This window comes from Paenibacillus sp. EKM206P, assembly GCF_011066155.1.
Taxonomy (GTDB): domain Bacteria; phylum Bacillota; class Bacilli; order Paenibacillales; family Paenibacillaceae; genus Paenibacillus; species Paenibacillus polymyxa_D.
This window is the reverse complement of record NZ_JAAMNQ010000005.1, coordinates 1-57,671: the sequence shown is the minus strand read 5'-3', so window position 1 is coordinate 57,671 and position 57,671 is coordinate 1. Positions and strand designations below refer to the sequence as shown.

General features: G+C 47.2%; 51 protein-coding genes, 1 rRNA gene and 2 riboswitches. Of the genes, 22 read left to right on the top strand and 30 right to left on the bottom strand.

The genetic code is table 11. The annotated features are described in order from the left end of the window. The first annotated feature begins 326 nt into the window (after positions 1–326). From G9G53_RS12565 to G9G53_RS12550, 4 genes are read left to right on the top strand one after another with little or no spacing between them, the layout of a single operon-like run. Positions 327–620: an MTH1187 family thiamine-binding protein gene (locus G9G53_RS12565; protein WP_016818835.1), complete on the top strand. Its 294-nt coding sequence runs from the start codon at positions 327–329 to the stop codon at positions 618–620. Continuing rightward, on the top strand, positions 617–1,393 hold the full coding sequence (locus G9G53_RS12560; RefSeq protein ID WP_029514693.1) for an ABC transporter permease: 777 nt from the start codon (positions 617–619) through the stop codon (positions 1,391–1,393). The genes G9G53_RS12565 and G9G53_RS12560 overlap by 4 nt, the downstream gene beginning before the upstream one ends. Before the next feature lie 44 nt (positions 1,394–1,437). Continuing rightward, entirely contained in the window at positions 1,438–2,388 is a 951-nt protein-coding gene (locus tag G9G53_RS12555) for an ABC transporter ATP-binding protein (RefSeq protein WP_069010756.1), read from the top strand. Between the two features lie 55 nt (positions 2,389–2,443). Next, positions 2,444–3,256, top strand: coding sequence for a TatD family hydrolase (locus G9G53_RS12550; protein ID WP_165148402.1), 813 nt, complete (start codon positions 2,444–2,446; stop codon positions 3,254–3,256). A 179-nt stretch (positions 3,257–3,435) separates the two neighbouring features. Here the strand turns inward: G9G53_RS12550 and nfsA are convergent, their stop codons facing one another. From nfsA to G9G53_RS12520, 6 genes are all read right to left on the bottom strand, one after another. Then, positions 3,436–4,179, bottom strand: a complete 744-nt coding sequence (nfsA, locus tag G9G53_RS12545; RefSeq protein ID WP_029514690.1) for an oxygen-insensitive NADPH nitroreductase — start codon at positions 4,177–4,179, stop codon at positions 3,436–3,438. A 286-nt stretch (positions 4,180–4,465) separates the two neighbouring features. Then, positions 4,466–6,922 (bottom strand): heavy metal translocating P-type ATPase, encoded by a 2,457-nt coding sequence (locus tag G9G53_RS12540; RefSeq protein ID WP_165147933.1) that lies wholly within the window; start codon positions 6,920–6,922, stop codon positions 4,466–4,468. Between the two features lie 117 nt (positions 6,923–7,039). Continuing rightward, complete coding sequence (locus tag G9G53_RS12535) at positions 7,040–7,240, bottom strand: copper ion binding protein (RefSeq protein ID WP_165147930.1); 201 nt, start codon at positions 7,238–7,240, stop codon at positions 7,040–7,042. A gap of 55 nt (positions 7,241–7,295) precedes the next feature. Beyond that, on the bottom strand, positions 7,296–7,646 hold the full coding sequence (locus G9G53_RS12530; protein WP_029514687.1) for a metal-sensitive transcriptional regulator: 351 nt from the start codon (positions 7,644–7,646) through the stop codon (positions 7,296–7,298). Positions 7,647–7,776: 130 nt separating this feature from the next. Then, positions 7,777–8,577, bottom strand: coding sequence for a DUF3600 domain-containing protein (locus G9G53_RS12525; RefSeq protein WP_165147927.1), 801 nt, complete (start codon positions 8,575–8,577; stop codon positions 7,777–7,779). Continuing rightward, positions 8,567–9,148, bottom strand: coding sequence for a sigma-70 family RNA polymerase sigma factor (locus tag G9G53_RS12520; RefSeq protein ID WP_238794844.1), 582 nt, complete (start codon positions 9,146–9,148; stop codon positions 8,567–8,569). The genes G9G53_RS12525 and G9G53_RS12520 overlap by 11 nt, the downstream gene beginning before the upstream one ends. A 264-nt stretch (positions 9,149–9,412) precedes the next feature. On the opposite strand from G9G53_RS12520, the gene G9G53_RS12515 reads away from it, so the two are divergent. Beyond that, a complete protein-coding gene (locus G9G53_RS12515) occupies positions 9,413–9,871 on the top strand; it encodes a hypothetical protein (RefSeq protein ID WP_069010752.1) in 459 nt (152 codons plus the stop codon). 69 nt (positions 9,872–9,940) lie between these two features. Here the strand turns inward: G9G53_RS12515 and G9G53_RS12510 are convergent, their stop codons facing one another. Then, positions 9,941–11,170, bottom strand: coding sequence for a multidrug effflux MFS transporter (locus tag G9G53_RS12510; protein ID WP_069010751.1), 1,230 nt, complete (start codon positions 11,168–11,170; stop codon positions 9,941–9,943). A gap of 202 nt (positions 11,171–11,372) precedes the next feature. Between G9G53_RS12510 and G9G53_RS12505 the strand changes: the two genes are divergently transcribed. The 5 genes from G9G53_RS12505 (at position 11,373) to G9G53_RS12485 (ending at position 18,383) form a co-directional block, all read left to right on the top strand. After that, complete coding sequence (locus tag G9G53_RS12505) at positions 11,373–11,966, top strand: DUF5317 domain-containing protein (protein WP_165147924.1); 594 nt, start codon at positions 11,373–11,375, stop codon at positions 11,964–11,966. A gap of 282 nt (positions 11,967–12,248) precedes the next feature. Continuing rightward, positions 12,249–14,099: a bifunctional diguanylate cyclase/phosphohydrolase gene (locus G9G53_RS12500; RefSeq protein ID WP_165147921.1), complete on the top strand. Its 1,851-nt coding sequence runs from the start codon at positions 12,249–12,251 to the stop codon at positions 14,097–14,099. Positions 14,100–14,370: 271 nt separating this feature from the next. Beyond that, a complete protein-coding gene (locus tag G9G53_RS12495; protein ID WP_029514683.1) occupies positions 14,371–16,089 on the top strand; it encodes a copper resistance CopC/CopD family protein in 1,719 nt (572 codons plus the stop codon). A gap of 58 nt (positions 16,090–16,147) precedes the next feature. Then, positions 16,148–16,897, top strand: a complete 750-nt coding sequence (locus G9G53_RS12490) for a YcnI family copper-binding membrane protein (RefSeq protein WP_165147918.1) — start codon at positions 16,148–16,150, stop codon at positions 16,895–16,897. Between the two features lie 238 nt (positions 16,898–17,135). Next, the gene (locus G9G53_RS12485) at positions 17,136–18,383 is read left to right on the top strand and encodes a stalk domain-containing protein (RefSeq protein ID WP_165147915.1); all 1,248 of its coding nucleotides are present in this window, start codon (positions 17,136–17,138) and stop codon (positions 18,381–18,383) included. Positions 18,384–18,482: 99 nt separating this feature from the next. Here G9G53_RS12485 and G9G53_RS12480 read toward each other — a convergent pair whose 3' ends face one another. Then, positions 18,483–18,866 carry a winged helix-turn-helix transcriptional regulator gene (locus tag G9G53_RS12480; RefSeq protein WP_023986690.1) on the bottom strand — a complete coding sequence of 128 codons (384 nt, stop codon included), beginning with the start codon at positions 18,864–18,866 and terminating at the stop codon, positions 18,483–18,485. Positions 18,867–19,054: 188 nt separating this feature from the next. Between G9G53_RS12480 and G9G53_RS12475 the strand changes: the two genes are divergently transcribed. Continuing rightward, positions 19,055–19,729 (top strand): NAD(P)H-dependent oxidoreductase, encoded by a 675-nt coding sequence (locus G9G53_RS12475; protein WP_165147912.1) that lies wholly within the window; start codon positions 19,055–19,057, stop codon positions 19,727–19,729. 102 nt (positions 19,730–19,831) lie between these two features. Here G9G53_RS12475 and G9G53_RS12470 read toward each other — a convergent pair whose 3' ends face one another. Continuing rightward, positions 19,832–20,212 (bottom strand): TIGR02328 family protein, encoded by a 381-nt coding sequence (locus tag G9G53_RS12470; protein ID WP_029514679.1) that lies wholly within the window; start codon positions 20,210–20,212, stop codon positions 19,832–19,834. A 33-nt stretch (positions 20,213–20,245) separates the two neighbouring features. Further along, positions 20,246–21,502, bottom strand: coding sequence for a DUF445 domain-containing protein (locus G9G53_RS12465; RefSeq protein ID WP_069290903.1), 1,257 nt, complete (start codon positions 21,500–21,502; stop codon positions 20,246–20,248). A 594-nt stretch (positions 21,503–22,096) separates the two neighbouring features. Between G9G53_RS12465 and G9G53_RS12460 the strand changes: the two genes are divergently transcribed. The 3 genes from G9G53_RS12460 (at position 22,097) to G9G53_RS12450 (ending at position 27,595) form a co-directional block, all read left to right on the top strand. Beyond that, on the top strand, positions 22,097–22,978 hold the full coding sequence (locus G9G53_RS12460; protein WP_029514677.1) for an AraC family transcriptional regulator: 882 nt from the start codon (positions 22,097–22,099) through the stop codon (positions 22,976–22,978). A gap of 50 nt (positions 22,979–23,028) precedes the next feature. After that, positions 23,029–23,109, top strand: a riboswitch (cyclic di-GMP riboswitch). Positions 23,110–23,303: 194 nt separating this feature from the next. Beyond that, positions 23,304–26,813 carry a collagen binding domain-containing protein gene (locus G9G53_RS12455; RefSeq protein WP_029514676.1) on the top strand — a complete coding sequence of 1,170 codons (3,510 nt, stop codon included), beginning with the start codon at positions 23,304–23,306 and terminating at the stop codon, positions 26,811–26,813. A gap of 116 nt (positions 26,814–26,929) precedes the next feature. Further along, on the top strand, positions 26,930–27,595 hold the full coding sequence (locus G9G53_RS12450; protein ID WP_029514675.1) for a class D sortase: 666 nt from the start codon (positions 26,930–26,932) through the stop codon (positions 27,593–27,595). Positions 27,596–27,684: 89 nt separating this feature from the next. Here the strand turns inward: G9G53_RS12450 and G9G53_RS12445 are convergent, their stop codons facing one another. Continuing rightward, positions 27,685–28,152 carry a cupin domain-containing protein gene (locus tag G9G53_RS12445; RefSeq protein WP_029514674.1) on the bottom strand — a complete coding sequence of 156 codons (468 nt, stop codon included), beginning with the start codon at positions 28,150–28,152 and terminating at the stop codon, positions 27,685–27,687. A gap of 326 nt (positions 28,153–28,478) precedes the next feature. On the opposite strand from G9G53_RS12445, the gene G9G53_RS12440 reads away from it, so the two are divergent. The 4 genes from G9G53_RS12440 (at position 28,479) to G9G53_RS12425 (ending at position 31,486) form a co-directional block, all read left to right on the top strand. After that, positions 28,479–29,216: an amino acid ABC transporter ATP-binding protein gene (locus G9G53_RS12440; protein ID WP_081317548.1), complete on the top strand. Its 738-nt coding sequence runs from the start codon at positions 28,479–28,481 to the stop codon at positions 29,214–29,216. 43 nt (positions 29,217–29,259) lie between these two features. Further along, positions 29,260–30,090, top strand: a complete 831-nt coding sequence (locus G9G53_RS12435) for a transporter substrate-binding domain-containing protein (protein WP_069010734.1) — start codon at positions 29,260–29,262, stop codon at positions 30,088–30,090. A gap of 71 nt (positions 30,091–30,161) precedes the next feature. Next, positions 30,162–30,821 carry an amino acid ABC transporter permease gene (locus tag G9G53_RS12430; protein ID WP_023986681.1) on the top strand — a complete coding sequence of 220 codons (660 nt, stop codon included), beginning with the start codon at positions 30,162–30,164 and terminating at the stop codon, positions 30,819–30,821. 14 nt (positions 30,822–30,835) lie between these two features. Next, complete coding sequence (locus G9G53_RS12425) at positions 30,836–31,486, top strand: amino acid ABC transporter permease (RefSeq protein WP_165147909.1); 651 nt, start codon at positions 30,836–30,838, stop codon at positions 31,484–31,486. Positions 31,487–31,513: 27 nt separating this feature from the next. Here the strand turns inward: G9G53_RS12425 and G9G53_RS12420 are convergent, their stop codons facing one another. The 7 genes from G9G53_RS12420 to G9G53_RS12390 form a co-directional block, all read right to left on the bottom strand. Then, positions 31,514–32,473 (bottom strand): LysR family transcriptional regulator, encoded by a 960-nt coding sequence (locus tag G9G53_RS12420; protein WP_165147906.1) that lies wholly within the window; start codon positions 32,471–32,473, stop codon positions 31,514–31,516. A gap of 43 nt (positions 32,474–32,516) precedes the next feature. Further along, on the bottom strand, positions 32,517–34,337 hold the full coding sequence (opp4A, locus tag G9G53_RS12415; RefSeq protein WP_165147903.1) for an oligopeptide ABC transporter substrate-binding protein: 1,821 nt from the start codon (positions 34,335–34,337) through the stop codon (positions 32,517–32,519). Positions 34,338–34,379: 42 nt separating this feature from the next. Further along, positions 34,380–35,288 (bottom strand): ABC transporter permease, encoded by a 909-nt coding sequence (locus tag G9G53_RS12410; RefSeq protein WP_029514668.1) that lies wholly within the window; start codon positions 35,286–35,288, stop codon positions 34,380–34,382. Positions 35,289–35,316: 28 nt separating this feature from the next. Continuing rightward, positions 35,317–36,285 (bottom strand): oligopeptide ABC transporter permease, encoded by a 969-nt coding sequence (gene opp4B / locus G9G53_RS12405; RefSeq protein ID WP_029514667.1) that lies wholly within the window; start codon positions 36,283–36,285, stop codon positions 35,317–35,319. A gap of 13 nt (positions 36,286–36,298) precedes the next feature. After that, positions 36,299–37,225: an ABC transporter ATP-binding protein gene (locus tag G9G53_RS12400; protein ID WP_165147898.1), complete on the bottom strand. Its 927-nt coding sequence runs from the start codon at positions 37,223–37,225 to the stop codon at positions 36,299–36,301. Next, positions 37,203–38,234, bottom strand: coding sequence for an ABC transporter ATP-binding protein (locus G9G53_RS12395; RefSeq protein ID WP_069010731.1), 1,032 nt, complete (start codon positions 38,232–38,234; stop codon positions 37,203–37,205). The genes G9G53_RS12400 and G9G53_RS12395 overlap by 23 nt, the downstream gene beginning before the upstream one ends. 328 nt (positions 38,235–38,562) lie before the next feature. After that, positions 38,563–40,167 carry a DUF6359 domain-containing protein gene (locus G9G53_RS12390; protein WP_165147895.1) on the bottom strand — a complete coding sequence of 535 codons (1,605 nt, stop codon included), beginning with the start codon at positions 40,165–40,167 and terminating at the stop codon, positions 38,563–38,565. A gap of 337 nt (positions 40,168–40,504) precedes the next feature. Further along, positions 40,505–40,620: riboswitch (glycine riboswitch) on the top strand. A gap of 211 nt (positions 40,621–40,831) precedes the next feature. On the opposite strand from G9G53_RS12390, the gene sdaAB reads away from it, so the two are divergent. Both sdaAB and sdaAA read left to right on the top strand, forming a co-directional pair. Continuing rightward, positions 40,832–41,521: an L-serine ammonia-lyase, iron-sulfur-dependent subunit beta gene (gene sdaAB, locus G9G53_RS12385; RefSeq protein WP_069010729.1), complete on the top strand. Its 690-nt coding sequence runs from the start codon at positions 40,832–40,834 to the stop codon at positions 41,519–41,521. Next, complete coding sequence (sdaAA, locus tag G9G53_RS12380) at positions 41,511–42,410, top strand: L-serine ammonia-lyase, iron-sulfur-dependent, subunit alpha (RefSeq protein ID WP_069010728.1); 900 nt, start codon at positions 41,511–41,513, stop codon at positions 42,408–42,410. The genes sdaAB and sdaAA overlap by 11 nt, the downstream gene beginning before the upstream one ends. Positions 42,411–42,570: 160 nt before the next feature. Here the strand turns inward: sdaAA and G9G53_RS12375 are convergent, their stop codons facing one another. The 6 genes from G9G53_RS12375 to G9G53_RS12350 all read right to left on the bottom strand — a co-directional run bounded on the left by G9G53_RS12375 (position 42,571) and on the right by G9G53_RS12350 (position 49,286). Continuing rightward, entirely contained in the window at positions 42,571–44,907 is a 2,337-nt protein-coding gene (locus tag G9G53_RS12375) for an Ig-like domain-containing protein (RefSeq protein WP_029514661.1), read from the bottom strand. A 216-nt stretch (positions 44,908–45,123) separates the two neighbouring features. Next, positions 45,124–46,284 (bottom strand): serine hydrolase domain-containing protein, encoded by a 1,161-nt coding sequence (locus G9G53_RS12370; RefSeq protein WP_029514660.1) that lies wholly within the window; start codon positions 46,282–46,284, stop codon positions 45,124–45,126. A 164-nt stretch (positions 46,285–46,448) separates the two neighbouring features. Beyond that, complete coding sequence (locus tag G9G53_RS12365) at positions 46,449–46,910, bottom strand: hypothetical protein (protein WP_029514659.1); 462 nt, start codon at positions 46,908–46,910, stop codon at positions 46,449–46,451. A gap of 71 nt (positions 46,911–46,981) precedes the next feature. Beyond that, positions 46,982–47,206, bottom strand: coding sequence for a non-oxidative hydroxyarylic acid decarboxylases subunit D (locus G9G53_RS12360; protein ID WP_029514658.1), 225 nt, complete (start codon positions 47,204–47,206; stop codon positions 46,982–46,984). Between the two features lie 42 nt (positions 47,207–47,248). After that, a complete protein-coding gene (locus tag G9G53_RS12355) occupies positions 47,249–48,667 on the bottom strand; it encodes a non-oxidative hydroxyarylic acid decarboxylases subunit C (RefSeq protein ID WP_029514657.1) in 1,419 nt (472 codons plus the stop codon). A 28-nt stretch (positions 48,668–48,695) separates the two neighbouring features. Beyond that, entirely contained in the window at positions 48,696–49,286 is a 591-nt protein-coding gene (locus G9G53_RS12350) for a flavin prenyltransferase UbiX (protein WP_029514656.1), read from the bottom strand. Positions 49,287–49,446: 160 nt separating this feature from the next. On the opposite strand from G9G53_RS12350, the gene G9G53_RS12345 reads away from it, so the two are divergent. Next, positions 49,447–50,352 (top strand): LysR family transcriptional regulator, encoded by a 906-nt coding sequence (locus G9G53_RS12345; protein WP_029514655.1) that lies wholly within the window; start codon positions 49,447–49,449, stop codon positions 50,350–50,352. Positions 50,353–50,424: 72 nt separating this feature from the next. On the opposite strand, the gene G9G53_RS12340 is transcribed toward G9G53_RS12345, so the two are convergent. From G9G53_RS12340 to G9G53_RS12320, 5 genes are all read right to left on the bottom strand, one after another. Then, positions 50,425–51,609, bottom strand: coding sequence for a response regulator (locus tag G9G53_RS12340; protein ID WP_029514654.1), 1,185 nt, complete (start codon positions 51,607–51,609; stop codon positions 50,425–50,427). Further along, entirely contained in the window at positions 51,590–53,386 is a 1,797-nt protein-coding gene (locus tag G9G53_RS12335; protein WP_029514653.1) for a cache domain-containing sensor histidine kinase, read from the bottom strand. The genes G9G53_RS12340 and G9G53_RS12335 overlap by 20 nt, the downstream gene beginning before the upstream one ends. A 30-nt stretch (positions 53,387–53,416) precedes the next feature. Continuing rightward, the gene (locus G9G53_RS12330; RefSeq protein WP_413466309.1) at positions 53,417–54,250 is read right to left on the bottom strand and encodes a carbohydrate ABC transporter permease; all 834 of its coding nucleotides are present in this window, start codon (positions 54,248–54,250) and stop codon (positions 53,417–53,419) included. Between the two features lie 5 nt (positions 54,251–54,255). Then, positions 54,256–55,146, bottom strand: coding sequence for a carbohydrate ABC transporter permease (locus G9G53_RS12325; RefSeq protein WP_029514651.1), 891 nt, complete (start codon positions 55,144–55,146; stop codon positions 54,256–54,258). A 228-nt stretch (positions 55,147–55,374) separates the two neighbouring features. After that, on the bottom strand, positions 55,375–56,706 hold the full coding sequence (locus G9G53_RS12320) for an extracellular solute-binding protein (protein WP_029514650.1): 1,332 nt from the start codon (positions 56,704–56,706) through the stop codon (positions 55,375–55,377). A gap of 295 nt (positions 56,707–57,001) precedes the next feature. Here G9G53_RS12320 and G9G53_RS12315 point away from each other — a divergent pair, with 295 nt between their 5' ends. After that, positions 57,002–57,160, top strand: a complete 159-nt coding sequence (locus tag G9G53_RS12315) for a hypothetical protein (protein WP_165147892.1) — start codon at positions 57,002–57,004, stop codon at positions 57,158–57,160. Positions 57,161–57,340: 180 nt separating this feature from the next. Here G9G53_RS12315 and rrf read toward each other — a convergent pair. Then, a 5S ribosomal RNA gene (gene rrf / locus G9G53_RS12310) occupies positions 57,341–57,457 on the bottom strand. Between the last annotated feature and the right edge of the window lie 214 nt (positions 57,458–57,671).

The window sequence follows — 57,671 nt, the reverse complement described above, 5'->3', positions numbered from 1 at the left end:
ACTTCGTTCTCGTTCAACTTGGTTTATTCTTTAGTTTCATATTATCTAAGCGCTAAGTAGGTGCGCTTGTGTGTTAAAAATGCCGCACAAACCAGCTTTAAAAATAGGGTGCTTTTAAGGCGGGCAGCAGCGGAGCGGTTCATTTGAATCTGGAGAAGCGGAGCGTTCGCCTTTGCAGGGGAATTCTTACCTTTGAAAACTTAAATAATCCAAGAATCCCCCTGCAACAGCGATCGTAAGACCAAATGAAACGCGGAGCGGTCTCAAACGCCTTAAACCACCCTATTTTCTCTAAAACACTCCAAATGAAGGACAGGTGAATTTGCATGGCTAATACACTGCTCAGTATTCAAGTAATCCCTAAAACTCCTAATAACGAGGACTCTTACCCGTATGTAGATAAGGCGATTGAGGTCATTCAGCGCTCCGGTGTCAAACATCAGGTGAACCCATTGGATACGACCATGGAGGGCGAGCTCGACGAGTTGCTGAAAGTGGTTAAAGAAATGCATGAGGCTTTGACGGAAGCGGGCAGTCCCAGCGTCATTTCACAGATCAAAATCGCACATAACCCACAAGGCATCAGCATGAACAAGCTGACCGAGAAATATCGCCCATGAATCCGAAAGGCAAGAACGCATCCTGGTGGAAAAGCGTATGGCCGCCCCTTGTGGCGGTCCTCTTCTTTTTAGCAGCCTGGCAGGGGGCGGTTTCCTATTTACATATTGAATCCTGGCTACTGCCAGCTCCATCCCTCATCGTACAGGAGGGCATGGCCCAGACGGCGCTGCTTGGTGCCCATACATGGGCTACAATTCGCCTGACACTTGTGGGATTCGCTATAGGGACAGCAACGGGACTGTTGATCGCCATCGTTCTTCATACCATTCCTTTTCTCAAATCCGCCCTGTATCCGCTGCTTATCCTGAGCCAAAACATTCCGATCATCGCCCTGGGGCCGCTGCTCATGGTGTGGTTTGGTTTTGGCATGCTGCCCAAGCTGATGGTCATTACCTTAGTATGCTTTTTTCCCGTGGCTGTAGCGACCATGGACGGGCTGACACGGACGGACCGTATGATGATGAACTATATGCAGATGTCGGGTGCCGGTCGCATGGCTATTTTTATGAAGCTGGAGTTGCCACACTCGTTGCCGCAAGTATTCTCCGGCATCAAGATTGCTGCCACCTACAGTGTGATGGGCGCAATTATTGCCGAATGGATTGGTGCGAGCGAAGGAATCGGATATTATATGCTGCTGCAAAAATCGGCCTATCGCACGGACCTCATTTTTGCCGCCATCGGCATCATTGTCGCGCTCAGTTTACTGATGTTTGTCATCATAGTACTACTGGAAAAATGGCTGGTTCGCTGGAAACCGGATCAGGAATAGCTTCCTCCTTGAATTAAATACAGCAAAGAAAGGACGTGGCACATATGAGTCTGCATCCGACTGACTTATCATCACACAACGTGGCTAATGAACAACGAGCCGGGGACCAGCAGAGTCCTTCGACTGCCCCTTCTGCTCTGGAATTGGACGGGATCAGCCTCGCCTTCCGCGAAAAGCGAAGCTTACTGCCCGTGCTGCAGGATGTATCCCTCACAGTCAAGCCGGGAGAATTCGTTTCTCTCATCGGTCCGTCAGGCAGCGGCAAAAGTACGCTGTTTCACATCATCGGCGGGCTACTCAAACCACAGCAGGGACGTATCCGTATGCACGGACGAGACATGACTGGTGAACGTGGGCATATCAGCTATATGCCACAGCAGCCCGCCCTTTTCCCGTGGCGCACCACGCTGGATAATGTACTGCTTGGGCAGGAAAATGCTCCACGTAAAAATACAGCAGTCCCCCCTCAGTACGCCAGTGAACGCGAACGTCGCAAAGAAGCCCTGCAATGGCTCGAGCAGGTTGGACTAGGCAAATTCGCCAAGGCGTATCCACATACGCTGTCTGGTGGAATGCAACAGCGTGCAGCCTTTCTTCGCGCACTGCTCAGCCCGCAGGAATTAATGCTGCTGGATGAGCCGTTCAGCGCACTCGACGCGCTGACACGTGCAGATATGCAGCAATGGTTACTGCGGATGTGGGAGAAGAACCGCCGCTCTGTGCTGTTCATTACCCACAGCATTGAAGAAGCGCTGCTGCTCTCCGATCGCATTTATGTGCTGTCAGCGCGACCTGCTTCGGTGGTGCATGTCGTAGATGTCCCTTTTCCCCGCCCGCGTAGGGAAGAAATCACCCTCGATCCACTCTTTATTGAATGGAAGCGAACCATGACCGGCTGGATGCGTGAGGAAAAGTACAAACTGGACGGCGATATGGACAATGCTCAGAGCGTTCACAAGAATATCCCGGAAGATGGATTGAATCGGCATGAGTGACGTAAAAGTTCGATGTGCATCGAAATGGAACAGCCAAACAAAGCTAGGCTTGGATTTGACCACAACAAGACCCGCTCCATTAATCGACGCGCACATTCATGTAGACAGCTACCCGCCCGAACAACAGAAGCTATTGCTCGCTTCACTTGCTGATAGCAGCGTCCAAGCTGTGATAGCCGTGTCGATGCATCTGGACTCCAGCCGAGCCAATCTACGGTTAGCCGAGCGTTACCCTGGGCTAGTACGGCCAGCCTTTGGCTTTCATCCCGAACAGGCCCTTCCACCGCAAACTGAGCTTGACCTCTTGTTCGACTGGATGGACGAACATGTACAGCAGATGGTCGCCGTGGGTGAAGTCGGCTTACCCTATTACAATCGGCTAGAAGCCTCGCAGAGCGGAGCTCCTTTTGACCTCGCTCCCTACATAGTGCTACTGGAGCGTTTCATCCAGTTTGCAAGCAAGCATAGCAAGCCCATTGTCCTGCACGCCGTTTATGAAGACGCAGACATCGCCTGTGACCTTCTGGAACGTCACGGCGTCACGCAGGCGCATTTTCACTGGTTTAAAGGCTCTGCCGCCACGACCGAACGTATCGCCCGGAACGGCTATTATGTCTCCTTCACACCGGATCTCCTGTACGAAGAAGAGATCCGCAGTTTGGCAAGGCAGTATCCATCTGATCAGATCATGGCAGAGACAGACGGTCCCTGGCCGTTCGAGGGTCCTTTTACCGGACAACAGACACATCCCCGGATGACTGCCGACGTCATTCGCGCGTACAGCAAGCTGACCCAGCAAGATGAATCTGCCGTCCATCAATTATTTTATGAAAATACGAGACGCTTTTACTCACTATCTGATGGATAAAGGTATACCAGTTGTTTACTGACTGGAAGGTTTACAACCACAACATGCAACCAAAGCAAAGAACCTCCTTATTTACGAGGAACTTCATCATACGTAAATAAGGAGGTTCTTGTATTTTCAAACGTATATAGCTCAAATACTACTTGTATTTTGCAGAGTTTTTTATCACTACTCAAATTTTATTGCTTCAAGAAACCCTTCTGTTCCAAAAATGGTTTCAACTGCAAGCGTGCTGGCTCGGTCAATCTTCCGGCCATTTGCTCAGACCATGGCGTAGAGCGTTGACCGCCCGTACGTTCCTTCAAATATTCGGCTGATGTATGATCGTATACTTCTACAGCTTTCATCGTCTGATTTTTGTCGTAGCCGTTCATATGCAAAACACCGGACAGCGGAAGGCGTGGACGCAAGCCCGTTTCCTGATCCGGTACACCAATACACATACCGAATACTGGATACACCAGCTCTGGCAACCCTAACAACTCAGACACCTCTGCTATGTTAGTACGAATGCCGCCAATGTAGACGATGCCCAAGCCCAGTGATTCAGCGGCTACCGCTGCATTTTGTGCAGCTAACGCGGCATCAATAGTCGCAACCGTATAATTTTCAACGGACCCTTCATAGGAAGGCTGACCTGGCTGATGGTGGAGCGTGACCTGTTTCAAGCGATACAGGTCTGCGCACCATACCAAAAACGCAGGGCATTGCTCAACGTAAGCCTGCCCTCCTGCCAACTCCGCCAGTTTTGTTTTCAAAGAAGGCTCGGTAACGGCGATAACGGTATATGCCTGCACATTGCTGGACGAGGAAGCCATTTGGCCAGCTGCCACAATAGCTGCGAGCTGCTCGTCGGTAATGGGGTCTGACTTGAATTTTCGCACAGACCGGTGATTCATCAACAAGGAAATCGTATCATTCATGACTGCTTCACTCCTAATCCATAATATAAGCTCTTTATCTACTTCAAGCTGTGAGTATACGAAGAAGTTCTTGCATGCTTGCATGGCACTCCTACAAATATTATGGAACTTTCGCGAATGATAAGCAACCTGACGTGATGAAAGTTGACTGGTTTTAAAAAACCAAACACAACAAAAAGCAAGCACGCAGAAAACCAATTGTGCGTACTTGCTCTATACTCTGATAATAACTTTATCTCGATACAGAAGTCCGACAGCACGCTATCCTGCCGATACATCCATACACCTACAGCTTTACTCGTTGGAGACGCAGCGCATTCAGCACAACTGAAACAGAGCTAAATGCCATGGCCGCTCCCGCCAACCATGGGGCAAGGAAGCCCAAAGCGGCTATCGGAATACCGATCACGTTATACCCGAGCGCCCAAAACAGATTTTGCCGTATGTTTGTCATGGTCCGGCGGCTCATTTCGATCGCGTCAGGAATGCTGTTCAGGTTGCCGCGCATGAGGGTAATATCCGCCGCCTCCATGGCCACATCCGTTCCCGTACCCATCGCCATCCCAATATTAGCAGTAGCCAGCGCAGGCGCATCGTTAATACCATCCCCAACCATAGCTACGATCATGCCTTGTTCCTGAAGCCGTTTCACTTCCTCAGCCTTTCCTTCAGGTAGTACCTCCGCCAGCACTCGTTCAATTCCAGCCTCGGCGGCAACAGCCCGCGCAGTCCGTTCATTGTCACCCGTAATCATGATGACTTCAATGTTCATCGCGCGCAGACGGGCAACGGCCTCTCGTGACGTTTCTTTAATCGTATCCGCCACGGCCACCAGTCCGGCATAGGAACCGTCCACAGCGACCAGCATCGCAGTTTTCCCTGCATTTTCCAGATCATTCATATACTGCTCAGCTAAGTCATCTATTGCGATGCCTTCCCTGCTCATCAATCGGCGTGTACCGGCCAATACCTGTTTACCTTCCACATGTGCCTTCACACCATAACCCGGAATATTTTCAAAATCTGTCGGTCCTACCAGCTCAATGCCTCGATCTGCAATCCCCTTTACAATGGCTTCCGCCAGCGGATGCTCCGAGCTTTTTTCTGCCGCACCGAGCAACCGCAGCAGATCCTTTTCAGCCATGCCGCTTGCTCCAACCATAACATCCGTCAGCTCGGGCTTGCCATTCGTAACTGTACCTGTCTTATCCAACACCACTGCGTTGACTGAACGGGTCATCTCCAAATGCTCGCCGCCCTTGAACAGAATACCATATTCAGCGGCACGTCCCGATCCTGCCATAATGGACGTTGGAGTTGCCAATCCGAGCGCACAAGGGCAAGCAATGACGAGAACTGCAATCATTTTCTCCAGTGAGCCTGCAAAATCAGTCGGCGTCACAAGGAAAAACCAGACGATAAAGGCCAACACAGCGATAGCAACAACAATGGGGACAAAAATACCGGAAATCTGATCCGCAATCCGCTGAATGGGAGCCTTGGAGCTTTGCGCATCTTCCACGACCTTAATAATACGGGACAACGCCGTATCACCACCCACACGCTCAGCCTGGATACGTAGAACCCCGTTTTTATTGAGCGTCGCCCCTGTAACTGCGGAACCAGCTTCTTTTTCAACCGGAAGACTCTCACCACTTAACATGGATTCGTCCACTGCCGAACGTCCGTCTACGACCACACCATCGACAGGAATTTTCTCGCCGGGTCGTACAATAAAGATATCCTTCACACGTACCTGTTCAATCGGAATATCAAGCTCTTGCCCATCACGTACTACACGTGCCGTTGTCGCCTGTAGACTCATCAGGCTCTTGATCGCCTCGGACGAACGCCCTTTGGCTACCGCTTCGAACCATTTACCAACCAAAATAAGTGTAATTAGCACCGCGCTTGTCTCGTAATACAGCTCCGGCATGGTCATGACAGGCATTCCCGCCATCCCCTCCATAACATCAGCCGGACGCAGAGTAAGGTACAAGCTGTAAAAGTAAGCCGCAGACGTACCTAGTGCAACTAACACATCCATATTCGAACTGCCGTTACGAAGCGCTTTGTACGCGCCCACATAAAACTGCCAACCAATGACGAACTGAATCGGCGTTGTCAGCACTAGTTGGAACCATGGATTTAAGAACAGTTCTGGCACATAAATCCATGATGTAAAGGAAAAATGAGCCACCATCGCCCACAACAACGGCAACGACAGCACTGCGGACACAATCCACTTCCATTTTTTACGATGGATATCCTTACTGCGTACATCCGCAATATTGTCCTCAGCGCTCTGCGGGATCGCTCCGTAGCCTAGCTGTTCAATCTTACTCACCAGATCACCAATCGCAATACTCCCCGCGGCATATTCCACATGAGCGGTTTCCATCGCCAAATTTACCGTGGCACCTGTTACACCAGGCATCCGATTCAATCCCTTTTCAATCCGGGTTGCACAGGCCGCGCAAGTCATGCCCGTTACATTCAGATTGGCTTCTTCACTTACAGTTCCAAACCCAAGAGAAGCAATTTTGTCGCGGAATTCAGCGATCTCCACCTGCTTGGGATCATAGGATATCGACGCCTGCTCCAAAGCCAAATTCACATTAGCCTGTGCCACACCATCTATTCGCTTTAAACCTTTCTCAATACGGCTTGCGCAGGCGGCACAGGACATCCCTGTAATGTGAAGCGTTGTCTGCTTGTCACCGTCGGTCGCACGGTTTTCCATGGTATAACCCTCCTCCTATACCCCAGTGGGGTATATCATATCCAAAAAGAAAAAGCTTCTAATACGGAAGCTTCTCCTTCGAAACAAGTCTTTTCACACATAAAACACCTTCATTACTTAAACAACATCATAGCCTTGGTCTTCAATGGCTGTTTTCAGCGCTTCAACGTTCAGCTTGGACTCGTCATATTCTACATTCACTTGTTTCATTTCGAGGCTGACCTTGCCGGTAGCGCCAACTTTCTCCAAAGCTCCTTCTACTGCCTTCACGCAATGATTGCAGCTCATGCCTTCTACATTCAATGTAACTTGTGCCATTTTCTTTTCCTCCTCTGGGGTACTTCCGTACCCATAATGTGTATGAATACTACTCTTAACGGATTAGCTTTTTGACCGTAACCAGCAGCTCGTCAATCACTTCCTGCTCTCCTGCCTGCATGCGCTCAATGACACAGCTTTTCATATGCCCTTCCAGCAGCAGCTTACCGACACCATTCAGCGCGGACTGGACAGCCGCAATCTGGTTCAGTACATCGTCACAGTAGGTATCCTTCTCAATCAAGCCTTTAATTCCGCGAACCTGACCTTCAATACGGTTCAACCGGGATACGAGGCTGTTCTTGAACTCTGCCGAATGATGACTTTTTCTAATTGTCTTTTCCCCGTCTGTTCCACAGTGATTCTCATGGACTTCAGTGTGGGAAGCAGATTGCTCCTCAGCCATACATCAGCCTCCTGTGTGGTGTATATATGCATTTAAACATTTGTTATATCCCCATCATAATATACCCCCACGGGGTATGTCAACATTCCAGGAAAATGTCACTTTTTCGCCTTGATTTTCGCCACTGTTTCTACTCAAGCGAATTAAATTGATCAAAATAAGGCTGTAGCAACTCTAACTGTTCCTCATAATCTTTTCTATCCCTCTCAGATAAACGATCTGGATATAGTACACCTTTGGCCCCTGTAATGCGGGGTACATACTCGTAGAACTTCGTGAACAGTACACGAAACTTTACAAATTCATCCTCAGTCAGAACCTTTTTCGCATAGTCCAGCTCGACCTGTAAATCGATGCCTGCGTGGGCCTTTGCATCTAATGTGCCCGTAATGGCAGAATCACCGCCATCTTTTTTACCATCGTCCGTTTGGGTTAGCGCTTTCCCCTGATTCAACTTGTCATAATACGGCTCCAGCTTGGCAGATATATGATCGTATTCACGCTCTTCCTCTGCGCTTAAGCGCTCCTTGTGGAGTGCGCCGTTTTCATCCGTCATTTTCAGATTATAGGCCCCGAGTTCTCTCAATAACCCTATAAAAACAGTGAACTCCTCTTTCGTTAAATGCCCCTGCACCTGCTGCAACTTGGATTCTACTCTATTATATTCCTCTGACGATCCTCCCATTTCAATTAGCTTTTCCTGTGAACCATATATTGTATCCGCCAAATAAGTGTAAGTAGCAAAAGCACCTGTTGGAATTAGTAATAACACTACGAGAAGAGTTATCACAATATACCTTTTCATAGATTTAGGTCCTCCTTTTTCAAGCCGTTCAATTTGACCCATAATGTTTTCTTTTAATTCAGCCGGAGCCAATATGTGGTCATCATCCTGCTGCATCACCCTACGTAGTTCTTGCTCAAGCTTCATGGATCTTCTCCACCTTTCCGATTAGAAAATGTTCCTGCTGCTCTTTCGATCGAAGCTTTTGCAAAGCCGCGTGAATTCGTGATTTCACCGTGCCTAACGGTATCTCTAAAATATTGGAGATTTCCTCTTGGGAATATTCCTGCAAATAGTGCAACACAATTACCTGTTTAAGCTTGAACGAAAGCTGCTGAACTGCTTGGAGCAATACATGATTTGCAACCTTGTCCACAATTTCCTCAGAAAAATCATGAGATGTATGAAGTTCGAGCCTTTTTGCTTTGCTTGTGATTCGTAGCCTCATCCATTGTTTTCTACGGTAAGCCCGGATCTGACGCATAACGACCCCCATTAGCCAAGGATGAAAAGGACGTCTTTCGTCAAATTGCCCAAGTGATTTATATACATGAATATAAATTTCCTGCACCACATCATCAGCATCCACTTTCTCTTCCAACAAAAAATGCACCGTTCTATAGACTGTATGAATTGTTTGATCATACAGTTCTCTGTAAGCCTCACGACTGCCAGCCAGCGTCTCCGTAACAAGAGCAACCATCAAATCATTCTTTATCAAATTTGCCCGCCTCCTTGCGTTGTCCAATCCTGATCTCCCCCTTTCTTTCATCTCACATCTATATATTTGGCAGGAAACCAAAATATCGTTCGATTCTGTCTCAACATCAGGAAAATAGTCTCCGCATAATCATTCTTTAGCAGGACTACTCTTTTGGTAATATATTGATATAATATTAAAGTTGCAATTCCCATTTGTCTTGTATATATACAAACGAGCAATCATAACAAATCATACGTCGAAGGAGCTTATTAGAAGTCAATGAAAATAAAGATTACACCCTTGTTACGGCTTATCCAAGGCCTGTTGTGGTTTAAAATCCTTGTAATCATTATCGCAGGATGTGTATTTATTTCAGCCCAACCGACAGGTGGGGAGTCTCGGTTAATCCATATGGCCTCCCGCACGCTATCCATCACACCTCCACTTGAAGGTTCTACCGCTCATATGGTCGGATTTGTATTCGGAAAATTGCTCTTTCGATTACTTCCTACAATAATGATCTTGCTGTTTATTGCGACAAAAAAGTATAAACTCACCCTTACTTTACTGCTTTTCGTATCCATTTTTGGTTTGAACATCAACGGAATAGACCCTTTCTTTCCCGTTCATATCTGCATGCTTATTTCAATTCTGGTTCACAAACCATCTCGTATGTACTTAAAACAGATACCTCTGCCCGCAAAGGAAGCCGAAGATATCTCGATTGCAAAACGGTAAAAAACTCCCCTGGACTGAAATGGTTCACGTATCAGTCCAGGGGAGTTTTTTAGTTCAATTCGCCTAATTTCAAGCCTTCGCGCGTGTTTCCTTAGCAAGTACGGCAAAGCTTATTAGCGCACCAACCTCGGCTATAGCTATAACGACCGCCATGGGTACGGGGGTTGTTCCACTCCCCAAGCCTACTAGCGGTGAAGCGATGGAACCCAGCAATAGAGGCAACAAACCAAGCATAGCGGACGCACTACCTGCGGAGCGCTGCTGACTCTGCATTGCCAATGAAGTCGTCGTTGTACTCACAATCCCTACGCAGGAAACGACAAAAAATAGCGGAACTAAAACAGCAAACAATTGGCCTCCAGTAAAGGCTACAGTAAGCAAGCTGATTCCGGCTACAGCCGCAATGACCAGACCCGACAAGAGTAACTGTCGTTCGCTGAAGCGACCCACAAGTCTACCCGTTAACTGGGAAAACAGTACAATCCCCAAACCATTCACTGCAAAAATGATGCTATACGTCTGAGGGGAAACCCCGAAAATATCCTGAAGCACGAATGGTGAGCCAGCAATATACGCGAACATCGCTCCCGTAATCAGCGCCTGTGAGAAGGCATAGCCCATAAAGCGTCGATCGGCAAACAAGTGACCGAGTGTCCCCAGCGTCTGCTTCAAACCACCGGATGAGCGGCGGTTCGTTGGCAACGTTTCTGGCAAACCCAACACGACGGCAATCAGCATAGCCACGCCCACTACACAAAGCACCATGAATACACCACGCCAGGAAACAAAGTTCAATATGACACCGCCCAGTACCGGTGCAGCAATGGGGGCCACGCCGTTCACCAGCATGAGCAGTGAGAAAAAGCGTGTCAACTCTTTGCCCGAGTAAAGATCACGGGCTACAGCTCTGGAAATTACGATCCCCGCCGAGCCCGTAAGCCCTTGAATAAAGCGAAGCGCAATGAGCATACCGATATTCGGCGCAAACACGCATAACAACGAAGCAGCAGCGTACAGAATGAGCGAGATCACCAGCGGTCCTCTGCGACCTCTCACATCGCTAAGAGGACCAGCAACGATCTGGCCAACGGCCAGTCCCAACAGACAGGCGGTCAAACTAAGCTGCGCCAGCGAAGTGGTCGTATGCAAATTGTCGGCTAATGTAGGCAGCGACGGCAAATACATATCTATGGACAACGGCCCGAAAGCACTCAATGCACCCAGGACAAAGGCGATCCATAATATTCGCGATTTGGTCATATCTGCGGCAACCATAACAGTATTGGATAACCGGTTCATAATAATAATCATCCTTTTCACAAAAATATAAATAATTACTTCAATACATCATGATATCACTCATTTCGTCTGGCTTCGAATAATTACACGCTAATCCGCAATTTTTTTTCAAAACTGCTATATATCAGGCAGGAATTTACCAATTTCAGGTCGAATTATACGGTAACCAAAACAAAAAATTTGTGGAATCTGGAGAATGATAATGGTCTATGATGGAGTGCTACTGGGTCTCATTGTAGGTCTGTTCAGAGGAGGCTGGCGGCAAGGTCTGATCCGTTTCAGTCAAATTCGCCTTATAGCCGGCTGGATGTTCCCCGTGCTGCTACTGGTACAATTCATTATTTTTTATTTCCAAGAAAAATGGACTGGGCTGGCAGCCATTAACGGGTATCTATTTATGGGAGTCTACGTGGTTGGATTGATATTTCTCTGGTTGAACAGACATCATAAGGGATTCAAGCTTATTATCATCGGCGTATTGATGAATTTTATCGTTATGGCGGTGAATGGCGGCAGGATGCCAGTCTCGTTGAGCGCTTCGGAGGTGCTGGGTCCCTATTATACAGATATGCTTAAATCCGGAAGTGTCATCTCGAAACATTACATGATGGATGCGAGCACGCGTCTATCATTGCTTGGTGACATTATTCCTCTCTCCAAGCCCTATCCCCGCACGCAGGTAATTAGTATTGGAGATGTTGTCATGAACTTCGGGATGTTTCTGTTTATCCAAAGCATTATGGTCGTGAAAAGGACCACGGATAAGCAGCAAGAAACCAATCCCCGCCACGCCTAGTGCGTACCTTATTCCAAGGAAGGGAGGGAACCCTATGAAAAACTTGAAATACTCCCGTGTGATTATCAATGCTATTATTGTAGCTTCTGTCATAATTGCTTTGACTTCCGGTTACAAAATCGGGGGCTAGTCACCGATAAGAAAAAAAGGAAGCACAGGCTCAACAAAACAGGCTGGATTCCGGCCTGTTTTTTCATGTGAAATTTTCGATTATAAAATTGTAAATTATCCCATTCACCCCTGGTAGCTTTGACATCAAGATACGACAAGGCAGGAGAAGAAATGATGAGTATAATAAAAAAGCTGCAAGAATGGGTTACCGCGACGGGAATATATGTGTTTTTCATATGTTTGGCAGGCTTGATCGTCCTCCTGTATACGAATCAGTGGTCCTTTTTGCACTATACGACAACAGAGTGGGTCACGATCTATTCCCTATTGGGAGCAGTTCTAATTCTGGAGCATTTTACATTCCAGCTACCCCCAGCCAGTAACAAGCAGTCCATGGATTCCTCCGTGTATCTGGCTTGTATTTTTGTGCACGGCACCGAAATTGCTATTCTAATTTTACTGTTAAACGTAATCATTGCTATGTTCCGGCACACAGAACTGTCCTGGTGGAAGCATACCGTCAATTTTTCTATTTACGCCCTTTCCATTTTCCTGTCTTCAACAGTATTTGAACTAAGCGGCGGAACGCAGGGAGCTTTAAACCAAGAGCATTTCGCTTCCTACCTGCTGGCGTTAATTTGCTACTTTGCGGTGAACACAATCACACTGGGCATCTACTTTTATATCGCATACAAAGGGTCCTTCAATGAGCTTAAACAGGCTTTTTTGGCTGAATCCCTGCTCGTATACTTATGTACACTCATTCTGTCTTTGGTATTGACTACACTGATTTATAACAATGGCATTCTAGGACTTTTGCTGTTCCTTGGGCTAAGCATGCTCCTATCTCACGCATTCAAGCAAATGTTCACGCTGTATCGGGAAATCGAAGAAAAAGCAAACATGGATCGCAGAACAGGGCTATACAATCACAGCTACTTTGAAAATACACTTGAAGCTGAATTAAATATATCGAGATCCGAGAATACTCCCCTCAGTCTGGCGCTGATTGATATAGATGATTTCAAAAAATACAATGATCATTTCGGTCATCTTAAAGGCGATCAGCTACTGGGATTTCTCGGTGAGTTTCTTAAGAAGGAAACCTCCGACACCCCCATCACCGTATCCCGCTACGGTGGAGAAGAATTCACCCTGCTTATGCCTGATCATACCGCTGAACAAGCTTATGAAATAGTCAATGCTATTCGAAAAAGATTAAATGATTCTCGTTATGAGGGTGTCGAAATTTTTCCACATGGCTGTCTGTCCTTCTCCGCAGGTATTGCCCAAAGCCGCATTGACATCTACGACAAATCACAATTGGTCGATCTGGCGGATAAAGCCCTGTACTACGCCAAGAAACAGGGCAAAAACATCGTTCATACGCATGGAAGCTTAAATGAAGTGGAGCGTGAGGTGGATCTGGGGCAGGATATTCGTGATCTTGAGCAGCAGCTTAATTTGTTCTTATACAAGGATATTAATACCTTCAAGCATTCCAAACGGGTGTTCAGATATGCAGCAGACATGAGCGATGTGCTTCAACTCGGACCGGAGGATAAGCGGCGTTTCATACTAGGAGCTCTCATTCATGACATTGGTAAACTGGAGATTCCCTGGAATATCCTCAATAAAAAAGAGAAGCTGTCCGGTGAGGAATGGCAGATGGTGCAAGCGCATGTCATGTGGGGCAAGCGTATTGTAGAAGCCAACGAACGATTCGTAGATTTGATTCCTTTTGTGGAGCTGCATCATGAACGTTATGACGGAGGAGGCTATCCGTTTGGCTTTAAGGGCGAGCAAATTCCACTTTTATGTCGGATGCTGACGATCATCGACTCTTTTGATGCGATGACAACCGAGCGTCCCTATCAACCCACCAAAACGTTCGAGGAGGCCATTGAAGAATTACGCGCTTGCTCGGGTAGCCAATTCGATCCCAAACTAACGGCTATTTTTATCCATTATATTCAACACAAGCAACCTGCTTTCACGGATCTCATGGAAACAGGGCTCTAATTCCTTCATAGGCTCTTCCTCTTTCCCCTAGCATGGTTGAAATCGTCCTGAATTCAACCACACTAGGGGTTTTCATATGATTGGCATTTTGTATAATGCTTATTATTTCAAATTTCATATAAATGTCATAATTCGCTCCATCTATTCGCGCTATATGCACTATGATTAAGATAGGAATGGATTTGTACGTCAGGCAAAATCCTCCTGTATAAAATGTTATAAATGGGGATATCCTCGCTTCAAGTAATCGAGAGAAGGTGACTTCACAAGCATGTTGTATCCGTCCAGACCAGCCCGTGTGGCTTGTCTTTTATTGCTGTGTCTCCCCCTTCTGGTCCTGTTTCCTCACTCTTCGTGGGCTCATGCATTTGTCATTGAATCCAGTCCGACCGAAAATCAGGTTTTGGACAAGTCGCCTTCTCAGGTGACCATTACCTTCAATGAAGATTTGCAATCTGCCTTCATGTCGATCAAAGTGACCGACGAAACAGGCAAGCGGGTCGACACAGGAAAAGCACAGCTTGACCCGAATCACAAAGCCACCATGGAAATCCAATTGATCCCAGGGATGAAAAATGGAATTTACTCTGTTAGTTGGAGAGCTTTATCCGCAGACGGACATCCAGTTAATGGAGTTATTCCATTTCAAGTAGGCAGCGGTTCCAATGCGCCTACCCATCAAGCTACCGCACCTGAAGGCTCAGGGACATCACGAATCGACTTAATCGCTGTCCGTTGGTTTCTTTACATAGGACTATCGCTGCTTTTTGGAGCGATTTGTTTCCGGCTGTTCATCTTACCGAGCATAAGCCAAGACAAGAATCAAAGTGAACAGCATAAGCAAAATCAGCGGCCCTTTGAAACATCGCCCCGCTGGAATAAACTGCTATGGAGCGGCTACGGCATAACGTCTGCCGCCATTCTGATCAGCCTGCCACTTCAGGCTTCATGGGATGCCGGGGTTTCCATCAGGGAGGGCTTCTCACTCCCGATTCTGGGAGAAGCTCTCCAGTTTACTGGAGCCGGACAAATTTGGTTTATCCAGATGATTCTCGTGCTACTCCTAAGCGTAACGCTGATTTACGCGCTGGATTACAGCATTTCGAGTCGCCAGCGCCGTCTTTGGGGCTACAGCTCGGCTCTCCTAACGCTATGCCTCATGCTGTCCAAGGCCTTTGTCGGTCATCCGGCAGCGGCTACGCATCCAGCTCCAGCTATTGCGGCGGACTTCGTCCATCTCGCGGCAGCAACCTTTTGGATCGGCTCACTTGCCGTCATGGTCGTGTGCCTGCCGGTTGCCGGAGCAGAGTTGCCCGTATCCGAGCGGGCAACTCTGCGACAAGCCGCCTTGCGCCGCTTCGCCGGCTGGGGCATTGCTATGGTGGCGGCGTTACTCGCCACCGGTATATATGGAGCCGTGCTGTACATTCCGGCTCCCTCCATGCTGCTGAACACGTCCTATGGACTCGTTCTGCTCGGCAAAGCAGCGCTGCTGCTAGTCATGCTGGCCTTCGCGGCCAGCCAGTTCCGCAGCGCACGGCAAGCGGCGCCCAGCAAGCAAGCCGCCCGGGGATTGCGTGCCGAGTTGTCCGTCGGCCTGCTCGTGATGCTGTTGACTGCGGTGCTCACTCACCTGTCACCCGGTCAGGCACCTGCTGTACCGTTTGAGGAGACTCGCACTACGGGTGGATATAACGTTACCCTGGCAGTCAGTCCCAATGCTGTGGGCAGCAATGAATTTAAGGTATCCGTTCAGGACAGCAAGGGTGCTGCCGTTTCAGGAATCCAGCAGGTTACATTAACGCTCACTCCAGCAGACCCTGACCAAGATCAACAGGAATTTGTTCTACCTGTGAAGCAGCAACAGCCATTCCGCAGTCAGGAATTGATGACCTCCGAAGGAACATGGGCGGTAAAGGTACATGCTCTGACGGCTTCACTCGATGCGGTTGATGCTGAATTCACCCTGCATGTAGGCGGTAAAAAATAATTATTTTATACTTCAGGATTTTGTGAAATCCTCACTTAAAAGGAGCGAATAATTGAATATGAATACAACAATTCAAACAGCAAAATCCAGATTTTCCAGGTTTGCGACCTCTGTGGGTCTAATCGCAGCGGGTGCCTTACTTTTTGCAGGTATGGCCAGTGCACATGTGACAGTCAAGCCTTCTGTTTCACAACCTAATGCGTGGGAAACGTACACATTGAAAGTACCCGTGGAAAAAAACATTCCAACCACCAAAGTCGCCTTGAAAATTCCGAAAGAGGTCGTTTTCAAACAATACGAGCCTGTACCGGATTGGAAGGTAGCCACCGAAAAAGACAGCTCTGGCAAAGTAATCACCGTGACCTGGACGACTGAAAAAGACGGCATTCAAGCAGGTCAATATCAGCGTTTTAGCTTTGTAGCGCAAAATGCAGACCAGAATACCGCAGCAGCCTGGGACGCCTTCCAATATTATAGTGACGGAAGTATCGTGGAATGGACAGGCGATGAAGGAAGTAACAGTCCTCATTCTATTACCGAAATCACGGCGGATGCCACGTCCGCAACTCCTGTCCCTGCCGCAGACAGCGGACACGATTCGGCGGGTACGACAGCAGGTCACGCGAGCACAGATACGACTAAAGATAGCAGCAGCCCCGCACCTGCTTCAAACAATGCTGTAGAAGCTGCACCTGCCGCTTCTGTTCCAGCCAGCTCTACTGCACAAACGACAGCTCTCGTCCTCTCGATCATTGCAGTCATTCTTGGTGCCGCAGCTGTTGGTATTGCACTCAAGCGCCGCAAGTAATCTGGGTTACGTATAAAGTTAAGAGCGTTTTAAAAAGAAAAAGCTGATACCTATTTAAAAGGGGTCAGCTTTTTTGGTATGAAAGAAAACGATTAATATTCAGCTTTAACACATATTCAGATTCATCTCATCCTATTATTTCACATTCACCTTTCTATCATTTTTTTGGTAAAATGATAGATACCTCACGATTCTAACATGATAGCATTGCAATCTATTGAGCATAGGAGATCATAGGATGAAAATCGTAAATAAGGCTTTGTTATCTAGTGCTATTTTTCTGAGTACCACAGTGGGCATCTATAGCCCCTTGGCACAAGCTGAAGCCGGCAAGATCAGCATTATGCTGGACGGATATCCATTACCGTTCCCTGTACAACCTGCCATGATGAACGGCACGACCATGGTTCCCTTTCGTGCGATTTCTGAAGCTCTTGGCATTACAGTGAAATGGGACCAAGCCAGCCAAAGCATCACCGCTACCAAAGCGCAAGATTCTGCTACCAAGCAGGTGATTCTAAAGATGGGTAGCCGCAATGCCACAGTGGACGGACAAGCGGTTCAACTAACAGCCGCTCCGCAAACCGTGCACGGCAGCACCATGATTCCGCTGGGCTTTTTCGGGCAGCAGTTTGGAGCCACGGTGAACTGGAACCAGGGAACACGGACGGTCTCCATTACATCGCCTCGTGAATCGATGTATACAGTAGGCTTCTATGCGCTGTCTTCCTTTGACCAAAAATCCAAAATACCGGATTTTAACGTCGTTGCCTTCGGCTGGAGTCGAATTGATACGAACGGACAATTTACCACAAACGGCAAAGAATACAAATGGCCTCAAGCCGCTGGAACTGTAACGCCAGAGTCCATTGTGCAGGAGGCAGACAGCCAGGGGACTTCCCCTTACCTGATGGTCTATTCCGGAGATGGCAATCACGAGCTGACCAAAGTTTTGGAAAATACGCAGCTTCAAGAACAAACCATTTCCCAAATTGTCAGCACCGCCACCGACAAACAATTTAAAGGCATTACGCTAGACCTGGAAGGATTGGGCTGGAGCGGCGACAAAGCCAAAGCTCGTTCAGACTACAACACCTTTATTAAAAAGCTATCGACCAAAGCGCATCAGGCCGGGCTCAAGCTCACCGTCGTTCTGCATCCGCTGAACAGCTCTTACTCTGGCTATGACTACAAAACGCTGGGCAATCTGGCGGACGATCTGATCATCATGGCTTATGATTACGGACAAAAGGCTACACCTGAGCCTTTGGAAAAAGTGGATGAAGCCATCCAACTGGCCTTGAAGGAAACCTCGCGGGACAAGCTCATTTTGGGGATTTCGATGGGTAGCGAAAAAGACAGCACCGTTAACGCCAAGATCGGTTTAGCCAAACGTTATGACCTCAAAGGAATCGCTATCTGGCGCTTGGGCATCATTGGAGAAACGGCCTGGGCGCAGATGAACGAAGCCATCGAGTTTAAATAAGTGTACATTTTATCCAAGTAAAACCGACCTTATTTCGCCCGCCAGATGATTTCTTATGCGTCTTCTATGAAATCATCTGGCGGGCTTTCTTCATTCCCTTTAACAAAAGTGCTTGCCTGATTTGGAAGTTGTCGTCACAGGCTCGCAACCCTGTTCTCCATAGAAGATCCCCCAGTCTCTCATAAAATCCAGCAACGGCCTTAACGTATCTCCTAACGGGGTAAGCGAGTATTCCACACGCGGTGGGTTCTCATTATAAATTTCACGGTGCACAATGCCATCTCTCTCCAATTCGCGCAACTGCAAGGTTAGCATCCGCTGTGTAATATTGGGCAAGGTCCGTCGAATTTCGTTATAGCGCCGCGGTCCTGTGGTCAAATGATACAAGATGACTCCCTTCCATTTGCCGCCTATAACCCCGACGGTTTTCGCTACCGGACATCCAAAATTAACGCTAACTGCATGTTCCATCTCCTGTGCCATGTATACCCTTCTTTCTGTAGAATGTGTAAACCAATAGCCCCAGACGTATGACAAGGAACAAATATGTGCGTACTTGTTCCCTGCAAAAACTTTCTATATGATAACTATATATTCGATATCAGCTCTCATTATAGTAGCAGAAAACCCATAGAGCACCAACTAAACCCATACCCAAAGGAGTACATTTTATGTCTAATACATCAGCTAAAAAACAGGAAATTCTGGACGCCTTTCTGTTCAGGCACGCCACGAAAGAATTTGATCCCAATCGCATCATACCGGAAGAGGATTTTCAGTTCATTCTCGAAACCGGGCGACTTTCTCCAAGCTCCGTCGGTTTTGAACCATGGCAGTTTGTAGTTGTACAAAATCAGGCATTAAGAGAAAAGCTGGCTGCGGTTTCCAGCGGTGGTCAAAAGCAGATTCCTGCGGCTAGCCACGTCATCCTGATTTTGGCGCGCAAGGATGTTCGTTATGATTCTCCTTACGTGGAGTATATGTATAAAGAGGTTAAGGGTATGTCTGAGGAGGAATTTGCCTCACTGCCAGGCCGCTATAAGATTTTCCAGGGTGAAAGTCAACGCCTGCTGGAAAACGAACGTACGCTATTTGACTGGGCTTCCAAGCAAACCTATATTGCCTTAGGCAATATGATGACCGCGGCGGCTCAGATCGGTATTGACTCCTGTCCGATTGAGGGTTTTAACTACGATCAGGTGCATGCCATTTTGGAGGAAGAAGGACTGCTGGAGAACGGGCTGCTCGATATTTCAGTCATTGCTGCCTTCGGTTATCGCGCTCATGAACCCAAACGTGAAAAATCCAGACAACCCCTGGAAAAGGTCACACGCTGGATTCTGTAATCTAATATCCCGATTCTCTCCCAAACGATGAACATTGAAGCATCAAAAAAGCGGGCTTGCGGCACTTCATCTGAATGATGAACCTACCACAGCCCGTCTTTTTTAGGTCACTTCAATTTCTATTAAAATCCCCTTGGAAGCCAGGTTATCCAGGCACTCCTTCATATACTCATCGTCATGCTCCACATATGCACCCGCGCCTGCCAGTTCCTCACCCAGCTCTGCCTCCCAAGGCTCACACTGCTTACCGCGATACAAAGGCTGTTCCCATAGTGGGTCAACATTGTACCCTCTGCTTTTCATTTCGTCCATAATGAGCCTATGATAGCGCACCAGCAGCATGGGGTGATAATCGAACACATAATTCACCGTGGCGTGTGGCTTGCCCCACCCATTCCCGCGCAGGGCACAGCACTCACGATGTTGCCCCAGCAGTTGCGGACGGGGTAACTTGTCGATTAAATGTTCATGCCAAAGCCTCATGCTTCCACAACCCTATCTGTAGCTTTTTCTGATCTATTGGATTAGCATACGGATACCTGTCAGCACAATGCCGATCAGGAAGCCTGTAACTGCGCCATTAATACGTATCCACTGCAAATCCTGTCCCAGTTTGTCCTCCATCAGTGCAATCAGGGATTTGTTATCCATTTTGTCTACATTTTCGCGCACCAAGTTACCAATCCGACTATGGTTGGCTTCCACCAGTCCAGTAATACCTTCCACAATTCGCACATTAATCTTGTCCAGCAGCTCGGTATTCCCTCTTAAATCAGTCAACATTCGATCCAATAGCGGTAAAATATAGGTCTGCACATAGCTTCCGTCTTCCATGTAGTCCAATAAGCGTATACGCAGTTCCTCCATTTTTCCCAGCACCGACGCATCACCTTCCCAGGCTTCAACAAGGCTATCCTTCCAGCCGTTCAACCCTTCCTGAACCGTATCTTTCGTCGCCAATCGGGTCACCTGTGTTCTTAGACCATCCAGCACGGCCTGACGGCGCGGGTGCTCTTCCCTTTGCAGTTCTGCTACCTGATCCAGCAAAAAATGACGAATCATTTCACCCATACGCTCTTCGTTCAGATAGCCGAGGAATGCGTTCAAGGCAAACTGCATCAGTCCGCTCACCTGCAAACCGCTGACAGCCTGCATACCTAAGGTACCCAGCGTATAGCCCGTTTCGGGTCGCAAAAGCCAGGACTCGGCTTGTTCCAGCGTGTAATCCAGCGCGCGGCGATCATAACCCTTCTCGCTGGTCTGACGAGCAAGCGCCTCCAGCAGCGGTCCGGCGTCAAAGTCAGTCATCTGCCGCTTGAGCTCTGCCACGATGACCGGAGCCAATTCCGCGAGCGGGAGCGACTGGACGAGCCGCTTGGCAAGAACATCTATGGATGCCGCCGCCTCCGGCGTGCGCAAACCTTTTTCCACACCACCCAGCACCAAATCGGCCAAACGAATATCTGCAATTTTAGACGCGATGCTGTCTTTGTTTAGCAAGTTATTTTCCACCGTACTCACCAAGGCATTTGTGAGCTTGTCCCTATTTTTAGGAAGCAGCGCGGTATGTGGTATCGGAATGCCTAGCGGATGACGGAACAAAGCAGTGACAGCGAACCAGTCCGCCAGTCCCCCTACAAGTCCTGCCTCAAAAGCTCCGGCTAACAAACGAGCCCAGCCATATTGCTGGAAGGGCAATGTGGCTGCAAAGCCTGCCCCTAGAATAACAAGCGACCAAGCCGCTGCGGTTTTCGTATTTTTGGGTTTTCCCATCCTGTAATCCTCCAAACTGACTGTCGAGTAAGTAAAGCACTATACCTGTATTACCCATCATATCATTGCCCGTGTCATTTCCAAAGTTGAAAGCACTCTTGATGAAACGCGTAAGGCCACTTTTTGCGTAATTTTTTATGCATATATCTCTCTTTTTTACATTCATGTTCGTGAACTAAATCACAACACTAGGCCCAAAATCTCATTTTTAATAATAAGCCTTACGAACCATTTTATCAGAACCAAGTCCTAAATTTCTTAAACCGAAAGGAGAAGTGAAGGGAAAAGTTGAATGGGCATGTAAGATATCTTTTTCAGCACTAATTCTATCTTTGACCCCAGAAAGGATTTGAATCCATGATGACCTCAGAATTCTTTCAACAATATTCGACCTTTTATACGGACGATCAGGTTAGATGTCCATAAGAGCGAGGCTTCTATAAAACTTACAAACATATTTTGATATATAGACATATTTCATGTGATAAAATAAACTTTTATATATAGTAAATCATGTTTAATCAGCCATTATATATTGGTTAAATCAAACCAAGATAAGCTAGATAAAATTGCTTCTTTGTAAAGGAATTGAATATGACAACAGACCAAAAAAACAACGAGGGCCTCTGGAACGGCGAACCTGTCGTAATTGTGCGCACTCCCTCCGCTTTTGCCAAGCAATCCCTTTTATATATTCAGGAATTAGGCTACTTCCAAAAAACTTCTGCTTTTACGGTGGAAAGAAAAGAACTCGCCTCTTTTTTGCTTGTTTTTACGTTGTCTGGTAAGGGAGAATTACTATACCGGGACAAGAAATATATTTTAAAGCCTCATGATTTGTTTTTTATTAATTGTGAGGAGTATGTGCAATATAGCACCTCCGGTCATGAAGCCTGGGAGTTTATCAGCTTATACCTGTACGGCAACCTGATCGGAAACTTTTACGAACAATTTGCCAAGCATAATAAACCGGTAATATCCATGCATAATCCGTATATTATATTGGACAAACTGCATGCTCTGATTTGTGGGCAGTCTGACAGAAGTCTTTCCGCTGAACTGCTAACGTCCAGGCTCATTGGTGAAATACTGATGTGCATCTTGCAGCATCCCTATGATCACCAGCATGTGAATGCTGAAACCCTCAGCGAAGTACGTCGGGTACAGCAATATTTGGATCAGTCCTACTGTGAGCGAATAACACTGGACTCGCTGGCAGACATGTTTGAATTAAACAAGTTTAATTTGGCTAAAAATTTCAAAAAGCAGATCGGTTTCTCTCCGATTGATTATCTCATTAATGTCCGTATCACGGCCGCTCAAAGCTGGCTTAAAACCAGTGACATGTCCATTGTGGATATCGCAAGGTACGTAGGTATTCCCAATACGAGCCATTTTATTAACCTGTTCAAGGAGCATGTAGGAGAAACACCTCATTCCTTCCGCAAGAAGTGGGGGAACCGTTCCAAGCTGTAAATGAGAGGTTACATGAAACCAGTTTGATAGATGATAGACGCACAAGCTATTCAAGTTAATGGCAAAGCTGTCGAAAGGCAGTGACGCAAAACTATAGGGCCTTCCTATCCGGATGGCAGCCAGCTACCAGATGAACGAGCTTTTTATTATGCCCTTTTTTACATAGATCCACCACAATTTGCTATGCCTATCTCGAAAAAAGCCCTGATCGCTATGATCAGGGCTTTTTTTCTATTGGGATAGTCATGTCAGCCTAGCATGCTGAATATACTAATTTCGAACGAAGCATTGCCATATTACGATGAATAGGAGAATCACTTGGAGCATGAGAACAAAAATAAATGTAATGATCATTGCCTTATTGCTCATTGTCCAAAGCTTTTTCAACGCAACACTGGCTTACGCAGATGCTCCAGCCCCAGAACTGCCGCAGAGTGCTGTATCCGATCCTACACATACCGTTACGGATACTGTATACGGTGTCCCAAACCTTGAACCTCCCAGGGAGATTCCTTCAAATACGCCCCCCTTCGTTCAAGGAGCAGTCAGTTCAAAATCTCAACATGATGCAACTCCGCAGAGCATACTAACGAAGTTGAGCCTGACCGACGAATCAGGGCATGTCATTGATGCAGTATATAGTCCCGACAGCCAATTCGACATCGGATCAGCCATCCAACTAGGCTATGAATGGGAGCTTCCTGACAATACCTATAAGTCAGGAGACACTTTCACCTTTCACTTACCAGAACAGTTTGTCATCTACACTGATATCTCATCTCCGTTAGTCACTACCGACGGAACCGTGGGATACTTCACAGTAGATCGTCAGGGCAAGGTGATCATGACCTTTAACCCATATGTAGAGACTCATTCCAATGTCAGCGGCAAACTGCAAATCAAAACCGAGTTTACAAAAGAAATAGTGAAAGGTAGTACAGAGGTCATCATTGCGATTCCGATCAAAGGCGGGGTGCAAACGGTCATCGTGAATGTAAAGCCCCAGTCAGGGCCGTCCCTAAGCAAACAAGGGAAACTAGCTGGCACAAATCAGATCGACTGGACCATTGATGTGAACAAACAGCTAAACACCGTAAAGCATGCCTTCATCACCGATCCAATTCCTTTAGGACTGGAACTCAGAAGAGACTCTATCCGGCTCTATCATCTCCAAGTCAATATCGACGGATCGACCGTTGTTCGAGACCTAGTAAATGCGAGTGAATATGCCATTGAAGCAGATCAGGCCGGGACAGGGTTTGTGATTCGTTTTCAAGACGATAGCATGAACACGGCCTACCAGATTCAATATTCCACGCGCATTACTGGCGACGAAACTCGTTTTTCCAACACAGCAACGCTTTCAGGAGATGCGATAGAGAACGTTGCTGCTACCGGTACTGTTCAGGTAGAACGTGGTGAGTTTTTGTCCAAAAAGGTTGAAAAATATGATCATGCCACACAAACACTCTCGTGGGCCATACGATACAACTTCGGCGAGACAAAAATCCCCGAAGCCAAAGCTCTTTTAATTGATCATTTCAACAAAACTCAAGAATTGCTACCCGGTTCCTTGAAAGTATTTAAAGGAAACACGCTGGAGGAACTCCCATCGTGGGCGTATACTGTCATCCCAGTTGATTATCCGGACCGCAACGGCTTCAAACTTCAATTTAACTTTGACGTAGATTCAGCCTATACCATCCGATACCAGACTCAAGCCAGAGGCCGTGTCTATGAAAATGGAAAAGTTATAAACATCATAACCTCAGATGGAATCCAGAAGATCGTATCGACAGAAATCACAAGCGGAGTTATGACTAAAATGTATGACACACCCAATTACAACACCAAAATCATACCTTGGGTGATTACCATTAATACAGACTTGTACACCATGAAAAATATTGTCATTCACGATGTGTTTCCAAACGGGGGCTTGGCCTTGTTGCCGGACACCCTGAAAATTCAAACTGTTGACGGAACAACGGAGCTACGTGCCCCCACGGATTATGAGCTGATTCCGCTATCACAGGACTATAAACAAGGATTTACGCTCAAATTTCATAAAACCATTCATAAAGCTTATACGATCAAGTATTCAACCACCTATAACAATGACTGGAAAACGGATACGACGAAGCCTGAGTTTCGTAATAAATCCATTATAGAATACCAGTTTGAAGACGGAGAAACATCATCGCATGCCGTGGAGTGCCCGATCTGGCCGGACTTTATGACACAACGAAACGGTGCCAAGCAAGGAAGCTATAATGCGACCTCCAAGCTCATTACCTGGGACATTAAAGCCAACTACAATCGCAAGATCCTAAACCACGCGGAAGTGAGAGACCCCTTGCTGCAAGGTCAGAAGTTACTGCCCGGCTCCGTGAAAGTACACGATATGACCTTGCTGGGATGGTGGGATGGCGTACAAAAAGGGGCTGAAATCCCGGCAGATCAATACACCATTATCCCTCCCTCCGAGCAAAATGGGAATGAATTGCGTATCCAGTTCAAGGAGCAGATACAGACTCCCTACTGGATTACCTTTCAAACTTCATTGGAAGGAGAACTGATTGACAAGGAAATTCATAATCAAGCCCTTCTACTGGATGGACAAAAAACAGTCTCCAAATGGGCAGCGCAAGTCACGGTACCTCATGGTGGAGAATATGTATCTAAAGTCGGTACACAAAATGGAAATAAGATCGACTGGAGCATCCGCATCAATGAAGGACAGTCACATGTATCCAACGCTAAAATTATAGATCAGCCTAGCAGCAATCAAATCTTAATCGAGGATTCCTTTCATTTGTACTCTACAATCATCGCTGCCAACGGAAATACCACCAAGGGCACCGAGTTGATTAGAAACCAAGATTACAAGCTGTATATCAAAACAGATGCTCAAGGCCAGCAAACTTTTGAACTTGCTTTTGCCAAGGATATTTCCTCTGCTTTTATTCTTGAATACCAATCATTCATTCATGCTGAGGACAAAGCCAAAGTGAGTAATAAGGTTGCCTTTGAGGGGGATCGCTTGACGACAGAGATACGGGAAACCAGCCAGGAAATCATCGTACGAACGTCTTCCGGCTCCGGTTCCGGCGGGGGTGTGACCGAAAGTCTTGAGTTGACCAAGGTAGACCAGGATATGCCTGAGAAGGTACTGCCTGGCGCACAGTTTGCACTCTATGATAAAGGTCAAAAAAGAGCCCCTCTCATTCAGACCACCAATCAGGAAGGCAAAATCATCTTTTCCTCCTTGCTTCATGACGATTACATCTTGGAGGAATTGGCAGCACCGGAGGGCTATAAAATCACCGAGAGCAAGCTTGAGATCAAAATAGACGCAACACTGCGACAAAGCTCTGGTGTAAAAAAGATTGTGATCACCAACCGTAAAGAAAAGAAAAACGAACCAGGAACGCCTACTCATCCAGACCCGTCACCCCCGTCTGGAGGCTCAGGTAAGAAACATGACAGAGATCCGGAAATACCCGATACTCCGTCTGTAACCGTTCCTCCGTCATTCCCAATGTCTCCGGAGGACATAGCCCTTCTACAGGAGGAACCTGCACCTATACCGCCGGAGCCGCCAGCCGTCATGCCTCATCAAGATCCTTCTCCTCCGGTGGATTCGAAAGACGATCCCAAACCTAAGATCCGTGTCAAGGTTCCCGGGAAAGAGCCAGAAGAGCCAGAGGATCCACCTGCGGTACATCAGTTGCCCCAAACAGGTGAAAGCAGCCCCGTTCCGTTCTATTTGACAGGCATAGCGTTGGTTATGTGGGGCGTATTGTTGAAATTCACACGGACGAACAAAAAATAAAATGGATCACCTGCCCTGATCTCTCGCCTCATTCCATTTCCGATTGGAATGAGCCGGGAATGGGGCATTTTTCAAAAAAATATGTATAATCCGTACTTTGCTTAGGGGAGGCGAGATTGCTGAGTCTGCGTAAACTTTCCTACGTATTTATTTTGTTAGGCTTACTTTTTATTTTGTTTCCTAAAGCGACGGAATGGAATGAGGATCGGGAACAAAGCAAGCTATTAAAAGCAGCAGAACTACCATCAGGAAAAAGCGATGCGCTATGGCCCCCCAGTCTTACGGACAGCTATGCTCGCTTGTCCACTACTCTTACGGAAGTCCCGGCTCGTGAAGCACGACAAAATACTTCCACACCCCCTGTTACCATTGGAAGCGCTAATGAACAAACTCCCATAGCCACTATTAGTATAAGTCGTATTGCTTTAAAGCTCCCTGTATTGGAAGGCGCAACGAGGATAAATATGAGACACGCGGCTGTACATATGCCGGAAACGGGGACGCTGGGACAGGCGGGGAATGCCGCCGTTGCTGCTCATCGAGCCCGCACCTCTGGACGTTTATTTAATCGTCTAAATGAATTGAAGATCGGGGATAAGATTGTTGTTAACACTCGGGGTAACCAATATGTATATAGCGTTTATAGCCTGAAGATGGTCGATCCTACGGACGTGTCTGTTCTGAAAAGCTTCAAAAAACAAAAGCTGCTCACCCTGATTACATGTGACCCTCTCATAAATCCCACCCATCGTCTCATTGTTCAGGCCAAACTAAGCACCTAAAGCCATTAAAGCGCCTATTTTTATGAGTAAAAATAAATCAGGCGGGCCATTCCTGTTCATTTACAGAAATACACCCGCCAATGTTCACATTACGATTCAGTTGGATTCTTGGCAATCAACTTGAAATCATCAAAGTGGAATCCTGGTGCAACCACACAGGTTACCAGTACGGGCTCATCCCCAAGCGGACGTGCCGTTTGCCATACTGCTCCTGGGACGAGTGCTTGTGGATGCTGTCCTGCCTCCACATCTGCACCAACAATAATCACAGTTTCTTCACCAGGCTCTTCTCCGCTTCCACCCAATTTCAACTCTACAGGGCTTCCGCTATGATATAACCACAGCTCATCAGAATGGACCACATGCCACTCGGAGAACTCACCCGGATGCAGCAAGAAATACGTAGACGAAGCTGCAAAGCGCGGACCAGAATATACATCCGGCAATACAGGCTTCGGAATTTGAAAATTGGCCTTCCACATCTCTTTGTACCAGCCGCCTTCTGGATGGGGCTCCATGCCCAATGCCGTGACTAGCGGTGAAATAGCTTTCGTCATTGTCTAACCTTCCTTTACCCTAAATTCCTTCTTCCCTACTGTAAAACATAGCGTTGCTTTTGTCACGTTTCTCCCTTGGCTTGTCGGGGATCAATAATTTATGTGAAATTTAATAACATAAAAATACGGATGTTTACTCATTTTCATCATATAAATAATAGTTCACTAGTAAAAATCACACCAAAATACATTACACGTGAAGTTTTATGACATAAAATCTTGTTTTTTATTGTAAGCTTATAGTATCATGAGAGAAATTTTTAAATTCTAATAGAGCTTGGTCATGTCAATCCGTCTACTAAGCTATGTATCCAAGCCTAAAAGGGGTGAGCTCTCTGATCCAGTTTCGCAATGTCAACAAGCATTACGGTCACTTTCATGTACTCAAAGACATTAATCTTCAGATTAAGGAGGGCGAGGTCGTCGTCATCATCGGTCCCTCCGGCTCGGGTAAAAGCACCCTGCTTCGCTGCATCAATCGTCTGGAAACGATATCGGATGGGGAACTGATCGTTAACGAGATCCCTGTACATGACAAAAAGATTGATATTAATGCCTTCCGTCGCAATATCGGAATGGTGTTCCAGCATTTCAATCTGTATCCCCACAAAAAGGTAATTGAAAACATTGTACTGGCACCTATGAAGGTACTGGGCATCTCGAAAGAAGAAGCTACTCAAACAGCCATCACTTATCTAAAGCGCGTCGGAATCGAGGAAAAGGCACAGAGCTACCCCGCCCAATTGTCTGGTGGACAGCAGCAGCGGGTCGCGATCGCCCGCGGGCTCGCGATGAATCCAAAAATTATGTTGTTTGACGAGCCTACCTCAGCTCTTGATCCCGAAACGATCGGAGAGGTACTGGATGTTATGCGCTCGCTCGCCCATCAGGGCATCACAATGGTCATTGTCACTCATGAAATGGGCTTTGCACGTGAAGTGGCGGACCGCGTGATTTTTATGGACAAAGGACAGATTTTGGAAGACGGCCAACCTGCCGAATTTTTTCAGAATCCGGGTGAAGAACGGGCCCGCCTGTTCCTGAGCCGTCTGATTCATCATTAAACAGACTTACCAATGTAGCGTAAATCGAAAGGGGAATGTTCTGATGAGAAAAAGATTTCAATGGAGTACTTTGGTGCTGGTAGCTTTATCTTGTCTGCTCGTCTTGGCAGGCTGCGGAGGCAAAGAAGGAGCGGCAACGTCGGGAAATGAGCCGGCAGCAGCCAACGGACTGGAAGCGATCAAACAGCGTGGCAAACTAGTCATTGGTGTGAAATACGATACCAAGCTGTTCGGACTGAAAGACCCGGCTAGCGGAAAAGTAGAAGGTTTTGATATCGACATCGCCAAGGCTGTAGCCAAACATATTTTTGGCGATGAAACCAAACTTGAACTAAAAGAAGTCACGTCCAAAACACGAATCACCTTATTGCAAAACGGGGACATCGACGCCATTATCGCGACGATGACCATTTCGGATGAACGTAAAAAGCAGGTTGATTTTAGCGACGTCTATTTTAACGCCGGGCAATCTCTACTCGTGAAAAAGGGGAGCCCCATCACCGGGCTGGAGTCCCTGACCCCGAATACCAAGGTGCTCGCCGTGAAAGGCTCTACTTCCGCCAAAAATATCCGTGAAAAAGCACCAGAAGCGACGATATTAGAATTCGAAAACTATCAGGATGCTTTCAATGCCCTCAAAGCAGGTAAAGGAGAAGCGTTAACTACCGATAACTCTATTCTGCTCGGCATGCAGAAACAAGATCCAAATTATATTCTTGTAGGCGGGAACTTCACAGAGGAACCTTACGGCATTGCAGTAAAGAAGGGACAAACCGAACTGCTACAAGCCATTAATGATACGATCAAGGAACTGAAAAGCAACGGTGAATACGATAAGCTCCACGAGCAATGGCTTGGGGTTAAGCCCGAATAGTATTCTTGTGAAGGAGCCGCGATTGCGAGCTCCTTCCTTTCTTAAGTCTGGATAAGGAGGTATACCTGTAGATGCTTACTTTTGATATCAACGTACTTTTCGATCATAGCGACCGTTTCAGAGAAGGCTTGCTTCATACCGTTCAAGCTAGTGTCATTGCCTTGATCGGAAGCTTTATTCTGGGGGCTATTATTGCCATCCTCCGAATTGCGCCTTTTAAATGGCTAAACTGGATCGGTACCGTCTATGTAGAGGTCATCCGCAATATCCCATTGCTGATCGTCGTGCTGTTTTTTTATCTCGGGCTTCCCACTTTGGGCATCCCTTTGGACGGATTCGTATCTGGAACGCTTGGATTGACCGTATACACAGCCTCCTTTATTGCTGAAGCCATACGTGCCGGCATTCAATCTGTGCCCAAGGGGCAATTTGAAGCGGCAAGGTCTTCCGGGTTGAGTTACAACCAGACGATGATCAGCATTATTTTACCGCAAGCCATCAAAATTGTACTGCCTGCGATCGGCAACCAATTCATTAATCTGGTCAAAAACTCTTCCGTGCTGGCTATTGTGGCCGGACTGGACCTCATGTATTACTCGGACCTCATTAACTCGGATACCTTCCTGCCCATCACAGTCTACGCCATCACGGCGTTGTTGTATCTTATCTTGACAGTTCCGCTTAGCTTTCTTGTACTGTACATGGAACGGCGTCTGTCCAAAACATCCTAAGGAGGGAAGCCTGTATGGATTTCGGTGGATTGTTTGTGTGGCCTAATGTGCGTTTTATACTGGAGGGCTTCCTGCTCACGCTGGAGGTTGCTATTTACTCTATCGTGTTCAGCTTCACTCTCGGTATCATGTTCGGCATCCTGCGCTATACCCGCTTACCTGTCATTTCACAGGTTGCAGCCTTTATCATTGATCTCATTCGCAATCTTCCATTATTGCTCATTATTTTCTTCATCGGCATGGTTTTACCATCTATCGGTCTTTCCATTTCCCTCAAGTGGGCAGCCATTACAGGCCTGTCGATCTTCGAGGGAGCCATGATTGCCGAGATTGTGCGTAGCGGTCTGAATTCGGTCCATAAAGGACAGGTGGAAGCCGCACGTTCCTCTGGTCTAAGCTATTCTCAAACCTTATGGCATATCATTCTGCCCCAAGCGCTTCGTCGCATGGTGCCCCCGATTGTCAGCCAGTTCATTTCCCTATTCAAGGATACCTCACTGGCTGTCATTATCAGTTTGCCGGAGCTGACGCATAATATTCAGATTGTCGGTGGGCAAAATCAATCCTTTGTCATTCCAGCCCTGCTGTTCGCAGCTTTCCTGTACTTTGCTGTCAATTACAGTATGTCACTGATTGCACGCAGGCTGGAAGTTCGTACACATTAAAGCTCGTGATACTCATCAGGGTTGCCACTAGTTGGAACGCACGGTTAGTACAGCTTGTATCTCTTTAATCAATTGCTTCAACGCTTCTCCCTGATAACGGCCAGACCGATAAACCAGCTCTAGCTGACCCTGGAGCACGTCGCACAAAATAGGTACAGTGCAAAATTGTGAGTGATCCAATTCTGTTGCAAGGGACTCCGTCTGTAGGGTTACGGCAAGTCCATCCTGCACCCAGCGCAGGATGGAAGGTATGGAATTGGTCTCCAAGACAGTTGCAAAGGGATACCCGTGATCACGGAAGCACTTCTCAATCAGTTTCCTGCCGGGATGACACTCTGGCTGCATCCCCCAGGGTACATGCCTCAATTCGTCCAGCGTAATGGAAGAACGGTTGGAAAACACATGCTCTACCGGAACAACAAGACAGTAGTTCTCCGTACGAAGAGGAAGCTGGACAAGCCTTTCATCCGTACCCGAATGCAGCGTGATGCCAACATCCACTCGGTTATCCAGCAGCTGTTCTGTGACATCAAATGATGGATGGATGTGCAAGCTGACTCTAGGAAATGACTGATGAAAATGGATAAACATTTCTTGTAATGGTTCCTCCAGCTCCGGTAATGCGATACCAATCCGCAAACTCCCGCGTTGCTCGGTGCGCAACTCCTCAATGGAAGCCTTTGCTTGCTGTAAATCCTTGAGCGCATGTGCACTGTGTTGCAGCAACAATTTCCCGGCATCTGTCATCTTAATTTTCTTGCCTGCACGGTCAAAAAGAGTCATGCCCAATTCCTCTTCCAACGCCTTAATTTGCAAGCTAAGTGTGGGTTGGGAGATTCCGATCTTTTCCGAAGCTTTCGTAAAATGCAGTTCCTCGCATACCGCAATGAAGTATTGAAGCTGACGTATCTCCGTCTTCCTTCTCTCCCTTCGAGAATCCCCAGAATGATTGCATAAAAGGTCAAAAGAAGCGCAAAATCGGATCAAACCGGTTCGCGCTTCTTCTTCAGGTTATTGCGCTTTTTTTAGATTATTGGGCTACTTCTGCTTTTTCCGCAGTCAACGTAATATTCGCAAACGTATCTGCATCATACTCCTTGCCACGGGTAATATCGTAATTGGCTACCCGATTATTCACTGCCTCCAACGAGTAACGGAATAACGTCGGTACAATGGGTGCCTCCTCGCTCATATACGCCTGCCACTGATTGTATATATCTTTACGATAATTGTCGTCAAAGGCTTTCACAGACACCCCTTCCTGCAACAGCTTATCATTCTCTTCACTGGTAAAGCGCGAGTAGTTAAAGCTGGCTCCGCGTCCATACAGCCCACTAGGGTTTACATCTGTACCTGTACTCCATGCGCCGCCAAAAATATCAATGCCAGGGTCATCCTTCTGCACACGGTCATAGAAAGAATTGAACTCAAGCAGACGACCGTCCACCAGCTCGACATGAAGCCCGACATCCTTCCAATTTTGCAAATAAAACTTCGCCAGCGATTCGGCTGTCGCATCCCCGCTCATTGCCGCATAATGGAGCACCAGTTCCTTGCCCTTAGGGTCCTCACGGTATCCATCTCCATTGGTGTCCACATACCCTGCCTCGTCCAGCAGCTTTTTTGCCTTGTCCGGATCATACGCAATGCCCTTCGCATTCACATCATGATATCCCTTAAAGGCGGGCGGGACCAAGGATGTCGCAGGAGTCCGAAGCCCATGATAGAGCTGCTTGCCAACCTGCTCGTTATTCAGCGCATAGCCGAGGGCCTGACGTAATGACTTGTTCGCCAGCTTGGCGTTCGGGTCCATGATATTTAGACTCTTGGCCTGATCGAATTTGCCCATCTTAAAGCCTACATAGCTATAAGATAATTCCTCCTGACCGAGAAACTGTACATTTTTCGGATTGCTGGCCTCATTGTAACGGGTGGTTGGATAGCTGGCCCAGTCGACTTCTCCACTTTTCAGCGCCTCGGTAATGACATTCGGGTTCACCACCTTCAGATGAAGGCCATCCAGCTTGGGTACACCGTGAAAATAATCCTCATTTTTGACAAATTCCACAGATTCACCTGTAACCATGGATTTAATTTTGAACGGCCCATAGCCAATCGGATTTTTACGGACAGGGTCTGATCCGGCCATATCTTTCACGGGGATATTCTGAAACACCTTTTTCTCCAGGGGGGTAGACCAAAGTCCCGATTTCACCGAAGGATTAGGTTCCTTGAAATGAATGGTAACCTCTTTCTCATTGAGCACTTTGATGCCAGAAATGGTTTTGGCCTTACCCGAGTGATAATCTTCCATACCCATAATATTCGTCATAAAACTATCATAACGCGGACCTTCGTAGTCTTTATGACCGATCACTTCATAGGAAAAAGCATAGTCCTCCGCCGTTACGGGATTACCATCCGTCCAGTTCAGTTTGGGATCAATTTTCACAGTCACCGCCTTATTGTCTGGAGAAAAGGAAATCGTCGCCGCCCCTTTATTGTCAATATTCAGATTGGAGTCAATCGAAAACATAGAAGGGTAAAAAAACTGGAAGACTTCAAAATCAGGATTGCCATCATAAAATACAGGATTCAGAATGCCTTCAAAGGGGGTATCAGACACGAGTGCATAATTGATGATGCCACCCTTAATCGGTGCCTTATCGTTCTTGACCGCCTTCGCCAGCGCTGTCGCATTCACCTGTTTGCTGTCGGACCCTGAGCCGCCTGTACCGTCAGACGATTTCCCTCCATTTGAAGCGGAAGGCGAACCGCTGCATGCCGCCAATGAAAGTACTAAAATTGCAGATAGAACAGGCAGAATCCCTTTTTTCCAGTGTTTAACCATTGTAAATCCCTCCTTGTCATTGTCCTTATCCTTGAACTTCAGTTAACCCAATCGTTGTCTGGCATCCGTGGCGCGTTTGAGCGCCTGGCCAATAAAGTTAATCGCCAGCATTAACACCAAAATAAGCAGTGAGGCAGGTAACCACATCCACCAGCTATTCTGCAAAACATCCGGGTCATTGGCATAACTCACCAGTGTACCCAAGCTTGGCGTAGATTCCGGTAAGCCAAAGCCGAGATAAGAAAGCCCGGTCTCAATCCCGATATTTCCCGCGAGACTGAGGGTCAGATTGACGATCACGACCGAGCTAAGATTGGGCAGCACGCCAAACCAGATGATTTTCCAATTGGGTGTGCCAAGGGTTTTGGAAGCCTGCACATAATCCAGTTCGCGCTCCGACAACACTTTGGCCCGGATCAGGCGTGCTTTTCCAATCCATAAAAAGGCAGTCATGATAAAAATAAAGGACCCTATGCCGCTTTTGGGTACAATGCTGACAAATACGATAACCAGCATCAAGAATGGAAGCACCAGGATAAAATCAATGATTCGCATGATGATGTTATCGACCATTCCCCCATAAAAACCAGCCAGTAAACCTAATGTTAAGCCAATAGCGGCGGATAACAATGTAATCGTAAAGCCAATAGTGAAGGAATTGCGGGCTCCAATGACCAGTTGGCCGAAAATATCTCTGCCCGCTCGATCTGTCCCCAGCCAATGCACTGAGCCTGGAGCTTCACGAATCGCGCCCAAATCGACCGTCGTGACTACATCCTGATTTACAAACAGGACAGAGGCATATATAAAGATCAAGAACAGAATCACAAAGCCAATGGAAACCAAGGCCATTTTGTCACGCACCAGCTCACGACGCAGTACAGACCAACTGGATGGTGATTTATGAATGATTTCCGGCGTGAAGACCTCCTCCACCTGTATAGACACCATAATCCCTCCCTTTCTCTAGACTTGTTCGCTATTCAATTCGAATGCGGGGATCGACCTTGCTCAGGATGACATCAGATAAAAGGGTCCCTAATAGTGCCAAGAAGCCAGAAATCATGACCAGCGCGTTCACGACTGAAAAGTCCCGTTGAGTGATGGACTGAAGAAATAATTGGCCCAACCCCGGATAACCGAAAATAGATTCAAGAAAAATGTTGCCTGCAATGACTCCCGTCAGGTCATAGCCCAAAAAGGCAGCAATCGGCAATAGAGAGTTTTTGAAAATATGTCGGGAATAAATTTTACCTTCGGGCACCCCTTTGGAACGCGCTGTTTTCACAAAATCCTTCAGTCTTGTGTCAATGACCTCATTGCGCAAATACTGAATCGTAGCCGTTGTACTGAGCAATGCGCCTGTAACCGCCGGTAAAATGAGATGATACGACTTGTTCACGTAATATGACCATGCCCCCGGCTCCACACCTACATCCACACTGCCGCTGGTTGGAAACCAGCCGAGCCTGAAGCCGAATACATACAGCAGCAGCAACGCGAGTATAAATAGAGGTGTCGCAAAGCTGAGATAGGTATAGCCCACTACGGTTTTGTCCAGCAGACTATGCTGATAACGACCGCTGAGTACGCCGAGCGGGATGGCGATCAGATACGTCAGAACCAGAATGACTACGCCCAGAAAGAACGTGTTCCCCAGACGGCTGCCAATCAGATCGGTAACGCTAATTTTATGTACATAAGATTTGCCCAGATCCCCGTGAGCAAGCTGGACGAGCCAGTTCCCATACTGCATCCACACCGGGTCATTCAGTCCCAGTCTTTGTCGCTGCTCTTCCAGTGCGGCCGGATTCAGATTGGGTGTCGAAGTAATAAGTCCTGTCAGGGCATCCCCCGGCATAGCCTTAGCCAGGAAAAATATAAGCACGCTCAGTGCAAAAAGTTGAGGGATCATAACCAGTAGCCGACGCAGTGTAAATTTCCACATTTCTGTACCCCCCTTATGGTAGCGCGACTTGATGGGATGGACTTACTGATTTTAGTGCAAACGGTTTTCCACTCGCGTCTAGATGTTTGGGTAGCTCTGTTTTGTAGGAGGATAAAAGCATTTGCCTTTTTTGAGCATTTTCCAGCCGTTTTGTAGGATCAATATTGGGAATGGTTGCAATGAGGCGCTGGGTATACAGATGCTGTGGACGCTCATAAATATCTTGCTCGCTCCCCTGCTCCACTAGACGGCCCCGATACATAATACCGATTTGGTCGCACATATGGCGGATAATACCTAAATCATGGCTGATGAACAAATACGTCAAATTAAATTCCTGCTGCACATCCTTCATAAAATTAAGCACCTGTGCCTGCACGGAAACGTCCAGTGCTGACACTGGCTCATCAGCAATGATCAGTTTGGGGTTTAATGTCAGCGCACGCGCGATCCCGATCCGCTGTCGTTGCCCCCCGGAAAATTCATGCGGATATTTATAGGCTGCATCGGCGTTCAAGCCGACCTTTTCCAGCAACGTCTGTACTTTTCTCCGTTCTTCCTCACTACTCAGCCTTTCAAAATTTCGCAGCGGTTCAGCAATGACATCCAATACGCGCTTACGCGGGTTAAGCGAAGAGTATGGGTCCTGAAAAATCATCTGAATATCTCTACGCAATGGATGACGATTGTTACTACTTAGAGCTGCAAGGTCCTTTCCTTTAAACAAAATCCGTCCGCTCGTCAGCTTATTTAGACCGATGATCGTCCTGCCTGTCGTCGTTTTCCCACAGCCAGACTCCCCCACCAGCCCGTAGGTCTGGCCTGCCTCAATGCTGATCGACACGCCATCCACTGCTTTCACCTGATCGATAACACGCTGGAAGAAACCACCGCGCACCGGATAGTGCACCCTCAAATCATTTAACTCCAGTAGTGCCATGAGCAGCCTCCCCCTTTGCCTCGTCTTCAAAATGAAAATGCTGATAACATGTACAACGGACCCAATGTCCAGGGGAAATTTCATTTAATTGGGGATGGTCTTCATGCACCCTCTGCTGAATCCAGGGAATACGTGGAGCAAAGCGGCAGCTATTGCGGGGGATATCTTGTAATGAGGGAACAATGCCGCCGATGACATGCAGTGATTCCCCCTTGGTATGCGATCCCGGCATGGAAGCAAGCAAAGAACGCGTATACGGATGCTGTGGATGCCTGAATAATTCAAAAACATCAGCGCTCTCCACGATTTCTCCGGCATACATGACCACCACGCGGTCGGCTACTTCTGCCACAACACCAAGATCGTGCGTAATCAGGATAATACCGCTCCCAGTCTCCTGTTGAAGCTGTTTGAGCAAGTCGAGAATTTGCGATTGGATCGTTACATCGAGCGCAGTCGTCGGCTCATCTGCAATAATAAGAGAAGGTCGGCAAGCTATGGCAATCGCGATCATCACACGCTGCCGCATCCCTCCTGACAGTTCATGCGGATACTGATCATACACACGCACTGGATTCGGTATATCTACACTTTCCAGCAGCTCCAGCACACGTTCCCTTTTTTGCTTCGTAGATAGTGACGTATGATAATCGAGATTTTCCTCAATCTGCTTGCCAATGCTCATCAACGGGTTGAGTGCTGTCAACGGGTCCTGAAAGATCATGCCAATTCCCGCTCCGCGGATTTTATTCATTTGCCCTGAGGAAAGACGGTTCAAGTCCGTTCCTTTAAAAAAGACCTCCCCCTCTACACGCGTGCGTTCCATGTCATGCAGTTGCGGGATCGAAAGCGCTAACGCGCTTTTGCCACAGCCGGATTCTCCGACTACAGCCAGCACTTCATTGGGGTTGACCGTCAGATCCAGATGGTCGACTGCGGGGTGATATTGATCCTGGATGCGAAAAGATACGGATAATCCTTTAATTTCCAACACAGGTTCGGTATTCAATGCGCGCTTCCTCCATTCTCCATGGTCTTGTCCCGCTTATTCTCACCATGTTTGATGTTTAAAACCTCTCATGAACATTACATACCGTTTTTGTCGGAATAATTTGAATACATCCTATCACCAGTATATGGATATATCAATTAAGATTATGCTATCAACATCATTTAAAAAATCAATGATCCAGCAATAGTGCGGCCTTTCTGGCACAAAATGTAATGAAATAACCAACCATAGGTTAATTTTCATCACAAAAAAAGTCGTTTGATCCCTCAGCAGGGATCAAACGACTAACTAACCCAAGCTCACATTGAGCTCTTGACAATATAATTTACGAAGCCGCTCCATAGGAGCCAGACTTGAATGTTCTAGGATCGTACCATTTGTAGCCTGCTGCCGGAGCAGACCAAGGCTCAGGTTGCGGTTCCGTGGAAGCCGCTGGTTCCTCGAATGGCAGAAGCTTCGTTGGTTGATCCAGAGTCAAACCTGCCACATCGGACAATTTCGTGTAGTCCTGCTTCCATGCAAGCCATTGAACCGTTTGCACCAGGAAGGTGGAATCATCCACTTCTTTGAAGCCATCATATGTCTTCTTCGACTGTCCGTTTTCCTCACGCACATATTTCGGTGTAGCATCTTCTACAGGGGAAGAATCACCGATGAATGCTGCCTTGCCTTGGCCTACCTTGGAGATAGCGGCATAAGGTCCTTCCGCACGGCCCCCGCCGTTATAAACCCCCTGATCTACCGCATTACCCCATTTTTTCGTGCCTGAAGGGATATAAGCAATGCCTTTAGCCTTGGTAGGATCAATAATAGCCAGCGTAGATCCTGCATGCATGGCAATCGAGCGCACACCCTTGGTAATACCGAAAGATTGATCTGCGGCTACAATGTCGGTAGCATTCACATCACCGAGCGCATTGTAACGGAAACGAACGCCAAAGTTGGCCGCCAGCCAATCGGAGCTTGTTAATCCTTGCATTGCCGGTGATGCAGCTTCTTCTGCAGTCATGCCTTTGGCCGGATTAGTATAGGCTCCACGACGGTAGCCATTCATAACCTCGGAGGAATCCCAACGGTTTTTGTTACGATCTGCATTATAATGATCGGAGATGAAGAAGACGCTCCCTCCGCTATTCACGTATTGCAGCAGGGCAGCCTGCTCGGATGCCTTAAAGGCAACATTCGCTTCACCAATAATGAACACATCATATTGGCGCAACTTGTCATAGGTTATGGCCTGCTCTCCATAAGTAAAAGGAATGGGACGATTCAATGGGTCTACCGTAAAGCCTACATTACGCAATCCATTAGCAAAATCAGAGAAGGCGCCGTCAATGACCCAATCTGCTGCGCCAGCGGTCTGTGCGTGCGTATTATCGAACAGCACCTTTTTGCCTTTTCCATCCGGCAATGTAGTACCGGGTTGACCCGGGTTGCCAGGTTCAGGTTCACCAGGTTCACCAGGTTCCCCCGGCTCGCTTCCGCTCACCAGTTCAACAGCGCTTGGGCTTTTCACTCCACCAAAATTATTGTAGGCGCCAAGTGTACCCGTCACACGAATTTTGCTGCCGATCAGCTCAGGATGGCCTGACAGCCCAAATTGCCCTCTGTACGCGGATGTCAGCTGTACATCCAATAGATTAGAAGTGCTACGTTCATTAGCCTGGTCAGCAATCAGTACGTTAAAATCATTCGCAAACGGAGAAGAGAAGTTAGCCGTTTTCGATCCGGTAGCATGTCCGACGATATAACCTTCTACCGTCACCGTACCTCCACTGCTTTGGCCCTGAAGTGCTTCGGCTACTGTCAATGCTCCCTCTGCCTTGACCTGACCGAACGGAACGAAGATCCCGATCAGCAGTGATGCGATCGCTGCTAGATGCAGCATCCCTTTTAAGCGTGAACCTGTGAACCGCAAGCCTTTTACCATACGTCAATATCCCTCCTATGATTTCCATAAATGTACTTGTCCTCTATCAGATTAGCCGCCAATCTTCTAATTCCTTCCTGATTTCATCCATAATTATGTAAACTTTAATCTTTTTTATTGGAAATGCACCTGTTTCAGGATTTTGCAAAATTCGATTCCAATCGCTCCAAAGCGCGATATCTAGACGAACTAGGCCATTTCGATCTATATATTGTTCATTGGAAGTCGCTTATTGGTTTTTTGCAAAATCCTCGTTTATGTAAAAATTGAACCCTGTGATTGACACCGAGCACGTCATACATTACGCTAAGAAAGACATGTAGAACGGTATACGCGAATGAAGATGACGGGAGAGTCTGTCCAGGGGGCTTACACTCTGGCGGCACCGAAGGAGCAAGACGCCAGCACCCGGCTGGCGGATAATCTCTCAGGTCCATGTATCGTCATCTGACGCAACTCTGGAGAGAGCGCAAGCCACCCAAGGGGTAAGGCGGTAAGAACACCGCACGAAACTCTCAGGTAACGAGGACAGAGATAAGGGAAACTTCCTTATCCTGTCCTTTTTTGTGCTCACATTGTGCGTCAGCATTAGGAACCGTCATAACCGCGCAAAGACGCGGAAATACCATATAGTATGGTATTAGAACATACAGGGGGCCACACCATGCGTTTCAAAGATGTATTTTCTATTATCGGCCCGGCCATGACCGGACCTTCCAGTTCACACACCGCAGGCGCGGTGCGACTCGCACGCGTTGCCCGGCACTGGCTCGGGGCGCAGCCTGACCGTGCCCGTATGACACTGTACGGCTCCTTTGCCGACACGTATAAAGGACACGGTACAGATCTGGCGCTCATCGCAGGACTGCTTAATTACGATACGGACGATCACCGGATTCCCGATGCCGAGCAATGGGCCGAGCAAGCCGGGATGACCGTGGAATTCGCCGTCAGTGGACTCCCCGCTCCTCATCCGAACACCGTCCGTTTCGAGTTGTGGAAGGGCGAGGATCAGCGCACACTGCTGGGCTCCTCCATTGGCGGCGGCAGCATCCATGTCCAGCAACTCAACGAATTCCGGGTCAATCTGACCGGGGAGCTGCCTACGCTGGTGCTTCTCCACTCGGATAAGCCCGGTACATTGGGCGCAATAACTTCAGCGCTGGGCGCGGCCCACATTAACATTGCCTATATGCACGTAGATCGCAAAGGCCGGGATGGTGAAGCACTCACCGCCATTGAAACGGACAGTTCTGCTCCAGCTGAACTGATTGCGGAACTGCGTTCTTTACCTCATATGTATGAAATTAAGATGATTAATTTGAAAAAAGGAGCTGAATCCGATGCGGTTTAGCCATCTGCATGAGATCAGCGCTTTATGCGCTGAAGAATCCACCACGATTGGCCGCTTGATGATTCAAGAGCAGGTACAAGAAACGAATACAACGGAGGAAGAAATCTTTCGCCAAATGTCTGATTATTATGAAATCATGAAGGAAGCCGTTCATCGCGGTCAGACACAAGACACCGTATCCCGCAGTGGATTGACGGGCGGCGACGGCAAGCGCCTGGCCGAGTATCTGCGGTCAGGGGAGACCTGCTCCGGTGATGCCTCCGCGCTCGCCATGGCTTATGCCCTCTCCGTGTCGGAGGTTAATGCATCCATGGGTCGCATTGTCGCCACTCCTACCGCAGGCTCATGTGGGGTTATCCCTGGTGTGTTCATCAGTGCGCAGGAACGGTTCGGCTGGGATGATGAGCATATGGTGAACGGCCTATTCGCCGCTGGAGCCATTGGCTACGTGATCGCCAACAACTCCTTCATTTCTGGCGCGGAGGGAGGCTGTCAGGCTGAGATTGGCTCAGCTATCGGGATGGCCGCTGGCGCTATGGTCGAGCTACGCGGTGGTACACCTGAACAGGCTGTTCACGCCGTAGGCCTCGCTCTTAAGAACACGCTCGGCCTAATCTGCGACCCCGTCGCCGGACTCGTGGAGATTCCGTGCATCGTGCGCAACGGCCTGGGAGCCGTGACTGCGCTTGCCGCAGCGGACATGGCTTTGGCGGGTGTGCGCAGCGCTATTCCGTCTGACGAAGTCATTGACGTGATGCTTGAAGTCGGCAGCGCGATGCCGTCGAAGCACCGCGAGACCGCCAAAGGCGGCTTGGCTCAGACGCCGACTGGCAAGCGTTTGACCGAATCACTTACACGCAACGCATCAATCAAGAAGAATAAGTCGTAATTTCTAAGCTTTAAACCAATTACTTTTCCTCTATAAAACAAGGCGACTACCTCTCCCCTACATTGTCCTAGGGAAAGAGAATTCGCCCTTATAAAGAAAAGAGCAAGCATATCGTCGCTGGACGTATGCTTGCTCTTTTTCTTTTTAGTCGGGTTACAGATTACTGAACGGTTACCTGTATCTTCGTCATTTTACCTGCATATTTCACAGTAATTACTGCTTTGCCCTTGCCCTGTGCCTTAATGTTACCGTCTTTGACGGTCGCCACAATAATTCTGGACGAGGACCAGACAGCCGGTTTGGAAACATCCTTCTCCGACTCATCCTTATACGTGGCTGTAGCCGTAACCTTAGCCAGCTGTCCTGCCTTCAAATTCAAGGCGACTTCGTCTGTTTGCAAATATTTAAGCGTATCAACATCTACAGGTACGCTGATGATCTTCCCGCCGAACTTCGCCTGAATGTTAGCTTTACCGTAGCTGACCGCGGTAACCTGACCCTTTTTAACAGTGGCTACCTTATAATTGGACGTTTTCCATTCAGCTTGGGTTGTAACATCCTTTTCTTTACCATCGCTCGATTTAACCACAATCGCGATGGTTTTTTGATCTCCAGATTTGAGCGATAGCGCGATTGCATCCGCTTCAATCTTTTGCGCTACGTCCACTTCTACCGTAAACGTAATGTTTTGCTTGCCATATGAAGCAGTCACAGTTGCCTTACCACTACCATTCGCTTTGATCAAACCTTCGCTAACTTCAACCACTTTTACATTGCTAGTTGTCCAGGTGGCATCCTTGGTTACATCTGTTTTTGTACCACCACTCTTAACTCCTGTTACTTTCAGCTGCTTCGTTTCCTGAGCACCAAGCGCAATTACACGCGAGTCTGTTTCCAGACGGTCTACAAGGCCCACTTGTACGTTAATTGTTAGTTTTTTGCCATTATAGGTCGCTGTAATAACCGCTTTACCAGCAGATTTACCCGTAATCGTTCCTTTGGACACAGAGGCAATATCTTCCGCGCTTGAAGCCCATTCTGCATCCTGTGTTACATCTTCCTTACGCCCATCCGCATAAGTAGCCGTCAAAGTTGCAGTATAGTCCTCATTAATATCAATTGTTGCCGTTTTGGAGGACAGAGACAGATCCCCGGGTACATTTACGGATACCGTAGCTGTAGCTGTTTTGCCGCCATAAGAAGCGGTGATGGTAGCCTCACCTGTTTTATAACCTGTGACTTCCCCCGCGCTGACAAAAGCGATATCTTCATTGCTGGACTTCCACTCTGCCTTACTTGTGATATCTTCTTCCGTACCTGTTACGTACGTTGCGGTCAGCTTGAGCTTTTTGGATTCCTTGGCATTCAAGCTCAGCTTGTCCTCGCTCAAATCCAGAAATCTAGAGGTTTCGACATCTGTCTTGATCGAAACGGTCTTATCTCCATACTTAGCGGTCACCGTTGCCGAACCCGCACCGATGGCCATAATCGTTCCTTTATTCACCGTTGCAATTTTTTCATCGCTTGATGCCCAAGTAGCTTTATCCGTGATATCCGTTACTGTTCCATCCGGGTAAACAGCAGAAACCTGTATTTTTTTAGATTCATCCAAACGGAGAAAAATATTGGATTCGCTGGCTTTCAGCTTATTCGTTTGATCGACATCCACCGAAATCGTAGCGGACATCGTGCCATATTTACCTGTAATTGTCGCCTTTCCCGCGCTATAGCCGGTAATGGTGCCTTTCAGTACATCCGCCACAGCTGCATTGCTGGAGCTCCACTCAGCGGACTCTGTCACGTCCTGTACCGATCCATCCGGGAACGTCGCTGAAAGTTTAACCTTCTCAGTATCCTTCAGCAAAAGAGAAACCTCTGATGAACTGACATCAAGACGTTTAACTTGCTCTACCTGTACAGCAATGGTTACGGTCTGCTGACCATATACGGCCTTAATATTGGCTGTACCTGCTCCCTGAGCGGTAACCAAACCGTTAACTACAGTTGCAATCTTTTGATTATCCGAGGTCCAAGTAGCATCACCCGAAACCTGAGCTGTTGTATTATCACTGTATGTCGCTGTCAAATCAACCTGTCCTGTACCGCTTGAACGCAAGTTCAGGCTTTGTACACTAGATGTCAGCGCCTTAACCTTTTTCGTTACATGTACCTGAACCGATTGTACCTTATCTTTATAGGTCGCAACCACGGTGGCTTCCCCTTCAGCCTTGGCCGAAACTGTACCATTATACACAGTAGCAATAGCTGTGTTATCACTTTTCCAATCCGTGCTTACGGTTACATTTGAGGTTGTCCCATCACTAAAAACAGCCGTAGCCGTCAATGCAGCTGTATCCCCCTGTTGCAAAGTTACCTCGTTAGACGAAAGGACAATCTTGGAAAGCACTGCTTCTGCTGCAGATGCAAACCCTGCATATGATGTAAAACTTGAAATCAGGATGACCAACGCCAGAAAACCGGACCATCTATTCTTCAAAATCTAATTCCCTCCCATTTCAAAACTTAAATTAAGGATTTCGCAAAATCCTTATACCTACGTTTTATGTCGTCATATGGAAAAGAATAGTTTAGGCTTCAAGGGAAATTTGGTCCTTATTAACTAGATCATTTCTGATAAAGATTTAGACATTACAATTTGTGTATCTTCAGGGCCATAGTGAAGAGTTTTCACAACAGATCCACAATCCCGCATTTATAAACAGCTATAAGCTGCCGCGCGAACTCTCAAATGATGGTACTCTTCCATATTGGGATCGAGCTGATGCATATATACGACGGAGAATTGTTCGCTCGGATCTATAGAAACCCAGGTGCCTGCCATTCCCGTCCAGCCAAATTCTCCAATCGAGCTGTTTGCATGCCCAACCGCTTTATCCATTAACGTGCGCACACCAAGTCCATAGCCATAACCTGTATGGTATGAATTGGTGAAATCCGATAGTTGAGCTGTATTCAGATGATTGGTGCGCATTAAATCAATGGTTTTTCTCCCCAATAAGTTCACACCGTTTACCGTGCCGCCATTTGACATCATTTGTGCAAATGTGAGGTAATCTTTGACTGTCGAATATAAACCTGCGCCTCCGCCTTCATATATAGCATCTGGCTGATGATATTCATCCAGGAAACCCTCCATTTTTTCAAGTTTTCCGGCGTCTTTCCGTTGATACATGGAGGCCATCCGCGATTCAATATCTCCACGATAACGGTAACCTGTATTGTTCATTCCAAGTGGATCAAAGATTTCATCCTTTAAAAATTGTCCTACTGATTTACCTGAAATCACTTCAATAAGGCCTGCAACAAAATCATGTCCATATCCGTATAACCAGCGTGTTCCGGGCTCAAACGCAAGTGGAACTTCAGAAAGCGCTTCAATTTCTGTGCGTAGGTCATATTTCCCCTGCTTTTCCTTTAATCCTGCAATGGCCTTCTGCATAGCTTTTCCTGTTTCTGAAGAATCGGAAGCGTAAGGAAGACCCATACTCATATTGAATATATGCTTAATTAAAATGGGATTCTCTGCCTTATCCACGTAGGTGTATCCGTTAGGAGCGGTTTTGAATACATGCGCATTACGATATTCGGGAAAATATTCATACAAGGGTTCATTCAACAAAAATTGCCCACGTTCGTACAGCATAAGTGCAGCCGCACAGACAACAACCTTTGTCATGGAAAACAAGCGATACACTGTATCCTCAGTGATTGGCTTTCCGGCTTCCAGATCAGCATATCCATGATACCCTTCATACAACACTTCACCATTCTGGGCAATGGCACAACCGCAACCTGCCGGCCCATTTACTATAAATTGTTGCAATAGCTGATCTACCTTGTCAAAACGAGACATATTCATCCCTCCTATTTTTCCTTCAAAAGAAACAAGCTTCCCCTCGCGCTCTAATTCTTGTTCCAACAAGTTCAGCGTGATTTCTTGTAAGCGCTTATTCCCTCGCATTTATTTTAACGGTAAACTTGGTAAATACATAGATTATTTATCATAATCAGATGGCTTTACATTAACAGCTCAGCCACCGTTTCCTTCCAGCGATGAATCACCGATTCCGGTTCCTTGAGACGAACCGTGACACCTGTCAAAATATCCGCATATTGGGCCGAATCCTCTCTGGCTGCAAAAACATGAGCCGCAAATCGCTCACGTACATGCTTGGCTCCGGGCAAAGCAGGCAGATGTTCCAGTGACAACCGCACATAATGCGCCTTCCCCCCGGTAAACACCGCAAGCGTCGCCTTCCCAGTGCGGATCATGTTGCCCGTCGTGGTTGTACCCGGCCATAGGGCCAGACGCAAATTCCCCTCGTCCAGCGCTACAACTTCGCCCACACTAATCATCGCTATGTGCGGCCACTGATCTTCCGTGACCGTCAGCAGCATCATGGCTTCATGCTGCTTGTTCTCCAATGCCTTGCCGTCCAGTAGCGTGAACAGTTCCTTACCGATCCTTGGTGTCTGCATGAAGTATAATCCCCTTTACTTTTGGCCTATAACTTCAAAGTACCATAATTTACGGCTACTTACGAACGACCCTATAACCGCTCTGGAATAGGAGGAACATGAGCAGCATTCGGAATATCTTTGGGGTTTACCTTGAACGCCGATTTATACTTTGCTGGATCCGTAATGCTATCCGGTTCTGAGGTTCGCCATGTGAACAGGCATACAGGGCACAACAAAACCTCCCAGGCATCTTTAACCGGCGAATGGGAAACAACTTCTGAACGATTGGACTCACAACGGGGACAAATATGCATCTGTCAGCACTCCTTTAATCTTTCTTTGTTTTTTAAAAATATTTAGCGAAGCATTTGGCTCAACTTTTTCTCCCATTCCGCTACACCCAGCGGGGAATCGAGCGGCTGCGAGTAATGGCCTCTAATATCCGGTGCTACAGGTGTCGTCGCATCCAGTATCATTTTGTGCGTCATACCTGCCGGATCAGAGCCGGGGTCAAGCGGTAAAATAGACAAGCCAGGAACAATGACAGCATCATGCTTTGGATGAAGCTTGGTGGATAAAGCCCACATGACTTGCGGCAGATTGAACGGATCGACCCCCTCGTCCACCACAATCACCAGCTTGCAATACCCCAATCCATGCGGAGTCGTTAACGCACGCATTCCCACAGCCTTCGCAAAGCCGCCATACCGGGTTTTCGTGGAAATAATAGCAACCAGCCCATGCGTATACATAGCATTAACGGCTACGATTTCATTAGGAAAAGCATCCTTAAGCTGCTGAAACAACGGTACACTTGTATTCACACCGATCATATAATCCGTTTCCGTCCAAGGCATCCCGATGTACAGATGCTCAAAGATAGGCTGTTTGCGGTGATATACACGATTAATCTGGATGACTGGCATCGCGCGACCGCCGGAATAGTGACCTGTGAATTCACCGAATGGACCTTCATACTCACGTTCACCTGCCAACACTTCGCCCTCCAAAATGACCTCGGCTCCCCAAGGCAGATCCAGATCTGCGTCCTTCGCTTTGACCACACGATAAGGCTCACCCTGAATGGCCCCAGCCATCTCATATTCGGATTGATCGTACAGCAGCGGTGTAGAAGCAGCCGTTGTAATCACAGGCTCACATCCGAGGGCAATAGCCACCTTCAGATTTTCGCCGCGTTCCTCAGCCTGACGGATATGGATCGCAATATCATGCTGTGGTACAGGCTGGATGCCCAAACGGTTCTTGCCTTTCACCTGCATCCGGTACAAGCCGACATTTTGCTTACCGTAGGTGTCCGGGTCATCCAGATCGCGTGAAACTAAAATCGCTTTGTCCAGATAAAATCCTCCGTCCCCCTGGTTCAAACGAAACAACGGCAAAATATCAAACAAATTAATATCCTCTGTAATCTCGACTTCATGAAAAGGAGCGGTTTCTTCCCGCTTCACGGGCACCGGAAATTGTTCATAGCGTCTGGCGAATTCAAAAAACTGCTCCTTCAGCGGCGTATTTTTTGGCATTCCCATCATAAGGGCATGATTGGGCCAGGAGCCCATCACATTCATTGCAATACGAGCATCCGTATATCCATAGATATTATTGAAAAAGAGAGCAGGTGTCTTATCTCCAAGATTGCTTAATGCTTTGTTAGCTGCCGCCAGGTCTGGCTCCGGCTTTACCTCGTCGCTGATCGTGAGTAGTTGTCCCTCCTTTTCCAAGGTGTTTAGAAAATCGCGAAAGTCTTTATAAGCCATCATTCATTCTCCTTCGTCTTTCGATTTCTCAATTCTGGTGCAGTCTGGAGTCAGTTTGCTTCATTCCATCCCATCGTTTGGCTGCGGTTGTGACGATACCGAACTGATCTAATACGCGAAAAACAATATGATCTACCAATTCCTCGATACTTGCAGGATGATTATAAAAGGCAGGCATCGGCGGCAGGATCATCACGCCCATACGTGACAGCTCCAGCATATTTTCCAGATGGATACTGCTTAATGGTGTTTCCCTGGTCATGAGCAGTAGCTTCTTTCGCTCCTTCAGCATCACATCCGCTGATCGGGTGAGCAGGTTGTCCGCCATACCGATACGAATAGAGGCAAGAGTCTTCATGCTGCAAGGAGCGACGACCATACCGTCTACCCGAAAGGAGCCGCTGGAAATACGCGCAGCCTGATCCTTATACGAGTAGACTGCATCCGCCATTGCCTCCACTTCCTTCACCGTATAGCCTGTCTCATAGGGAATGTTCGCGATAGCCCACGGGGATAGTACCAGATGGCTTTGAACTCCAGCCTCTCGTAATTGTTGCAATATACGGATACCAAAGATCGACCCTGTCGCTCCCGATATTCCTACAATCATTTTTTTCATATGTCCCCTCCTTCCACTCCATCGTTTTATGTTCACCCATGCATTACTGTCAAAAATTATACGCCTGTTCCCTGCACACGAAAAATATATATAATATATGTAATACATACTTTAAAAGTATCCTAATTGAAGCGTTGTTTAGAAATAAGGAGGAATCCCAATGGATATGAAGCATCTGCATTACTTTTGTGTCATCGTGGAGGATGGGCAAATCACCAAGGCTGCCAGAACGCTCAACATGGCCCAGCCTCCACTGAGTCAACAACTCAAAAATATGGAGGACGAGCTTGGCGTAAAGCTGATTTACCGTGAAGGAAAGAAGTGGGAAGTTACCGAGGCCGGGTATACACTGTATACACGCGCCAAACGATTATTGGCTGAAATGGAGGACACCTGTAGAGAAATTGGGGAGTTTGAAAACAAAGTAACCGGCACACTTGCTATAGGCACGTCATCCGCCTGTATGTCTCTGATTACTGAACAACTCAGCCGCTTTCATCAGGATTATCCAGAGGTATACATTAAAATAGGACACGGAGACACACATCATCTGGAAGAGCTGCTGCACCAAAATAAAGTGGATCTGGCCCTGTTGCTGCTTCCGGTAGATGACAAATCGTACCATTCAATTGAGTTGGAGGGCGTTTCCTTTGTTGCCGTACTTCCGTCTGAATGGGCAGATCGTCATCCCAGTGGGGAAATTACGTTACAAGAAGCTGCCAACTATGACCTCTTGCTGGGACGCCGAACAGAGGGACACGGACTATACGAAACCGTCATACGCAAATTTCAGGAACACCATCTTGTTCCGCGCGTCGTATTGGACTGTCCTGAAATATCGACCATTCTCTCGCTCGTTTCCACAGGCATGGGAATTACCATCATTCCAGACGCTGGCTTGGGACAAGAATACGGGGACAGATTTCGCACACTCTCCATTAAGGAGCCGTTCCCCTTCACACGGCCTGCCGTCGTATGGCGCAAGGATCGTTATTTATCCAATGCAGCTCGCAAATTGGTTGAACTGCTACAAGCTGAAAACACAAAAAAGACTGTTCCCGAGTAGATGCTCTACCGCTCTACTCCTGAAACAGTCTGATGCTGGATAAACTTCCTTCATTCGGTCGTTGATATCGCCTTACTTGACTCCCTGATGTCGATACTCGGTTGGAGTCATTCCACATTTGCGCCGGAATACCTGTGTAAAATGCCGCATATCCTGATAGCCGATCCGCTCTGAAATATCAGCCAGCCGCAAATGAGGATCACTGAGCAACCGCTTCGCCTCCTCCATACGCAAGGAAATGACGTAATCCTTATAGCCTTGTCCCGTCTTTTGCTTAAATAACTGGCTAAAATACACCGGATTTAAAAATACAATTGAGGCCACTTTTTCAAGTGACAGCTCCTCTGTAAAGTGAGCCCGAATGTATTGCAACGCCACATCTACCGTATGCATGCCTTTGCGGAGACATTCTCCTGTATCCGTTGCTGCGGCTGCAATCTCCTCTGGCGTACGTCTTAGCCGCGCCACCTCTTCAGGTATGGAAGCAAAATTGTGATGAACACCCGAACGTGTAATTTGTAGGGGCACCTTCACATAACGCTTCAAATGGGATTCGAGCAACGTCTCTAGCCGTGCGGCCTCTGCCTCACTCCTTAGCCTTGCAATGCCCAGCAGACTATGGCGGTCTAGACTAACGACAAAGCCGCTGCCCCCTGCCTCAACGAGTTCGGACAGTACATTTTCAATCATAAAATGCTCCAGATGTGTCTGCTTGTGATCAGGTTCCATACGAACCATGAAGAGATGGAATTCCGGATAATTTTCGACAAAAGGCTGTATATCCAGCTTACCTGTATCCAGTCCAAGGGCATAGCGTTGGAAAACGGCTTCACGCAAATAAACCATATTGGATTTGAGAAGCCTACCCTCGTTCGCCTGCTGCGAGGCCACAAGTGCCTCGGCTGCCAACATTTCAATGCATTCCAGCAGCTTTCTTTTACCAATCGGCTTTAACAGGTAGTCTTTGGCACCCAGCTTTACTGCTCTTTGTGCATAATGGAAGTCGGAATGGGCCGAAATGACAACCCACTGCAGATGAGGATGCTTTCGCTTAGAAATACGCATGAATTCCAGACCATCCATGCCAGGCATCAGGATATCAGTTAATACAATATCTACAGGATGCTCCGCCAGAATGCCTGCTGCTTCCTCGGTGGAAGCAGCGAGATGAATGCCGCAGGTGGGTAGAGCTTGGCCAATGGTACGCCGAATCCCCTGCCGTATCATACTTTCATCGTCAGCTATCAGAATATTCATGTTTCTCCTCCTTCTGTGGCAGAGGCACACTTACAGTGGCTGTTGTTCCGGCCCCAGGTGCGCTAGAGATCCGTAGGCCGTATTCTTCTCCGAACATGTGCCGTAGCCGTAAATTTAGGTTTTGCAGGCCGATGCCTCCCGCCTGCCCGCTGCCCGCCTGTTTGCCGGGTTCTGCCAAAGCGACCTGGACCACCTCCCATCGTTCGTACTCCATCCCTGCACCGTTGTCGATGATGTGCAGGCTCAATACACCCTCATATTCCTCCGCTCTGACGAGCAGCTTGCCACCTGTATTCGCATGAAGAGGCTCCAGTCCGTGCTTCACCGCATTTTCAATCAAGGGCTGTAAGGTCATTTTTGGCAAGCGGATATCCATCCATCGTTCATTAATGCTAATGTCTACAGATACCCTGCCCTCCAGCCGAGCTTGAATAATGGTGAGATAGTGGCCAACCTGCTCCACTTCTTCACGAAGGCTTACATCAGCCCCCTCTTCCCAATAGCTACTGTAACGGAACATATGGGATAAGGAGAGAATCACCTCTCCGAGCTGATCCTGTCCCTCTTCGTCCAGCATCCAATAGATCATATCCAGCGTATTATACAGAAAATGTGGATTGACCTGCGTCTGTAGCGCGTGTAGCTCCGCATTTTTTTCACTGACCGATGATATACGCACCAGTTCGATTAGCTCTGCAATTCGTCTTACCATATGGTTAAAGGAAGTAGCTAACTGATTGATTTCTTCATAGGATTTGGTGTTTACCGTATGGCGGAAATTCCCTGTCTCTACTCGCTTCATCTCCCGAATGACTCGCTTGAGCGGAAGGGAAATGCTTCTGGAGACGATGGACGCAATTAACGCCGACACAATAATAAGTATAGGTGCCACGATAAATAGGTACCTTTGATTTTGCACCAGCTCCACGTTCAGATCCTCACTAGGTGTCACACTAATCACAGACCAGTCGGCAAACGGCAACTTGGAAGCGATTACAACATTCTCATTACTTCGATTTACAATAACTTCCCCCTCTGGCACCTGCTGCTCTAGATTTCGCAAATCCGGTGGCGGATCAGGGGAAGTGGCCGACACAATTCGATTTTCATGACCCAACAGATATACCTGACTATTGGTACCTAACCGCAAATTGTGGAGAGCCGACAAAACAGAACCCGGCTCAGCCTCAAACAGGACAATACCAATCGGCTTGTGCTCATCCAAATCATAGAGCTGCCGTCCAAACGCAAACACGGGTCTGGTTTCCACCTGATCAATGACAGAGTGAGGATACACGCCCAGCCATGCAATTTTTCCCGCCGACTTTCGAATTTCCTTATACCATTCCGTCTGTTCGTAATGAGTATCAATGACATTCATATAATTGCCATAGTTATATACCTTGCCTGTGTCTGTGATGACATGGATGCCAATCAGATCTTCACGCGAATAATAGATAGCCCCCAGAATATTCGTAATCGTACGTTCGTTGATGTAATTGACAGCAGGTAAATCACTATTATCCGTCGTCAACAGACGAACCAAATCCATATTGTTGCTGATTGATTTGGAGAGACTATTATAGCTGCCGAGCAGCAATTCGAACAGTCCTGCCGTCTGGGATACATTTTTACGCGCCAGCTCGCTGACCTTATCATGGAACTGTACTGTAGTACGGTTGTAAAATAATAGACTGACCGCCAGCACAATGCCCGACATGCTTAATAGGAAGAGAACAAACAAGCGGTATTGAATGGATTGAAAACGGCGCATCATACCTCTCTGCGCTCCTTTCGCATCGGCCGCCTATCCTTTAACCGCTCCCGCAACCATACCCTTGGTGATATTTTCGGACAGAACAAAATAAATAATAATGACCGGTAAGGCACCCATGACTAGAAAAGCACCAATATTACCGTAGTTCACAGAATACTGGCTGACGAACGTATATACGCCAAAAGGGAGAGTTTTGAGCTTCTCGGACGAGATAAAGGTGGCAGCCATAATGTATTCATTCCAGATATTAATGAAAGTTAAAATACATACCGTCATGGTAGGCGGAATCGAGATGGGTAAGATTACACTGCGGAAAATACGATAAATGCTCGCTCCGTCAATGTAAGCGGACTCTTCAATTTCGTGGGGAATGGACCGCATAAAGCCGGATAGGATGAAGACCGCAATCGGTGTCTGAAAAGCAATGTAGGGTAAAATCAGTGAGAAATACGTATTCAGAATATGGACATTTTTAAACATCACCATCAGCGGCAGCAGTGTAGCTTGCATCGGGATCATCATCCCGATCAGAAACATGGTCAGCACAACAGCCCCGAAGCGCCAACGAAAACGTGTAATCGCATAAGCAGTCATCGAGCTTAATAAAATGACGAAAAGCATCGTAACCCCGGTTACCAGCACACTGTTTCCTAAATAACGCAAGTAGCTCCCTGATTCATAGGCTTCCTGATAGTTGTGCCACTGAGGCACTTGAGGGAGTGCAAAGAAGCTTGAGCTCAATATCTCTTCATTTGTCTTCAACGAATAGGTCAGAAGCCAAAAGAGTGGATACAGCTGCGTGACCATTAAGATTGCCAATAAGGAAAAGACTCCCGTTTTTTTCAAGGCATTCAACAGTTCCATCTCCTTTAGCTTACCTTATTTTCGATTCGTTTGAAAACAAAATTTATCACAATTGTAAATGACAAGCAAATCACTACGAGAATTGAAGCCAATGCACTGCCATATCCGTATTTCATCGATAAAAAGGACATATTGTACATATACGTAGATACTGTATCCGTCGCATGGGCTGGTCCTCCCCCCGTCATCACCCAAATCAAATCAAACGATTGCAGGGAGCCGATAAATGCTAATACAATTGATATCTTGAAAATAGGTACAATGAGCGGCAGCGTAATATAGCGGTCTGCTTTGAATCCTTCAGCTCCATCAATTTTGGCTGCTTCGTATAGCTCATTCGGTATATTTTGTACCCCGGTAAACTGGATAAGCAAATGATAGCCAAAATACTGCCATAACGATACAAAATAGAGGGCGTACATCGCGATCTGCGGTTCCGTCAGCCATGAGCGTGTCCAGCTTTCCAGCCCAATCGCCAGCAAAATACCGTTCAGCATTCCACCCATCGAGGCTGGATTATAGATCGTCTTCCACAGCTGCCCGATAATGACCACCGACAGAATAACCGGCAGAAAATACATCGTTACCAGCGTATTGGCCTTACGCACATAGCGATTAAGCAAGATCGCCAGCAGCAGACAAAACGGAATTTCCAGCATGGAAAACACAGCGAACATCATAGTCCGTTTCACGGATGGCCAGAACACTGAATCTGATGTGAAAATCCGCTCAAAATTAGCCAGCCCCACAAACTTTGCCTTGGCGATTCCGTTCCAATCCAGCAATCCGCAATATACCGACACCAAAATTGGAACAAATACCATACAGGTATACAACAACAGGCAGGGTAGCACGAAAACGGCAATGGTACGTGCTGGCACCTTCAGTACATTCATGCTCTAATCTCCTTTATGTTGATTCTGAACATCTTCTGAGGATGTACAACCTACATGATTTCCAATCAGGGAAGAAGCATTCCGCCCCCTCCCTAGTGCCTGCTACTTCGGGATTTTGCAAAATTCCATTCCAGTCACTCCAAAGTGCAATATCTAGATGAACTAGGCCATTTCGATCTATATACTGTTCATCGGAAGTCGCCTACTGGATTTTTGTAAAATCCTCACTTATTTATTCGCTTCAAAAGTGTTTTGATGTTCCTTAGCAACTTGTGCGGAGTCTTCTTTTTGTACGAACAGGTTTTGAATGCTACTCAGATGCGCCTGCGCAATAGCCGGATTCATCGTATTATCAAAGGCGAGATCGCCCCCTTTTACATTCTTGAACAGCTCATTAAGACTAATTGCTAACTCGGAGTAGCCCGCTTCCTTCAGATCACCTTTCATTTTCTGACCGCTGCCAATCGCATTTTTCAGATCAAACTGAATTTTGGGCATCTCCTTAATAAAATAGTGCAGAAAATCCTTCGTCTCCTGTAAATGTTCACTGTTCGCAGATACCGCAAATGCGCTGCCCGGCGCAATTACATACTCATTCACATCACCCTTGCCATTCACCGTAGGGAATTGAAACGCTCCTACCTTACCCGCTACCGAAGAAGCATCAATTGACCCCGTTTCCCACGTACCCATGATATACATCGCGGCTTTTCCTGTTTTAAAAATATTACCACCTGCATTGTAATCAATAGACGTAGCTCCATCCGGGAAAGCTCCTGCCTGCACCAATTCCTGAAATGCATCCACCGCTTCCACAAAAGCCGGGTCGTTAAACGTCTTTTTGCCGTCCAGTACATCATTGAGAAAATTCGGTCCTTCATTCGTACGCAACAAAATGTTCATAAAAAGGAGGGACCCCGTCCATGAATCCTTTTCCCCAATGGCAATCGGAGTAATTCCCTTCGCCTTCAGCGTTTTGACCGTCGTAATCAGCTCGTCAAAGGTGGTCGGCAACTTCTGGATTCCCGCCTGCTTGAACAGTTCCTTATTGTAAAACACCACTTCTATATTGTTGCCGTCCGGAAAAGCGTAGAGCTTATCGTCGAAGCTATAGTAATTAAGAAGTCCATTCTGGAACGTATCTTTTAACCCCTCTTTATCAGCCACATCGTTTAATGGAGCTAGCAGCCCGGCATCTACGAATGGCTTCATCTGTGCAGCAGGGTTTACAATCGTGATATCAGGCACTTCCTTCGCCGCTGCCTGTGTTTTCAGCTTAAGCTTTTGTTGATCTGTATTTAGCGAATCCAATTCAATTTTGACATGAGGATGATCCTGCTCGTATTGACCTACAATTTGCTTAATCATTTTGTACGAAGGGGTGCTCGGATCAGGATTGATGTTCTGAAAGGTAATCGTAACATCTTTCGTTGCGGTGCCTTTGCTCGGTTCTCCTGAATTTCCCGGACTTGCGCTTTGTCCGTTATTACAAGCTGCCAGCGTCAATGCCAAGGCGCTCGCCATCATAATAGCAAACGCTTTCATTTTTGTTCTGCTCATGGTCTTTTTCCTCCTCTTGTTGAAGCATTGCGCAATTTGCCCTCCTTATTGGTGGACACTCAATGCCCGCTTGTTCTTTTCATTATGTTCCATAGAAAAGACGTGAACAATGCGTGAACTTAAGGAGAAGGGTTTGTTTTTTCAAGCCCTCATTTGCGTGCTTCAAAATTCATTCATATCATAACTTGCAATTTATCTAGAACACAGGCATAATATGAATAAGATTGTTTTTTTGATAATGATTATCATTATTAAATGATAAATACACATAGACTTTAAAGGAGGCAGGACCACAGTGAAAGAAACTTTTAGTAAAACCTCCCTGCATATTGATGATTATTTGGACCTTCTCAATCTTGCCGTACAAGTCGGAGATACCAAGTGGCAAAAAGAAATTACCCGTAAACTTCAAGCCTTGAGTGTCCTTCAGACAGAACAGGTTGAAATAGATTAACTGCCCCAGTTAATACTGTCCTCAGTTAAAAATGCTGACTAGGCACCACTATATAAAGGACAACCAAGATACCATAAAACTTTTGACCGAATCCATAATGGTGATCTTTCAGGTGAATGATAAATAAATCGGTTATAGGAAAAAGAGCACAGCCTTAACGGGCTGTGCTCTTTTTATCGTGCTTGGCGACGTCCTACTCTCCCAGGACCCTGCGGTCCAAGTACCATCGGCGCTGGAGGGCTTAACGGTCGTGTTCGGGATGGGTACGTGTGGAACCCCTCCGCTATCGCCACCAAACATGAATTTGCTGTGCAAATTCTTCCGTACGGTTATTCGCTTCACCACTTATCGTGTGAATGAATAGCCATGCGCTTGTTGTATGTCACTTGTACATACGTTCAAGGTTACACCCTGAAAACTGGATCCGAAACTCTTTTGCGTTTTATCTTAGGATAAGCCCTCGACCGATTAGTATTGGTCAGCTCCATGCATTACTGCACTTCCACCCCCA

Bases quoted from the DNA above. Each gene is read 5' to 3' on its own strand.
- G9G53_RS12565 (WP_016818835.1), top strand. From the start codon at position 327: ATGGCTAATACACTGCTCAGTATTCAAGTAATCCCTAAAACTCCTAAT.
- G9G53_RS12560 (WP_029514693.1), top strand. From the start codon at position 617: ATGAATCCGAAAGGCAAGAACGCATCCTGGTGGAAAAGCGTATGGCCG.
- G9G53_RS12555 (WP_069010756.1), top strand. From the start codon at position 1,438: ATGAGTCTGCATCCGACTGACTTATCATCACACAACGTGGCTAATGAA.
- nfsA (WP_029514690.1), bottom strand. From the start codon at position 4,179: ATGAATGATACGATTTCCTTGTTGATGAATCACCGGTCTGTGCGAAAA.
- G9G53_RS12540 (WP_165147933.1), bottom strand. From the start codon at position 6,922: ATGGAAAACCGTGCGACCGACGGTGACAAGCAGACAACGCTTCACATT.
- G9G53_RS12535 (WP_165147930.1), bottom strand. From the start codon at position 7,240: ATGGCACAAGTTACATTGAATGTAGAAGGCATGAGCTGCAATCATTGC.
- G9G53_RS12530 (WP_029514687.1), bottom strand. From the start codon at position 7,646: ATGGCTGAGGAGCAATCTGCTTCCCACACTGAAGTCCATGAGAATCAC.
- G9G53_RS12525 (WP_165147927.1), bottom strand. From the start codon at position 8,577: ATGAAGCTTGAGCAAGAACTACGTAGGGTGATGCAGCAGGATGATGAC.
- G9G53_RS12515 (WP_069010752.1), top strand. From the start codon at position 9,413: ATGAAAATAAAGATTACACCCTTGTTACGGCTTATCCAAGGCCTGTTG.
- G9G53_RS12510 (WP_069010751.1), bottom strand. From the start codon at position 11,170: ATGAACCGGTTATCCAATACTGTTATGGTTGCCGCAGATATGACCAAA.
- G9G53_RS12505 (WP_165147924.1), top strand. From the start codon at position 11,373: ATGGTCTATGATGGAGTGCTACTGGGTCTCATTGTAGGTCTGTTCAGA.
- G9G53_RS12500 (WP_165147921.1), top strand. From the start codon at position 12,249: ATGATGAGTATAATAAAAAAGCTGCAAGAATGGGTTACCGCGACGGGA.
- G9G53_RS12495 (WP_029514683.1), top strand. From the start codon at position 14,371: ATGTTGTATCCGTCCAGACCAGCCCGTGTGGCTTGTCTTTTATTGCTG.
- G9G53_RS12490 (WP_165147918.1), top strand. From the start codon at position 16,148: ATGAATACAACAATTCAAACAGCAAAATCCAGATTTTCCAGGTTTGCG.
- G9G53_RS12485 (WP_165147915.1), top strand. From the start codon at position 17,136: ATGAAAATCGTAAATAAGGCTTTGTTATCTAGTGCTATTTTTCTGAGT.
- G9G53_RS12480 (WP_023986690.1), bottom strand. From the start codon at position 18,866: ATGGCACAGGAGATGGAACATGCAGTTAGCGTTAATTTTGGATGTCCG.
- G9G53_RS12475 (WP_165147912.1), top strand. From the start codon at position 19,055: ATGTCTAATACATCAGCTAAAAAACAGGAAATTCTGGACGCCTTTCTG.
- G9G53_RS12470 (WP_029514679.1), bottom strand. From the start codon at position 20,212: ATGAGGCTTTGGCATGAACATTTAATCGACAAGTTACCCCGTCCGCAA.
- G9G53_RS12465 (WP_069290903.1), bottom strand. From the start codon at position 21,502: ATGGGAAAACCCAAAAATACGAAAACCGCAGCGGCTTGGTCGCTTGTT.
- G9G53_RS12460 (WP_029514677.1), top strand. From the start codon at position 22,097: ATGACAACAGACCAAAAAAACAACGAGGGCCTCTGGAACGGCGAACCT.
- G9G53_RS12455 (WP_029514676.1), top strand. From the start codon at position 23,304: ATGAGAACAAAAATAAATGTAATGATCATTGCCTTATTGCTCATTGTC.
- G9G53_RS12445 (WP_029514674.1), bottom strand. From the start codon at position 28,152: ATGACGAAAGCTATTTCACCGCTAGTCACGGCATTGGGCATGGAGCCC.
- G9G53_RS12435 (WP_069010734.1), top strand. From the start codon at position 29,260: ATGAGAAAAAGATTTCAATGGAGTACTTTGGTGCTGGTAGCTTTATCT.
- G9G53_RS12430 (WP_023986681.1), top strand. From the start codon at position 30,162: ATGCTTACTTTTGATATCAACGTACTTTTCGATCATAGCGACCGTTTC.
- G9G53_RS12425 (WP_165147909.1), top strand. From the start codon at position 30,836: ATGGATTTCGGTGGATTGTTTGTGTGGCCTAATGTGCGTTTTATACTG.
- opp4A (WP_165147903.1), bottom strand. From the start codon at position 34,337: ATGGTTAAACACTGGAAAAAAGGGATTCTGCCTGTTCTATCTGCAATT.
- G9G53_RS12410 (WP_029514668.1), bottom strand. From the start codon at position 35,288: ATGGTGTCTATACAGGTGGAGGAGGTCTTCACGCCGGAAATCATTCAT.
- opp4B (WP_029514667.1), bottom strand. From the start codon at position 36,285: ATGTGGAAATTTACACTGCGTCGGCTACTGGTTATGATCCCTCAACTT.
- G9G53_RS12400 (WP_165147898.1), bottom strand. From the start codon at position 37,225: ATGGCACTACTGGAGTTAAATGATTTGAGGGTGCACTATCCGGTGCGC.
- G9G53_RS12390 (WP_165147895.1), bottom strand. From the start codon at position 40,167: ATGGTAAAAGGCTTGCGGTTCACAGGTTCACGCTTAAAAGGGATGCTG.
- sdaAB (WP_069010729.1), top strand. From the start codon at position 40,832: ATGCGTTTCAAAGATGTATTTTCTATTATCGGCCCGGCCATGACCGGA.
- sdaAA (WP_069010728.1), top strand. From the start codon at position 41,511: ATGCGGTTTAGCCATCTGCATGAGATCAGCGCTTTATGCGCTGAAGAA.
- G9G53_RS12370 (WP_029514660.1), bottom strand. From the start codon at position 46,284: ATGTCTCGTTTTGACAAGGTAGATCAGCTATTGCAACAATTTATAGTA.
- G9G53_RS12365 (WP_029514659.1), bottom strand. From the start codon at position 46,910: ATGCAGACACCAAGGATCGGTAAGGAACTGTTCACGCTACTGGACGGC.
- G9G53_RS12360 (WP_029514658.1), bottom strand. From the start codon at position 47,206: ATGCATATTTGTCCCCGTTGTGAGTCCAATCGTTCAGAAGTTGTTTCC.
- G9G53_RS12355 (WP_029514657.1), bottom strand. From the start codon at position 48,667: ATGGCTTATAAAGACTTTCGCGATTTTCTAAACACCTTGGAAAAGGAG.
- G9G53_RS12350 (WP_029514656.1), bottom strand. From the start codon at position 49,286: ATGAAAAAAATGATTGTAGGAATATCGGGAGCGACAGGGTCGATCTTT.
- G9G53_RS12345 (WP_029514655.1), top strand. From the start codon at position 49,447: ATGGATATGAAGCATCTGCATTACTTTTGTGTCATCGTGGAGGATGGG.
- G9G53_RS12340 (WP_029514654.1), bottom strand. From the start codon at position 51,609: ATGAATATTCTGATAGCTGACGATGAAAGTATGATACGGCAGGGGATT.
- G9G53_RS12335 (WP_029514653.1), bottom strand. From the start codon at position 53,386: ATGATGCGCCGTTTTCAATCCATTCAATACCGCTTGTTTGTTCTCTTC.
- G9G53_RS12330 (WP_413466309.1), bottom strand. From the start codon at position 54,250: ATGGAACTGTTGAATGCCTTGAAAAAAACGGGAGTCTTTTCCTTATTG.
- G9G53_RS12325 (WP_029514651.1), bottom strand. From the start codon at position 55,146: ATGAATGTACTGAAGGTGCCAGCACGTACCATTGCCGTTTTCGTGCTA.
- G9G53_RS12320 (WP_029514650.1), bottom strand. From the start codon at position 56,706: ATGAGCAGAACAAAAATGAAAGCGTTTGCTATTATGATGGCGAGCGCC.